Raw genomic sequence first — 55247 nt, 5'->3', positions numbered from 1 at the left:
GTACCACCCCGGTCAGGGGCAGGGTGTCATTGAAGGCCTTGGCGGTGTTGACCGCATCCTGACCCAGCATGGCGTCGACCACGAACAGCGTTTCAGCCGGCTTCAGTTCGGCGTGCAGCGCGGCGATTTCCTGCATCATCGCCTCGTCAATACCGAGGCGGCCGGCGGTGTCGACGATCAGCACGTCGTGGTAGTGCTTGCGCGCCCAGTCCACCGCCGCGCGGGCGATGTCCACCGGCTTCTGGTCCGGCTGCGACGGGAAGAACTCGGCGCCGACCTGCTCCGATACCGTCTTGAGCTGGGCGATGGCGGCGGGGCGGTAGACGTCGCACGAGACCGTCAGCACCTTCTTCTTTTTGTTTTCCTTGAGCCACTTGGCCAGCTTGCCCACGGTTGTGGTCTTGCCGGCGCCCTGCAGGCCGGCCATCAGGATGATGGCGGGCGGCTGCACCGCCAGGTTCAGCTCGGCTTCCTTGTTGTTGCCGCCGGCGGCCTCGGCGCCGCCGATCACCGCGGTCAGCTCGCGCTGCACCACGCCGACCAGGGCCTGGCCGGGGGTCAGGCTGCTGACCACCTCTTCGCCCATGGCCTTTTCCTTCACGCGGGCCACGAATTCGCGCACGACCGGCAGCGCCACGTCGGCTTCGAGCATGGCAAGGCGCACTTCGCGCAGCATCTCGGCGGTGTTGGCCTCGGTCAGGCGCGCCTCGCCGCGCATGGTCTTGACCACACGCGCCAGGCGTTGAGTGAGATTGTCCAGCATGGCAGGAATCGGGGGAGAAGTCGGAGCAGGGCTCGGGGCTGAAAACGGGAGGCAGTCCGGCACACGGGGCAGATCTGGAACACCGGCTACACCGGTTCAAGCGGGTCGCCACCGTCCGTGGGCACTAAGGTAAACTGCGTAAATGGTCATTGTACTGTATGCCCTGACGGCACTTCTCTATTGCGGCCTGGCCTGGCACGGCTGGGCCACGCGCCATCCGCGCGTGGCGGCCACCACCGGCCAGTCTGGCGGCTCGGCCGCGGCCGTGCTGGTGGCGAGCGGCGGCGGCATCCCCCCGGCGGGCGGCGCGCACGGCGAGGGGCGCCCGGCCTGGTGGCACTTGCTGATGCTGGCCGCGCTGGCCAGCCACGGCATGCTGCTGCATGAAACCATCTTCCCGGCCGAACGCATGATGTTCGGCTTTGCCTTTGCGCTGTCGGCCATGCTGTGGCTGGGCGTGGGCATCTACTGGATCGAGAGCTTTTTCTTCTCGCTGGCGGGGCTGGGCCTGATCGTGGTTCCGGTGGCGCTGGTGGCCAGCCTGATGCCGCTGGCGTTTCCCGGCTCGCAGATCCTGGGCTACGCCGCGCGGCCGTTGTTCAAGCTGCATTTCATCATCGCCAACGTGGCCTACGGACTGTTCACGCTGGCGGCGTTCCACGCCTTTTTGATGCTGCTGGCCGAACGGCGCCTGCACGGCTTCCGGCACGCGCCGGCGCGGCCGTCGGCGCCGCAGCCAGGCCAGTGGCTGGGGCGCTGGCTGGACCTGCTGCCGCCGCTGCTGACGCTCGAGAAGCTGCTGTTCCGGCTGATCGGCGCCGGCTTCGTGCTGCTGACGTTGACCATCGGCTCGGGCCTGCTGTTCTCCGAAGAGCTGTTCGGGCGCGCCTTCCGGCTGGACCACAAGACCGTGTTCGCGCTGATCTCGTGGGCCATGTTCGGCGGCATCCTGGCCGGGCGCATCTTCCGCGGCTGGCGCGGCAAGGTGGCGCTGCGCTGGGTCATTGCCTCGTTCGGCATCCTGTTGCTGGCCTATGTCGGCAGCCGTTTCGTGATTGAAGTCGTCCTGCACCGGCTCTGATTTCCCCATGGCACGTATCCTGATCCTGCTGGCCGTGGTGCTGGGTGTCTTCTGGTGGCTGCGCGCCCGCGCCGAGGCCCGCCTGGCCGAGCATCGCGCACGCCAGGCCCGTGAGGCCAGCGAACACGCGGCCGCCGGCACGCCCGACGCCACCGCCGAGCGCATGGTCCAGTGCGCCCAGTGCGGCGTGCACCTGCCGCAGGGTGACGCCATCGCCTGGCGCGGCCTGCACTACTGCCGGCGCAGCCACCTGCCCGATGAAAGCCGCACTGAAGGCGGCGACGGCAGCAGCGGCCCGCGCCCATGACCCAGCCGGCGCCGTCGGCCTGGCAGCGGCTGAACGCCTGGCGCGGCCTGGCGCAGCTGTGGCGCCAGCCCGAGCCGCCTGACTTCCACTGGCGCCTGCTGCGCTATTTCTGCTGGACCCGCGTCGCCGTGGGCCTGCTGCTGGTCGGCTTTGCGCTGATGCGGCGCGGCGAGCCGGCCACCGGCGCCGCCAGCGCCGCCACTTCCACCATCGCTGCCGCGATCCCCGCCTTGCCGTTCGGCCTCGAGGCCATGGGCGGCATCGAGCATGCGGCGGCCATGGCCGTCGCCGTCCCTTACCTTGGTATTGCCCTGGCGATGCTGGCCGGCACGCTGTGGCGCCGGCATTTCCATCTGCGCGTGCGGGTGCAGGTGCTGGCCGACCTGGCGCTGCTGGCGCTGGTCTTCAGCGTGCTGGGCCGCGGCGGGCATGCCGAGGGCCTGGCCATGATCTTCCTGCTGCCGGCGCTGGAAGCCGGCGCGCTGACCAGCCTGCTGTTCGCGCTGTTTGCCGCGGCGATCTCGGCGCTGGTGGTGATGAGCGGGCCGTTCATGCACACTATCCTGCTGCGCCAGGCCGATGCCGGGCTGCTGGGCTCGGGCCTGTTCGGCCTGGTGTTCATGATCGCCGCGCTGCTGATGTATATGCTGGCCAACCGCCAGATCGCGCAGGAGCGCCTGGCGCTGGCGCGCGAGCAGGAGCTGCGCCTGCAGCAGCTGGTCAACCGGCTGATGGTCAACGACATGCAGGACGGCGTGATGCTGGTGCGCGCCAACGGCGCGGTGGTGGCCGCCAATCCGGCCGCGGTGGTGCTGCTGGGAGTGCAGCCGCATGAGCGCATCTACTCGCGCAAGCTGGGCGGCGCGCCGGGTGGTGAAGCCGGGCCGGGCGGCGGCGATACCGTGCTGTTCGACCTGCGCCGCATCCCGCGCCTGCAGCCGCTGATGGAAATGCTGCGCGACTGGCTGCGCAGCAAGGACGACGTGCCGCGCATCCTGCAACTGCTGCCGATGGCCTCCGGCGCCGCGCTGACCGACGGCACCATGCAGCATACCCGGCTGCGGCTGCGCTTCGTGCTGCCGGGCCTGGCCGGGCTGCGCTCGACCATGGCGCACGGCCGCACCGTGCCGGCCGCGCTCGACACCGCCGCGTGGAACGAGCTGTCGCCCGAGGCCGCCGCCCGCCTGCGCCTGGCCATCGCCCAGAACGAGGCCATGGCGTGGTCGCAGCAGGATGAGGCGCTGCTGCGCAGCGAGATGCGCGACACGGTGCTGGTCCATATCGAAAGCTGGGAGCGCATCGCCGAGCAGGTGCAGCAGGAAAAGCTGGCCGCCATGGGCCGGCTGGTGGCCAGCATCGCGCACCAGATCCGCAACCCGCTGGCGGCGATCAGCCAGGCCAGCGAGCTGCTGGGCGATTCCGGCCGACACCATCCGGCCGCGCACGACTCGGCCGCGCACGACTCGTCCGGTGGCGATGTCGATATCGACGCCCGCCTGCTGCGCATCATCCACGACAACGTGCGCCGGCTGGACCAGGTGGTGTCGGACGTGCTGCAGATGTCGCGCCGCCCGCGCACCGGCCGCAGCACCGTGCACCTGGCGCAGGCGCTGCCCGAGATCGTCGAGCGTTGGCGCGCCGAAATGCGCCAGCGCCGCCCGCGCGCCGGCGACACCCGCCCGGCAGGCCGCGCCGACATCAACGCCAATGCCATCCGCCTGACCGTCGACGTGGCCCAGCCGGTGGTGTTCGACGCCTCGCAGCTGCAGCAGGTGCTGGGCAACCTGCTCGACAACGCCTGGCGCTACTGCAGCCGGCTGCCCGGCTCGATCCGGCTGCTGGCGCACGCGCTGGACCAGCATCATGCCGAACTGATCGTCTGGAACGACGGCGCCGAGGTGACGCGCGAACACCAGCGCAGCCTGTTCGAGCCGTTCTTCACCAGCAACGCCCAGGGCACGGGGCTGGGCCTGTTCATGGCGCGCGAGCTGTGCGGCGCCAATGACGCGCAGGTGCGCTACGGCGCCATCTCGCTGCCGGCGCTGATCGAGCGCACCGGCATGCTGGCCCCGGCCGCGCGCGATACACTGCCGGCCAAGGCCTTCGTGCTGACGCTGCGCATCGAGAGCGCAGAGGCTGCCGCGGCGGCCGCCGTCTGACCTGTCTTCCATCCAGCCACCATTCCATGCCACCCCGAATGTCCCGCGCGCCCGATCCCATCCTGGTCATCGACGACGAGGCCGACCTGCGCGAGCTGCTGGATATCTCCATCCGCCGCATGGGCCATGACGTGGTGCTGGCCGGCTCGCTGGCCGAGGCGCGCGACAAGCTGGCGCAGGGCCGCTACAGCCTGGTGCTGACCGACATGCGCCTGGGCGACGGGCTGGGCATCGAGATCGTGCGCCAGCTGTCGGCCGCGCCGGAGCGCATCCCGGTGGCCGTGATCACCGCCTACGGCAGCGCCGACAACGCCGTCGAAGCGCTCAAGGCCGGCGCCTTCGACTACATCGCCAAGCCGGTGTCGCTGGAGCAGCTGCGCAGCCTGGTGCTGAACGCGCTGGGGCGCCAGCCGCGCAATAACGCCGACGTCGACGCCGATGCCGACGCCGCCACGGCGGCCGAGCAGGCCGCAGACCGCGCCGCGGCGCTGCTGCCCGGCCATTCTGCGGCGATGCAGGAGGTGCGCCGCTCGCTGTCGCGGCTGGCGCGCAGCATGGCGCCGGTGGTGATCAGCGGTGAATCGGGCAGCGGCAAGGAACGCGCCGCGCGAGCCATCCACGCCACCAGCGCGCGCGCCGCGCATCCGTTCGTCGCCGTCAACTGCGGCGCCATCCCCGAAAACCTGATGGAGTCCGAGTTCTTCGGCTACGTCAAAGGCGCCTTCACCGGCGCCGACGCCGAGCGCGGCGGCTTCTTCCAGGCCGCCAACGGCGGCACGCTGCTGCTCGACGAGGTGGCCGACCTGCCGCTGCCGATGCAGGTCAAGCTGCTGCGCGCGCTGCAGGAGCGCCGCGTGCGCAAGATCGGCGCCAGTCGCGAAGACGCCGTCGACGTGCGCGTGATGTGCGCCAGCCACAAGGACCTGGCAGCGATGGTGGCGGCGGGGCAGTTCCGGCAAGACCTGTATTACCGCCTGAACGTGCTGGCGCTGCGCATGCCCACGCTGCGCGAGCGCGGCGAAGACATCCCGGTGCTGGCGCGCGCCATCCTGGACCACCTGGCGGTGCGCTACGGCGATGCGCATCCCAAGCGGCTGTCGCCGGCGGCGCTGCAGCGGCTGGTGGCCTATCCGTTCCCGGGCAATGTGCGCGAGCTGGAAAACCTGCTCGAGCGAGCCTACGCGTTTGCCGAGAGCGAGGACATCGAGCTGGCCGACCTGGGCCCGCTGGACGCAGGCGCTGGGCGCGCCGGCCTGATGCCGGCCCCGGCGCCGGCGATGGTGCCGCAGCCGAGGACGCCATACCCCTACGCGCCCTGGGGCAGGGCCGGGGTTGCGGCCGTGCCGGGCGCGGCCACGCCTGCGCCGGTTCCGACCGAGCCGCCGCGGGCCCCCGCTGTCGCCGCGTCCGAATCCGAGCCCGCCAGCGACCCCGCCGAGCGCGCCTGCCGCGGCATCGTCTTCCCGATCGACCTGCCCGCCAGGCTGGAGGCCGTCGAGCGCGAGCTGATCCTGCAGGCGCTGGCGCAGACGAACTTCAACCGCACCGCGGCCGCGCCGCTGCTGGGCCTGAACCTGCGCCAGCTGCGCTACCGCATCCAGCAGCTGGGCATCCGCGAAGCCATGGACGCCGCCGACCGTGGCGCCGTGGAAGGCGAGGGCACGCCATGACCGCGCCCGCGTCGTCGTCCTATCTGCCAGGTGCCGACGGCTGGGTACCGGCCGCGCGCCGCGTTCCGTCGCCGAATTTCGACGCGCGCCCGGACGGCATGCCGGTGGACCTGGTGGTGCTGCACAACATCAGCCTGCCGCCCGGCCAGTTCGGCAGCGGCGACATCGAGGCGTTCTTCCAGAACCGGCTCGATCCCGGCAAGCACCCGTTCTTTGCCACCATCCACCAGGTCCAGGTGTCGGCGCACTTCCTGGTGACGCGCACGGGCGAGCTGGTGCAGTTCGTGCCGTGCACGCAGCGGGCCTGGCATGCCGGGCAGTCAGACTTCTTCGGCCGCGCGCGCTGCAACGATTTTTCGATCGGCATCGAGATCGAGGGTTGCGACGACCTGCCGTTCACCGTGGCCCAGTACGACACCGTCGCCGCGCTGGTGCCCGCGCTGATGGCCACCTACCCGGTCCGTGCGATTGCCGGCCACAGCGACATCGCGCCGGGCCGCAAGACCGATCCCGGCCCGCATTTCGATTGGGCGCGGTTTGCCAGGCAGGCGGGCATCGGCCCCCAGATGTTGCCCTACCAGTGTCCTGGCGCCGCGGGACGGGTGACGGATTCTTAACGTCATTTGCTGCCCCATGCTCGCCATTTGGGCAGCGATGCCCCACGTCGGTGTGGGGCTATCGCAACCTCGCAACAATCAAAAAAATTTTTGTGAAATGTGCAGTTGCGAACGGTCTGGCCGAAACCCTTGCGAGTACTAGGCTTGCGGGCATGTGGCGCTGCCGCACAGCCGCCGGCGTGCCCCAAATAGCGGTTGTCAAGACTGGTCATTCGGATTCGTTTCACTATACTTAGCCCAGTTTTCCGCGTCACACACTATATCTAGTAGTCAAACCGGGGAGCCGGCCCCAGGAGTGAGGCAGCAGCCGCGAAGTTCGCGCATCGACTGCAAACCTTCCCGCAAGGTCGGCATCACAAGAGTCCCTGGCGAAATGTTCACGTAAAGGCAGTCTGTCGCACCCGCTATGCAGCCGGGAGGGACGTTCTTTTTCGCCGCATTTCGCCAGGGACTCTTTTGTCTCTAAATAGCCAGGGTAAAAACAGGAGTTCTCATGCAAACGGCCCAGAACGAAATCACCACGGGTGGCGCCGCCGCCGGCGTTGCCAGCCAGGCTTCGACCACGCAGCAGACCCCCAGCGCCGCGACCACGAACTACCCGGATCACAAGATCATTCGTCGCAACGGTGCCGTGGTGGCGTTCGAGCCGTCCAAGATCGCCGTTGCCATGACCAAGGCCTTCCTCGCCGTCAACGGCGGGCAGGGCGCCGCATCCGCGCGCGTGCGCGAGATCGTCGAGCAGCTGACCGACAACGTGGTGCGCGCGCTGGTGCGCAGCCGCCCGAGCGGTGGCGCCATCCATATCGAAGACGTGCAGGACCAGGTCGAGCTGTCGCTGATGCGCTCGGGCGAGCATGAAGTCGCGCGCGCCTACGTGCTGTACCGCGAGAAGCGCAAGGCCGAACGCGCCAGCGCGAGCGCGCAGGCCGTGGCCCGCGTGCAGGAATCCGGCATCAGCATCAACGTGACCGACGCCGGCGTGACCAAGCCGCTCGACATCGTCGCGCTGCACGCCCTGATCGACAACGCCTGCTCCGGCCTGGGCGATGCCGTCAGCGCCGAGCCGATCCTGAAGGAAACGCTGAAGAACCTGTACGAAGGCGTGCCGATGACGCAGGTGTACGACTCCGCCATCCTGGCCGCGCGTACCCTGATCGAGAAGGACCCGGACTACAGCCAGGTCACCGCCCGCATCCTGCTGCACACCATCCGCAAGGAAATCCTGGGCACCGAAGTGACCCAGGCCGAGATGGCCACCCGCTACGCCGAGTACTTCCCGAAGTTCATCGCGCGCGGCATCGAAGCCGAGCTGCTTGACGAAAAGCTGGCCACCTTCGATCTGGCCCGCCTGGGCGCCGCGCTGGACGCCGGCCGCGACTTCCAGTTCAACTACCTGGGCCTGCAGACCCTGTACGACCGCTACTTCCTGCATATCGATGAAACCCGCATCGAAATGCCGCAGGCCTTCTTCATGCGCGTGGCCATGGGCCTGGCGCTGAACGAGAAGGACCGCGAAGCGCGCGCCATCGAGTTCTACCAGCTGCTGTCGTCGTTCGACTTCATGTCGTCCACGCCGACCCTGTTCAACTCCGGCACCCGCCGCTCGCAGCTGTCGTCGTGCTACCTGACCACGGTCTCGGACGACCTGGAAGGCATCTATGAAGCGCTGAAGGAAAACGCGCTGCTGTCCAAGTTCGCCGGCGGCCTGGGCAATGACTGGACCAACGTGCGCGCGCTCGGCTCGCACATCAAGGGCACCAACGGCAAGTCGCAAGGCGTGGTCCCGTTCCTGAAGGTGGTGAACGACACCGCCGTCGCCGTGAACCAGGGCGGCAAGCGCAAGGGCGCCGTCTGCGCCTACCTGGAAACGTGGCACCTGGACATCGAAGAATTCCTCGAGCTGCGCAAGAACACCGGCGACGACCGCCGCCGCACCCACGACATGAACACGGCCAACTGGATCCCGGACCTGTTCATGAAGCGCGTGATGGAAGGCGGCGAGTGGACCCTGTTCTCGCCCGCCACCTGCCCGGACCTGCACGACAAGGTCGGCAAGGAATTCGAGAAGGCCTACCTGGGCTATGAAGCCAAGGCCGCCAGCGGCGAGCTGAAGCTGTTCAAGAAGCTGCCCGCGCTGCAACTGTGGCGCAAGATGCTGGGCATGCTGTTCGAGACCGGCCACCCGTGGATCACCTTCAAGGATCCGTGCAACATCCGCAGCCCGCAGCAGCACGTCGGCGTCGTCCACAGCTCCAACCTGTGCACGGAAATCACGCTGAACACCAACGATAGCGAAATCGCCGTCTGCAACCTGGGTTCGGTCAACCTGGTCGCGCACCTGGCCAAGCAGGCCGACGGCTCCTACGCGCTCGACCACGCCAAGCTGCAGAAGACCATCCGCACCGCCATGCGGATGCTGGATAACGTCATCGACATCAACTACTACGCTGTCGACAAGGCCCGCAATTCCAACCTGCGCCACCGTCCGGTCGGCATGGGCATCATGGGCTTCCAGGACTGCCTGCACGTGCTGCGCACCCCGTACGCCAGCGACGCCGCGGTCAAGTTCGCCGATACCTCGATGGAAGCCGTGTGCTACTACGCCTACCAGGCGTCGACCGAGCTGGCCGAAGAGCGCGGCCGCTACAGCACTTACGAAGGCTCGCTGTGGGACCGTGGCATCCTGCCGCAAGACTCGCTCAAGCTGCTGGCCGAAGAGCGCGGCGGCTACCTGGAAGTGGACCTGTCCAGCACCATGGACTGGGACAGCCTGCGCGCCCGCATCAAGCAGCACGGCATGCGCAACTCGAACTGCATCGCGATCGCCCCGACCGCGACCATTTCGAACATCATCGGCGTGTCCGCCTGCATCGAGCCGACCTTCCAGAACCTGTACGTCAAGTCCAACCTGTCGGGCGAGTTCACCGTGGTCAACGACTACCTGGTGCGCGACCTGAAGGAGCGCGGCCTGTGGGACGAAGTGATGGTTGCCGACCTGAAGTACTTCGACGGCTCGCTGGCCCGCATCGACCGCATCCCGCAAGACCTGCGCGACATCTACGCCACCGCGTTCGAAGTCGAGCCGACCTGGCTGGTCGAAGCCGCCAGCCGCCGCCAGAAGTGGATCGACCAGGCCCAGTCCCTGAACATCTACATGGCCGGCGCCTCGGGCAAGAAGCTGGACGACACCTACAAGCTGGCTTGGCTGCGCGGCCTGAAGACCACGTACTACCTGCGCACCATGGCCGCCACCCACGTGGAGAAGTCCACCGTGTCGCGCGGCTCGCTGAACGCGGTGTCGTCGGGCAGCGACAGCGGCTCGGCACTGGACGCCGCCGCCGCATCGGCCCCGGCCATGCCGGAAGCCGAAGGCGCGGTCTGCACGATGCGCCCGGGCGACCCCGGCTTCGAAGAGTGCGAAGCCTGCCAATAAGGCAAAAAGCCTAGAGAGTAAAAACCACCCCCTGTTTGCTCCTCTCTCCCGCTCGCGGGAGAGGGGCGGGGGAGAGGGCCGGCGCCCCAACGAAGTGAAGCGTCAAACCTGACGAAACCACACGCGCCCCCCAACCGAATCACGGAGAACCACACCATGCTGAGCTGGGACGACGACGTTCAAGCCACCCCGCAGGCCGCACCGCAGCCTGCCCTGCAACCCGCTGCATCGGCCGCTACGGCTGATCAGCAAGGCGTACTGCCGCCGAGCGCCACGCAAGCCGGCATCCTGGGCAACAACCCCAACGCCGCTGCCGCGCAAAGCAACCGCCGCGTCAACGCCGCCGACAAGCGCGTCATCAACGGCTCGACCGACGTCAACCAGCTGGTCCCGTTCAAGTACAAGTGGGCGTGGGAAAAGTACCTGGCCGGCTGCGCCAACCACTGGATGCCGCAGGAAATCAACATGTCCCGCGACATCGCCCTGTGGAAAGACCCCAACGGCCTGACCGAGGACGAGCGCCGCATCATCAAGCGCAACCTGGGCTTCTTCGTCACCGCCGACTCGCTGGCCGCCAACAACATCGTGCTGGGCACCTACCGCCAGATCACCGCGCCGGAATGCCGCCAGTACCTGCTGCGCCAGGCCTTTGAAGAGGCCATCCACACGCACGCCTACCAGTACATCGTTGAATCGCTGGGCCTGAACGAAGCCGAGATCTTCAACGCGTACCACGAAGTGCAGTCGATCCGCGACAAGGACGAGTTCCTGATCCCGTTCATCGACACGCTGACCGACCCGTCGTTCAAGACCGGCACGCCGGAAAACGACCAGAAGCTGCTGAAGTCGCTGATCGTGTTTGCTTGCATCATGGAAGGGTTGTTCTTCTATGTGGGCTTCACGCAGATCCTGGCGATGGGGCGGCAGAACAAGATGACTGGGGCTGCGGAGCAGTATCAGTACATCCTGCGGGATGAGTCGCTGCACTGCAATTTTGGGATTGACCTGATCAACCAGATCAAGCTGGAGAATCCGCATCTGTGGACGGCGGAGTTTAAGGCTGAGATTACTGAGTTGTTCAAGAAGGCTGTTGACCTGGAATATCGCTACGCTGAGGACACGATGCCGCGTGGGGTGTTGGGGCTGAATGCGCCTATGTTCAAGTCGTATCTGCGGTTTATCTGCAATCGGCGGTGCCAGCAGATTGGGCTGGATCAGCTGTTCCCGAATGAGGAGAATCCGTTCCCGTGGATGTCTGAGATGATTGATCTGAAGAAGGAGAGGAATTTCTTTGAGACTCGAGTTATTGAGTATCAGACGGGTGGGGCGTTGAGCTGGGATTGAGTGGCGTTGTTAGTTAACGATGAAAAAAATGGGAGCTGAAGGCTCCCATTTTTTTCTGGTTAAAGTGGCTGCTTTCGGCCCAAAAGCGGACTTACGATACGGCGTGATGGTTGACCAGTTTTTGACTGGTATCGGACGTTCAGCGGCCAGCACCGTCAGTCGGCTTCCGGAACTGTCCATGTATGCTGCTCGGCTTCGCGGAGCCCTGGTCCGCCACTTCTCCGCCACGTTCTCTCCCTCGCCGAGCAAACACCGGGTCACCGCAACATCCAACACCATGTTCTACGCACACATCGAGACAAGCACGGCAGCGCAGAAGACCATGGAATCATGAACACGCGATAACTTATTCCTTGCTCCTCTGAGAGCTCTTGATAATATTAGCCCACCACAAAACGAGAAGCGAGACGATGGCAATTGCGACTAAGAAAGCGCCAGCAAAGAAGGCAGCGGCAAAGAAATCGGCCCCTAAAGCCGCAAAGACTGCTGAAAAAACGCGCTCATACATGTCGCAGGAAGACATTCCCGCGTTCAGTATTGATGAGGCGCTTGTCGTTGCCCAGGTCATCTTTGCCGAATACGGCGGTGGCCCCTCCACTCCCCTTGACGTTGCTGCCGGTCTGGAAATGCAGACCACGAACACCAAGTTCCGCATGCTTTGCGGTGCCTCAATCGCTTATGGCCTAACAACAGGTGGCTACAATGCCGCCTCTGTGTCCGTCACAGATCTTGCACGCCGCATCTGTAAACCCATGGAAGAGGGAGACGACCTAGTTGCCAAGCGCGAAGCTGTTTTGAAGCCACGAATCATTCGCGAGTTCCTATCAAAGTATTCCGGCTCACAGTTGCCGCGCGACAAGATCGCCGAGCATGTTCTTGAACAGATGAAAGTGCCTGAAGATCGCACCAAGCAAGTCTTCGACATGATCATGACGACCGCTGACAGTGTGGGATTTATCCGCACAATCAAGGACAAGAAGTACGCGGACCTAGTGGGCACTCGTCCCCCTGGCTCAGACGAAGCACTCGCAGCAGATGAAGGAACTCCTGCTACCACGATTGCCGCTCGCGCTGCAACTATCCCAGAACCAATTCATGGTGAAGCAGCCATCGTTATTCCCGTCACGCAGGCAGCTTCGGCCGCAACAGACGGTCGGATGCGTAAGGTGTTCATCACGCACGGTAAGAACACCACCTTCATTGACCCGATCAAAGAGCTTCTGGCGTTTGGCGAACTGATTCCTGTTGTGTCTGTCGAAAAACAGTCCGTTGCTCAACCCGTTCCAGACAAGGTGATGAACGACATGCGCGGCTGTGCTGCTGCAATCATTCATGTAGATGGTGAACAGAAGCTCATGGACCCAGCCGGTGGCGAAGTCACGACAGTCAACTCAAATGTGCTGATCGAGATCGGCGCTGCGATGGCACTGTATGGCCGTCGCTTCATCTTGCTTGTTAAGGACGGCGTCAAACTGCCGAGCAACCTTCAGGGCCTGTATGAAGTGCGTTACCAAGGCGATGCGCTTGATGGCGGGACTACCATCAAGCTCATGAAGGCGATCAACGAGATGAAGAACACGCCGATGCCTACGGCGGAGTAGCTAGGGCCGCAGGTATAGGGTACAGGCAAGACTGCTTACGCTGCGAAGCGGACGTTGGCCGCTGCAGCCCGAGTGACAACAACTGATTGCGGACGGCCGTTTGCTCGCTCAAGTCAGCGAGGCATCGCTGCTACGCCACGCAGATCACAATGCGTTTCCGTAGCACTTTTACCTTCAGCGATTGCCCGACATTGAACCCCGCCTTTTCAAGCCAGACACCACGCAGTCGAATTGACGGAATTGCTCGCAGGCCGGTAAAGCCATTGCTGCTGGCTGGAACGACGGGGAAGTACGTACGGCTAATCTTGACAGTGCGAATGGGCGCTGGGGAATTTCGTTTCGTCGACAATCCTTGCGAAGATTGTTAAATTCGCTCCTGTTCAGGGGGCGCCCAGGTACGTGAACACCGCTCGCAAACGGCCCGCATGTTTTCCCTTTCGGGTCTTGTATCGATGCACGCTACCCGGCCTTAGGAAGGCTACGGAGGATGAAGCTAACCGCAAGCTGACGGGTGGCGGTGAGGCCGTTGCGAGGCGGTGTGTTCAGCACCATGAGCGAGACTACGTCGGCACCCGGTCGGGGAATGAGACGAGTCTAAATTCCTGGACATCGAGGAGTTAAGACTAGGTACTTTCTGACCGCCATTCCGTAGGCGAAGATCCAGGCCCTATACGAATCCAACAGAAACCTCATCACGCTTCACTTTCAGAGATCGAAGTCATGCGGGGTCTCTGGACCAGATTTGGTCGTTTCACACTGATCGAGACCATCTGCTCGGAGATTAAGGCGTGTTGCCAGACACTGGTCGCCAGATTATTCGGAGCATTGCAGAAGAAAGTTCTGTCGATTCGCGATATGCGGGGGAGGCTGGCCGCGACGCAGCGAAAAATCCGCGCAGACGCCTCGCAAGATCAACGCCCTAATCGAGTAAAACCATGATTTTTGCCGTTCGCTTCCACGAAAAGCCCGACCAACTGGCTCTCCGCAACACCTTCTTGCAAGCCCACCTCGATTGGCTAGCCCTGCATCGCGACATGATCCCTATCGCCGGCTCTTTGCGCGAAGCTCCAAATGAAGGCGCGGTTGGCGGGCTCTGGATTGTCCGGGCTGCGGATCGAGCCGAGGTTGAGGCCCTCATTCAAACTGATCCGTTCTGGACGCAAGGCCTACGCGAGCGGGTGGAGATCCATAGCTGGCACCGCGCTTTCGATGAACCGGTAACCCTTTGAGTCTTGGCTTCCGCACTGAAGCCAAGAAAACTCGCTACTACTGTCACACGCCCACCGGTCGACTCGGGCTTCTAGACGCGCGACCGCCTCCGCTGACCGGCTGCAGCCGTTTCCGTCGCCTTTGCAGAAACGGACGCATATCTCTGCGGATTTCCTCCGTTGCCACGACCCCATCGCGCCAACTACCTTGGGCAAGCATGCACCGGGTATGCCAGACAGCTCTTTCGAGCACAACGAAGGTGGAGGGGTAAGGTGATCTCCGGACTCATTTGCGTGGGCGACCGGACTACGCACGGAGGGACAGTCATTACCGGCGATGCCACCAGCATCATCGGTAATCGCGCCATGGCGCGTGCAGGGGACATGACCATCTGTCCCAAGTGCAAGGGCACTTTTCCGATCCTCGCGGGCAACGGAATTATCACTGCGCCCAATGGCGTTCCTTACGTCAGGCATATGGACCGCACCGCCTGCGGTGCCAGGTTGCTAGCCAGCCAGGACAGCACGTTGGCAAGCGACATGGAAACGCCGGCGGTCGCCGACTTTGAACCAGCAGGAATCGCGGCTGTAACGCGTTCTGGCCTCTGCCTGGATTGCTTGATGAAGGCAGCTGCGACAGGATCGGCGACTGTCGTCCGAGGATAGCCGGCTAATGGATGTCCTCGATCGATACAACCAACTGCGTGCACGCTTGCAGGCGCTCAACCTGTATGCGCTGGTGGATGGCGCGCTGTATCAGCAGCATCGGGAGCGACAGCTTGAACACGTGCCCGGCGTGGTGGTTGCCTTGTTCTCCGGTACAGCGGATGACCCGCTGGCACCCGCCGGCCCTTGGCTGGTTGATGCGACGCAGGTAACCGATGCAGTCCTGCGTGACTTGACCTCACTGGAGACGACGGCACCGGCCGTCACCTGGCTCATCGCTGAAGCCTGTCTCACGGGGCTTTCACAACTATTGCAGTTGCGACTCGACGTCAAGCTGCCCGATGGACGAACCGCACTCTTGCGGTTTTGGGATCCACGTGTCCTGGCTGCTCTCTTTCAGCTCATGGCAGGTGACCAACGAACGGAATTCTTCGGTCATATCCACGAATGGCATTTCCTGGACAAGGGCATCAGAGTCTGGATAGGGAGACAGCATGCTGACGCTCAGTGAAGCGCAGTGGCAAGCGCTGCGGCACGTAGAAACCCAGAACTTCGTCGGCGCGGTATGCGAACAGTTTCTGGCCCATCGTCCGGAGTTGTTGCAGAGCCCGGGTAGAGAGGAGATCTTTAGCCGAATGCAAGCGGGTTATAGCTTGGCGGCAGAGTCAGGGCTTCTGTCGACGCAACACATCGTGAAGTTGCTCTATCTCTGCGCCGATGCGCCGCAGATGGCAACGGATCGCCAGGTCCGCGCATATCTCTCAAAGCCTGGCGCAACGCCGGAACAACGATTGGATGACCTGTCAGCGGTGATGAAGCTCGTCCTCAAGGAGAACGGCTGATGGCGACGCTTGCAGTCCCAGCTATTCGGTTGATCGCTTCAAGAGTGCTTCAGTGGCTCGGGGCCGCGGCGGCGGTCGGTGCGGCGACGGAGGCGGCGCGTCAACGGACGGAGGAAGCTGAGAACTCCAAAACCACTCCGATTTCGCGTGCTGAATCGCCAGCGAAGGAAAAGGATAGATGCGAAGAATGTCCGCCTGACCATGGTGTGATTGTGCTTCAGCCGACGGCAGGGTGGAGCGCTGAAGCTATTTCGTATCAGCGCCGTGTCTCTCGTATGCCGGAGGCGGCTGCAGGATTTCTGTGCGAGTGGAGCTTCAACGGCGTCAAATTCGATGGCTTTGCATCTGGGCAGTGTCTGTTGAAAGAGGCGAAATCTACCTATGACCAGTTCTTTGATGCGGATGGGGAATTTCGTTATCCATTTCAAAAACAGATCTTCGCAGCAATGACTGTCAGTGCTGTACGGCAGGAAAAAGCAGCGCAGCCGATGCCACCCACTCGATTGCGGTGGCATTTCATGGAGCCTAGATCGTTCGCGTACATGCGAGAGGCGATCGGGGAAGCGGCGCCGCGAATTGAGGTCGTTTACTTTCCCTGATACTGGCTATGTCACATGAACTAAAGCTGCGGTTTAGGCTCTCATCCGATCCGCGGCTCACTTTGAGAGATCACCTTTTCCTCGTCCAGAAGCTAACGCGATTTCTAGGAACACAGGACGCGCTGCTCGATGAATCCGCGTGGCTGTTGGCAGCTGACACGAAAGAGGATTCTTACCGGTACTTGGTCTTCGATAGACAAGGCCCCACCACGGCTGCACTTTCGGTCTTGGGCCAAGAGCTGGAAGGAGAGGATGTCATAAAGTCGTTCGTTATATGGAATGGGCAACTCGCAAAGTCGCAAGGTGCGTCAATTTCCTATTATTTCGATCGCGCTGACGGTGCAGCGTCAGCGTTGAGTCTTACTTTAGGGTCTAAGCCTCCAGCGAGTCGATTGGGCCCTTGGTCTGCGGTTGCCAGCGTCTTGAGCGAGGCGGTAAAGATCTGGCGCCCCTTAGTCGCCACTGTCGATACACAGAAGTATGTTCGGGTCTTTCCAGATCGTCCTGCTGTAGGCTGGATGATCTATCTGCCGACCATCCTTACAGAGCTCCACGTCCCGGAGGCGCAAGCGCTCATCGGCGTAGCGGATGAAGGCGACCAACAGATGGGAACGATTGTTGTAAGCGTTGTTGACGGACCATTCTCTGGAACCGATCCCGAACATGTGAGGTCGGCCAATGCCATCGAGGTCCGGCTTGTCGATCAGGATTTGCTACCGAGATACATCGATCTATAGAGGATGGGCGTCGGCCTCTGCCATGGCAGTTCTACCGGTCTTGCAGAATGAAACCTATACCCGCGCTCGAGCTTTCGTTTCGCCGAAATGGCAGTCTACTTATCGATGTCCGGAAACAGCTTGCCGAGCTTCATGAGTTCGCTCGAGTCATTGGAAGGCATTCCCCGCTTCTCCGGCATTGGTATCTGTCGTCCAGCAAGAGCAAAGAAGACGCGCTCCTGTATCTGGCGTTCGAAGAAGATGGGCCAACCACTGCGGCGCTGGCGGTCCTTGAGGAGCGCAATAGAGGTGTCACCGATATCCGTTCGATTGCTCTTTGGAATGGCGCGGAGAAGTCCGCTCAGCAGGCTTCGCTCATGTCGCTCGTCAATGTGCTTGGCCCACCGGACAGGGTTGCGCTATCACTTCGCATTGAGCCTTCCTTCGCTGACTGGAAAGTGCCGCTACTCTGGTTGGAAGCTGCGGTTGCAATCTGGAGGCCGCTTGTCGCGAGCTTTGGCCCATTCTGGTACAGCGAACACAAGGTATTTCGGGATCGTCCAGGCGTGAGTTGGCTGTTCTACCTGCCACGCATTCTTTCGGAGCAGCAGGTGCCAGAAGCAGGACTGCTGCATCCGGTACTGAACAAGGAACGGAAGCAGATTGGCACGGTAGTCGTCAGCATCATCGACGAGCCCTTCTCTGAGCACAATCCTGAGCATGTTCGTGTGGCAAACGCAATCGAGATCCGGCTAGCTGATCAGGATTTGCTGCCTCGGTATGCGGAGCTGTGACCCAGGCGCTTGCTCTCCCGTCTTGCTGCTTGCCGCGAACGGCGGGCTGGATACAAATACGTGAAGGCCGCTGAATTCCTCAGTGGTCTTCCGGGTAACGCCGTTGGGAGAATCCTGAAAGCAGGAACTGCGGGCAGTGCCGTGATTATCGCTGGGCGAACGCCGCGAAGGTACGTCGTAGGCGTTGCCCGGGACACGGGAAACCCGCAATTGCCGTGGCCCGACGTTGAGCTGAGAATAGGCAATCCCGCGCAGCATCCCTGTATTGCCGCGGTGTTTTCTCGAATTTCCCTCCGTAGCTCGCACCAACCACGCCCCACCACCGCGCAGACCATCGTGACGTCCCCCGCCCACTCACGCAATTCAAGGCTGCATTTCGACCTCACCACCATCCAGCTCTTCATCGCGGTCGCTGACCAGGGCAGCATCACCCGCGGCGCCGAGCGCCTGCACCTGGCCCCGGCCGCCGCCTCGCGCCGCATCCTCGAACTGGAATCCCAGCTCGGCGTCTCGCTGTTCGAGCGCCTCCCTCACGGCATGGCCTGCACGGAAGCCGGCCGCGCGCTGCTGGCGCACGCCCGCGGCATCACCCATACGGTGCAGCGCATGCAGGACGACGCCGCATCCTTCGTCGGCGGCGACCTTGGCGTGGTGCGGGTGGCTGCCCCCAAGTCCGCCGTCATCCAGTTCCTCCCGTTCGACATCCAGCGCTGCGCCACGGAATGCCCCGGAGTCCGGATCGACCTGCAGGAAATGAACAGCCAGGAAGTCCAGCAGTCGCTGCGCCGTGGCACCGTCGATATCGGTATCTATGAAGGCAGCCTCGGCGTGGTCGACCTGCCGACGGCGCCGTACCGGAGCGACCGGCTGGTGCTGGTGGTGGCGCGCGGCCATGCGCTGGCGAAGCGCAAGAAGGTGACCACGGAAGAAGTGCTGGACTGCGACCTGATCGTGCTGGGCGAGAGTTCGGCAATCTCGATCGGGCTGGAGCGGCTGGCGGAGGATGCGGGGCGGGTGTTGCGGATGCGCATGCGGGTGAGCGGGTTCGACAGCGTCGCGGCGCTGGTGGCGCAGAACCTGGGTGGCGGGGTGATGCCGGAGGCGATTGCGCGCGAGGTGGCGGGCGGCAGCCGTTTCGTGCGGTTGCCGATCACGGGGGAGTGGGCGGCGCGACATTTTGTGCTGTGCCATCGGCCCCATGGAGTGCTGTCGTCGGCGGCGCTGGGCGTGCTGCAGGTGCTTGCGCAAAACGCGAAACCTGAATCCCGAAAATAGCGATAGCGCTTGGCCGGTGCATTGCGGATGATGGACTCCATAACGATAGAGGAGACACGCAATGCAGCGCAGGCAATTTCTTATGGCGGCCGCGGCCGGGCTGGCGGTGCCCGGCCTGGTGCGCGCGGCCAATGTGGCGGGGCCGGTTCGCATCGTGGTGGGCTTTGCGCCCGGCGGTGGCACGGATGTGCTGGCGCGCGTGATCGGACAGAAGCTGGGCGTGATGTGGAACACCAGCGTGCTGGTGGAGAACAAGCCCGGCGCCACCGGCGCCATCGCCGCGGCCTATGTGGCCAAGCAGCCGCCGGACGGCACCACGCTGCTGATGGCGCATGTCAACAGCCATGCGATCGCGCCCGCGCTGCTGGACGTCAAGTACGACCCGCGCGCGGACTTTACGCCGATCTCGATGGTAGGGGTCACGCCTAATATGCTGACCTGCCGTCCGGAACAGAAGGTGCGGACGGTTGCGGATATCGTCGCGCTGTGCCGCAAGAACCCGGGCAAGATCTCGTTCGGCTCGTCGGGCATCGGCTCGGCGCAGCACCTGGCGCTGGAACTGTTCCGGATGCAGGCGAAGATCGACGTGGTGCACGTGCCGTACAAGGGCTCGGGCCCGCTGGTGGCGGACCTGATGGGCGGGCAGATCGACTATGCGTTCGACACCATGACCGCGGCCACGCCGTTCGTGCAGCAGGGCAAGGTGATCGCAATCGCGCAGACGCGCCTGAAGCGCGCCGCCAGCCATCCGAGCGTGCCGACGCTGGCGGAGTCGGGCTTTCCCGGCCTGGACGCAGCTTCGTGGTACGGCCTGGTGGGCCCGAAGGGGATGCCGCCGGCGCTGGCGCAGCGCATGAACGAAGACGTCAACCGCGTGCTGGCCATGCCGGACGTGGCCGAGCGGCTGAAGAGCTTCGGCGCCGAAGACTCGGGCGGAACGAACCAGCAATTCGCCGCCTACATCACCGCGGAATCGACCAAATGGGCCAAGGTGATCAAGGACGCCGGCGTGAAGGCGGAGAGCTGATGGGCGATCGCCGACGCACCGATGCACGCAGCCCGAACCATTCTCCCAGGACGCAACCGATGATGGATACCCGCGACTCCGGCGCCACCGCCGCCCAGGCCAACGCTACGCCCCTGCCGCTTGCCGGCGTGCGCGTGCTCGACGTCAGCCAGGTCATGGCCGGCCCTTACGCCTGCATGCTGCTGGCCGACCTCGGCGCCGACGTGATCAAGATCGAGCCGCCCGAGGGCGGCGACCAGACCCGCGGCTCGATGGGGTTCAAGATGAAGGGCCCGGACAGCATGGGCTTCCTCAACATGAACCGCAACAAGCGCAGCGTCACGCTGGACCTGAAGACCGAATCCGGCCGCGCTGTGCTGTACCGGCTGGCGGAAACCGCCGATATCCTGGTCGAGAACTACCGCCCCGGCGTGATGAAGCGGCTGGGCATCGATTACGAGACGCTCAGCCATATCAATCCGAAGCTGGTCTACTGCAGCATCTCCGGCTTCGGCCAGAGCGGGCCGTGGGCGACGCGGCCGGGTTTCGACCTGATGGCGCAGGCGATGTCGGGCGTAATGAGCGTGACCGGCTATCCGGGCGGCGCGCCGGTCAAGGCGGGCGTGCCGGTGGCCGATATCGGCTGCGCGCTGTTCGCGACCTACGGCATGCTGTCCGCCTATATCGGCGCAAAGCAGACGGGCAGGGGGCAGTATGTCGATGCGTCGCTGTTCGATTCCGCGCTGGCGTTCTCGGTGTGGGACACCTGCGAATACTGGGGCACCGGGCGCGAGCCCGAGCCGCTCGGCACGGCCAACCGCATGAGCGCGCCGTACCAGGCGATGAAGGCGGCGGATGGCTATTTCGTGATGGGCGCGACCAACCAGAAGCTGTGGCAGCTGCTGTGCAAGACGCTGGACCGGCCCGACCTGCTGGCGGACGAACGCTTTGCCACCGTCGCGCTGCGCCTGGCCAACCGGCAGGCATTGATCGGCGCGCTGGAAGAGAGCTTCGGCAAGCACAGTGCCGACTACTGGATCGAGCAGCTGCTTGAGGTCGGCATCCCCGCCGGACCGATCCTGACCTACCCGCAAGCGTTCGACAGCGAGCACGGCAAGCACCGCCAGATGCGCATCGAGATCGATCATCCGATCGAAGGCAAGGTGCCCAATATCGGCTTCGCGGTGAAGATGGGCGGCACGCCGCAGCAGGTGCGGCGCCCGCCGCCGCTGCTGGGCCAGCACACCGCCGAGATCCTCGCCGAGCTGGGCATGTCGCAGGACGAACAGCAGTCGCTGGCGGCGGCCGGCGCATTCGGCGCATGAGCGCCCCGCAGCAGGCGCCCGTCGAAGGGCAGGTCACGCTGACGCGACAAGGCCAGATCGCGACGCTGACCTTCGACCGCCCGGCGGCGCGCAACGCGATGACGTGGGCGATGTACGAGCAGTTCGCCGGGCACTGCCGCACGCTTGCCACGGAAGGCACTGCCGGCGCGCGCGTGGTGGTGTTGCGCGGCGCGGGCGGCGAGGCCTTTGTCGCGGGGACCGACATCGCGCAATTCCAGCAGTTCTCGGGCGGCGATGACGGGGTTGCCTACGAAGCGCGCATCGATGAAGGCATCGCGCTGGTCGAGCAACTACCGATGCCTACCGTGGCGGTGATCGAAGGCTGGGCGGTGGGCGGCGGGCTGGCCATCGCCACTGCGTGCGACTTCCGGGTGGCGACGCCCAAAGCCCGCTTCGGCGTGCCGATCGCGAAGACGCTGGGCAATACGCTTTCCGCGCACAACCTGGCCAAGCTGCGCGCGGCATGGGGGCTGCAGCCGGTGCGACGCATGCTGTTGCTGGCGCAGATTCTTGACGCCGATGCAGCGCTGGCCTGCGGCTTTCTCGAGGGCGTGCATGCGCCCGAGGCGCTGGACGCTGAAGTCGCCGCGTTGTGCGAGCGGCTCGGCGCGCTGGCGCCGGTGACGCAGGCGGTCATCAAGGAGTCGTTGCGCCGCCAGACCGTGGCGGCGGTGGCCGATACCGACGATCTGGTGCGGCAGTGCTATGGCAGCGACGATTTCCGGGAAGGGGTGGAAGCGTTCGTTGGCAAGCGTCCGCCGGTGTGGAAAGGGCGTTGATTCTTCGGATCGCCCGACGCTATAGATAAAGGGCGTCGGGCCGATTCACTGGTCGGCGGGCATCGGTCGCTGATGCCGTTCGGCCGTCCAGCTACTTCACCGGCACCTCATAGACCACCCGCACAAACTTCCGTGCCGGCTGCCGGTCCACCACTACGCCGCCCATCGCTTCCGCAATCCGGCGGCTCTTCCAGTTCTGCTCCGCGGCAGGATACACAAAGCGCGCCGGCCGCAAGGCGGCCGTCGCCCACGCCGCCACGGCCAGCACCGCTTCCTTGCCATAGCCGTGCCCATGGGCGTCTTCGCGGATCCAGATGCCGAACTCCGGCGCCGGCGTGTCGGCATGATGCAGCCCGGCCAGGCCGAGGAAACAACCGTCGCTGGTCCGCCGGACCGTGAAGATGAATTCCGTTCCGTCTTCCATGGCTGGCAGCCATGCCTGCCATACTTCGCGAAACGCCTCGGGTGACGGGGCGGGATCCCATTCCATGTAGCGGGCGAGCGTGGGGGTAATGCAGGGCCACGCCTCGGCTGCGTCGTGCCCGCGGAAGGGGGACAGCGTCAGGCGGTCGGAGTGGGTCAGCGGGGCGGACATAGGCACGGGGGAAGGTTGGGTCGGTACGTTGTGACCCTGTTATCCCGCAGTGTACGCCTCCCAGTCCTCCCACTTGCGGTACCGGATGGGAGGGCACGAGCCCGTACTTCGGCTCCCCGAACTCAACTTACGGATCTCCCTGCCGATAAGAGCCATGCCATACCAGCCCCTGCGCTGGGGTACCCCCATGCCCATCGGAAATCCGTAATGAAGATCGCAGTCAAACTCCCGCTCGCCTTCGCGGCGGCGCTAATCGTCATGTTCGCCGGCGCGCTGTACGGCCTGAGCACCCTGAACCGCTCGCTCGACGACTACAACCACGTCGTGCTGGAACGTGTCGAGGAAGAGCGGCTGGTCACGGCGATGCTGGTCGATTTCAAGGAGCAGATCCAGGAGTGGAAGAACACGATCCTGCGCGGCAGCGACGCAGCGCGGCTGGACAAGCACTGGGCCGCCTTCGGCGCGCGCGAGGCCTCCATCCGCGAGCGTGGCGCGGTGCTGGCCAGGCGGCTGCCCGATGGCAAATCGAAGGAGCTGGCGTCACAGTTCGCCAGCGCGCACGCCGCGATGGGCGAGGGCTACCGGCGCGGCTTCGAGGCCTTCAAGGCGGCGGAGTTCGATCCGGGCGCAGGTGATCGCGTCGTGGCCGGCGTCGACCGCGAGCCGGCGCGGTTGCTGCAGGAAGCCGCACGGCTGATCGCGGCGGACGCCGCGGCCGTGTCCGCACAGACCGCAGCCACGGCGAGCCGTGCCGCCACGCTGAGCTATGCGTTGATGTTCGCCGCGTTCGTCTGCGGGCTGGCCGGCGCAATGCTGTTCAGCCGCGCGCTGACGCGCCCGCTGTCCCGTGCGCTGAACGTGGCCCAGACCGTTGCCAGGGGCGACCTGTCGACGCAGATCGATACGCGCGGCAAGGACGAGATCGCCGCGCTGATGCAGGCGCTGCACGACATGCAGCACAGCCTGTCCGATGTCGTCGGCCTGGTGCGCCGCAATGCCGAAGGCGTGGCGGCGGCCAGCGCGCAGATCGCCAACGGCAATTTCGACCTGTCGGCGCGCACCGAACAGCAGGCGGCTTCGCTGGAGGAAACCGCCGCGAGCATGGATGAACTGACCCTGACCGTGCGCGCCAACGCCGAGAACATCGAACAGGTGTCCCGGCACACGGCGCTGGCTCGCGATATCGCGGGGCGTAGCGCGGATGTGATGGGCGATGTCGTCACCACGATGCAGGAGATCGCCGAGCGCTCGGCCAAGGTGGGCGATATCGTCGGTGTGATCGAAGGCATCGCCGTCCAGACCAACCTGCTGGCACTGAACGCAGCCGTCGAAGCGGCACGTGCCGGCGAGCAGGGGCGCGGCTTTGCCGTGGTCGCCAACGAGGTGCGAACGCTCGCGCAGCGCAGCGCGGTGGCGTCGCGCGAGATCAAGGCACTGATCGATGTGGCGGTCGACCGCGTCGCGGCCGGCCACGCGCTGGTCGGCAACGCCGGCGGCACGATCGAAGAGATGACGGCGGCCATGGCGCAGGTCTCGCGCATCGTCACCGAGATCGCCGCGGCGTCCGGCGAGCAGCGCCACGGCATCGAGCAGGTCAACGTGGCAGTCGGCCAGCTCGACGAGGTCACGCAGCAGAACGCCGCGCTGGTCGAGCAGGCTTCGGCGGCGACGCAATCGATGGCGGAGCAGGCGCGCGCGCTGCGCGAGGCGGTGGCGGTTTTCAGGCTAGGTGGGACGGCGGTAGCGATGGCATAAAGCAGGTCGACGGCAGCGGCTGTGCCGCTCCTGGTTGACGATTCCGTATCTGGCATGAGACGGTGCTTACAGAGTCGTCTTACTGCCATGAACGACGCATCCCCGGACAATTCTCCAATTGCATAGCAGATAGCCTGCGGCCTACGGTTGTCACTTGACAACCGTAGGCCCAGCATCTAGCCTTGGAGAAATCGATGGCCCGTGCCCAACACCCCAAGAAGGACATTGAAGTTGCGTTAAGACATGCCGAGTCTCGCGGCTGGCGTGTCGAGGCGGCGAAAGGCAGGGGCCATGCCTGGGGACGGATCTACTGTTCGCACCATGACAACGCATGCCGTGCTGGGGAATTCTGTGTCATCAGCATCTATTGCACACCCAGGAGCCCATTCAACCACGCCACCCGAATCCGTCGGATCGTGGACCACGGCTTGCATCGGTACGAAGTCGTGATGTCGATCGAGCCGAAGGAGAAGCCACCGCCATGGAATACGCGTTCACCTTGAGATACCAGTTGTCGCCGGATGACAGCGATCCCGACACGCTGGTCGAACGACTCTACGAAGCCGGATGCGACGATGCAACCGTGGGCACCGGCGTGGCGGGCCGGATTGCGCTGGCGTTCGACCGGGAAGCGGAATCAGCGGCCGACGCCATCGTCAGCGCGCTCACCGATGCCAGGCGTGCCATGCCGACCGCCACGCTGATCGAAGCGGCACCGGACCTGGTTGGCCTGACGGACATTGCCGACACCCTCGGCATGTCGCGCCAGAACATGCGCAAGCTGATGCTCGGCCATCCGGCTACCTTTCCCCCGCCGGTGCACGAAGGCGCAAGTTCCCTCTGGCATCTGTGGGAAGTGCTCTTGTGGATGAGCGGCAAGGGTTACGAGATCGAGCCCTCACTCAGGGACGTCGCTGCGGCTGCGATGCAGGTCAATCTCGCCAAGAGCGCCGGAAACATCGTTCCGGCGATGGAGCGACGGCTCCGCAAGCTGGTGGCCTGAGGCAGCGCGGCACAGATTCCGCGCCATGCCCTCGAGTTGTCAGGCGTCCGGCAGTTCAAGCAGCAGCGGCTGCTCCAGCCAGCGCTCTTCACAGTTGTTGCCCGCGCCGCCGCGGTCCACCACCGCAAAGCATGAGGGTGCGTCCAGCGCCAGCAGCATGTGATGCCAGACACCGGCGCGGTAATTGACGCCTTGCCTGCCGTTGGTGATGAACGCCCGCACTGACCCGGCTTCCAGTGTGTCGCCGGGCGGCGCAACCACGACCAGGAAAGGGCGCTCGGAAAGCGGGATGAACGCCTGGCTGCCGAGCGGATGGCGCTCTAGCATGGCGATTTCCATTGGCAAGGCGTAGGGCTTGGCCTCGAACAGGTTGATCAGCGCACGGCCGCCGCCGAGTTCGACCGCGGCCAGGTCATGGTGGCGCGTGACCATGCCGCCGTTGATCGGAAAGGCACCGGGATCGCCTGCGGGGCGGGTCTCGATGACATCGCCGAAGGGCGCAAAGGCGGCTGCGTTCAGCGGCTGCGGATGCAGGCGCATGCGAGCGCCTGCCATGCGCGCAAGCGTGGTTTCCATCAATAGGTCTCCGGATCTGGGAACCGCGGCAAGCGGCTGGCCGCTGCATTAGCGATTCCGTGAATGGCTTTACTGGTCAGACCAGTTGAACCGGATTCTGCAGCAACTCACGGCGGAGCACAAGCGCCCCAGCAGCCGTGGCGTCGCCGGGTTCGGCGCGTATTCGGGCTTTCCCCCACATGACATCGCCTTGACACCGACAAGGTGCCTCCCTACCATTCGGCATCTACTGGTCAGACCGGTATGACGACGGCCCGGCTGAGACCGGAGGGCGTCGATGACTCGAACAACCAAGGAGACTTCCATGATTCCCACTGAAACCGCGCATGCCGGGCCGGATGGCATAGCCCTGCCGCAAGCGCACGCCCAGGCCAGGGAGGACGCGGTGTACCGCAAGGTGGCCTGGCGGCTGCTGCCGTTCCTGATGCTGTGCTATGTGGTGGCCTACCTGGACCGGGTCAACGTGGGCTTTGCCAAGCTGAACATGCTGGCCGACCTGCAGTTCAGCGAGGCGGTGTACGGCCTGGGCGCGGGTTTGTTCTTTATCGGCTATTTCTTCTTCGAGGTGCCCAGCAACCTGCTGATGCACCGCATCGGCGCCAAGGCGACGATCTCGCGCATCATGATCCTGTGGAGCCTGATCTCCGCGGCGATGATGTTCGTGCAGACCAGCACGCAGTTCTACGTGCTGCGCTTCCTGCTGGGCGCGGCCGAGGCCGGCTTCTATCCCGGCATGATCCTGTACCTGACCTACTGGTTCCCGTCGCACCGACGCGCGCGCATGGTGGCGCTGTTCATGGCCGCGATCCCGATCTCGGGCATCTTCGGCGGCCCGCTGTCGGGTTGGGTCATGGAAGCCATGCATGGCGTCAACGGCCTGCGCGGCTGGCAATGGATGTTCGTGATCGAGGCGGTGCCGTCGCTGCTGGTGGGCGTGGCCGTGCTCTGGTACCTGGACAACAACATCCAGTCCGCGCGCTGGCTGACGGCGGACGAAAAGGCGCTGCTGGAGCGCAATATCGCCGCGGAGAACGCGCACAAGAGCGCGCACATGTCGCTGCGCAACGTGGTGACGGACCCGCGCGTGCTGAAAATGACGATGATCTGCTTCTGCACGGTGATGGGCCAGTACGGGCTGACCTTTTGGCTGCCCACGCTGATCAAGCAGACCGGCGTGAAAAGCGTGCTGGACGTGGGCTTGCTGACCGCGATCCCGTTCGGCGTGGCGGTGTGTTCGATGATCCTGGTCAGCCGCAGTTCGGACCGCATGCGCGAACGCCGCTGGCACCTGATCGTGCCGTTCTGCTGCGCGGCGACGGGCCTGGTGCTGAGCGCCGTGTTCAGCCACAACACCGCGCTGTCGCTGGCCGCGCTGGCGCTGGCAGCCGGCGGCAGCCTGGCCACGTCGCCGCTGTTCTGGAGCCTGCCCACCTCGATCCTGTCGGGGGTGGGTGCCGCGGCGGGGATTGCGCTGATCAACTCGTTCGCCAACCTGGCCGGCTTTATCAGCCCGTACATGATCGGGCTGATCAAGGATGCCACCCAGAGCACCGATGCCGCGATGTTCGTGCTGGCGGCGGTGCTGCTGTGCGGCGCGCTGCTGACTTACTCGGTGCCGGCCAAACTGGTCAACAAGTAAGGGCCGGGGCGGACGGGTTTGTCGGCTAGAATTTCCGGCAACCGGCCCTGCGCACCTTTGCCGTTCCTTACGCGTCACCCTTACTGGTCAACCCCGCACGTATGACAGGATCTTCCGCCTCCGTCGCCAACCAGGCCGTCAGCCTTATCCAGCAATGGGTGCGCGACGGCACGTTCCCCGCGGGCACGCTGCTGCCGGCACAGCGGGAACTGGCGGCGAAGGTCGGCATCAGCCGCGCGTCATTGCGCGAGGCGATCTCCACCCTGCAGGGCATGGGCGTGGTGGTGTCGCGCCCGGGCAAGGGCGTCTATGTGACCGCCGCCGGCGACAGCGCCGCGGCCACGCCGCCGTGGCGATTTGCCGCCACGCATTCGCTGATCGATATCTACCAGCTGCGCTTTGCGCTGGAAGGGCTGACCGCGCGGCTGGCCGCGCTGGCCATCTCCGCCGGCGAGATCGAGCAGCTGCGCCAGAACGCGGCCACCATGCAGCGGGCGATCGAGGCCGATGCCTACGACGAGGCCTCGCAGCTGGACTATGAATTCCACACGCTGATTGTCACGGTGTCCGGCAACCAGGTCATCCGCGAGATCCTGCGCGAAAGCGCCGAGGTGATGCGCGAGAGCCAGCGCCTGCCGTACTACCGGCGCGGCGCGCGCAACGCCACCTTCCTCGAGCACAGCGCCATCATCGAGGCGCTGGCCGCGCGCCAGCCGGAACAGGCGCAGCGCGCCATGGAGCGCCACATCATGCTGGCGGCACGCCGGGCCGGCGTGCATTTCCCCACCGGCGACGAAAAAGACGAGTAAGCGTCGGGCCTGACATCAGTCCAGCCTGAACACCCCCACCGCCCGGTTCAACCCCTCGGTCTGCGCCCGCTGTGCCCGGGCCGCCTCTGCTGCGCCGGCCACCAGTTCGGCGTTCTCCTCGAATGCCGCCTGGATCTCGGCCACGCGTTGCGCCATGCCATCGATGCCGTTGCGCTGGTGGTCGCCCAGCGTCGCCAGTTCCTGCACCAGCGCGGCGAGCTTGCCGATGCTCGTCACCACCTCGTTCATGGTCTCGCCGGTATGGCCCACCAGCTCGGTGCCGGCGTGGGCGCGCTCGACCGAGGTGTTGATCAGGCCGCGGATTTCGCGTGCGGCGGCGCCGCAGCGGTGCGCCAGCTGCCGCACCTCGCCGGCCACGACGGCGAAGCCCTTGCCGTGCTCGCCGGCGCGCGCGGCTTCGACCGCGGCGTTCAGCGCGAGGATGTTGGTCTGGAAGGCAATGCTGTCGATCACGCCGATGATCTCGGTAATGCGTCCACACGCCTCGTCGATCTCGCCCATGGTCTGGATCACCGACAGGATCTCGCCGCTGCCGCGCGCCACCACGGCGCTGGAGGCGCCGGCCAGCTCGCAGGCACCGCGGGCCTGGTCCGCGCTGGTGCGCGCGGACTGGGTCAGTGCCTGCATATCGTGCATGGTCCGGGCCACGATGCGGGCCTGTTCATCGGTGCGACGCGCGACGCCGGCGCTGGTGTCGAGGATCTCGCCGGCGGCGCTGGCGACGGTGCCGGCGGTGTCCCGTACCTGCAGCAGGGTCTGGCGCACGGTGTCCAGGGTCTTGCGGAAGGCGCGGGCGAAATCGCTGTCGGGCTCGATGCCGTCGGTGGCCAGCGTCAGGTAGCCGGGCTCGCGTCCGATGCCGGCGGCCAGCGCGCTCAGTTCATCGGCGGAATGGGCGTCGCGCTCCAGCCGCCAGGCGATCACGCCCAGCACGGCGGTCTGGGCGATGACAAAGGCCGCATGGAACAGCACCATGTTGAAGCTGGGATCGGTGAAGCAGATGGTGTTCCAGCCCCACTGCTGGAAAAAGTTGAAGCTCAGGTGATGCAGCGCGATCACCAGCGCCGCCAGCAGGATCACGCGGAAGTCGCGATAGGCCAGCAGCATCGACAGCGACACGAACACCAGGAAATGGAATTCCACCTGCCCGTGCGCCTGGTGGATCAGCAGCGCCACAAAGACCATCATCAGCACCGCCATCGCCAGCCGCGTCGCCAGGCGTGCCGGCAGGGCGATCGCCATCAGCGTGCCGAGCAATGCGATCGGCAGGCCAAGCGTCAGCGTCAGGCCGGTGGATCCATAGTGATTGCCGACCACCAGCGACAACAGGCAGAGCAGCCACAGCAGCGCCGTCATCAAGCGGTCGGCGCGGCGGTGCACGCCTTGCAGCAACGGCATGTGCGGCGCGGCCGGCGCGGCAACGGAAGGGCCCGCGGCACGGCGGGCAGGGATGGTGGCGGACAGGCGTTCGGACAGGGCGTGGTCAGCGCTGGTCATGTTTACCCCGCAGCGTGGTTCGAGAAGACGCTGCACCCCGTCCGCATGAGATCTATTGTTTTTATGTTCTTGTTTTCGGTATTGCGCGGCCGATTATATCGACGCTCATGGCGCGCGGCGCGGCATGCCGCCGCCGCGCAACACCGGGCAGCAAATTGCTGCAATTGAGTGATGTTCGAGGGCGCAGCAAGCGGCTACGATGTTCCGCCCGCGCCGCTACGCCGGCATCTGAACCGATGCCGGCGCTGCCCCGCCTCAGTCCAGCCGAATATTGTTTTCCTTGATCACATTGCCCCAGTACACCTGGTCGGCACGCGTCGTCGCCGCGAACGCCGCCGGCTGCGTGGTCTTGACGATCAGTCCCAGGTCCCCCAGCCGCTGACGGATGTCGGGCGCGGCCATTACCGTTTCCACGTCGGCCGCGATCTTGTCGACGATGGCCTGCGGCGTACCGGCCGTGGTGAACAGGCCCAGCCACGCCGGGCCGTCCAGGCCCTTGAAGCCGAGTTCCTGGAAGGTGGGCACATCGGGCAGCATCGGCGCGCGGGTGTTGCCGGTCACTGCCAGAGGCTGCAGCTTGCCGGTGCGCGCATGCTGGCGCACCGTCATCGGCGACAGCGTTCCCAGCGAGATCTGGCCGCCGATCAGGTCGGTGGCGATGGGCGCTTCGCCCTTGTACGGCACGTGGACCAGCTGGGCGCCGGCGCCCTTGAGGAAGACCTGCATATAGAGATGGGCGCCGGTGCCGATGCCATAGGTGCCATAAGAGAACTTGTCCGGCTGGGACTTGGCCAGGGCCACCATTTGCGGCAGCGTGCGCGGCATGGCGCTGCTGGCGGTCAGCACCAGGCTGGAGGTGCAGAGCTGCCCAATCGCGGTCAGGTCGCGCAGCGGGTCGAACGGCGGCTTGGCCACCATATAGGGCGTCTGCACCAGGCTGGGCAGGCCGAGCAGCAGCGTGTAGCCGTCCGGCTGCGCCTTGGCGACCACGTCGGCGCCGATCATGCCGCCCACGCCGGGACGGTTCTCGACGATCACCGGGCGCTGCCACAGCTTGCCCAGCGGGTCGCCCAGCGCGCGCGCCAGCACGTCGGTGGCGCCGCCGGGCGGGTAGGGCACGACCAGCCGCACCGGGCGCGCCGGCCAGGACTGCTGGGCCCGGGCCGGGCCGATTCCCAGGGTTGAAGCGGCGGCGGCCAGGGATCCGGCTCCCAGCCAGTGCAGGGCCTTGCGGCGGTCGGCTTGCATGGTGTTTCCTCCAGTAGTTGACGTCGTGTCGGCAGGCGGCCCGGGCGTGTGTGAATCAGTGCGCCGGTGGCCACGGCAAGGCGCAGCGTACGAGGCCGCGATGCGTCGCGGCATCGGCGGGATGGACGAAAACGGTGGGGAGTAGTTACCCGGATCGGGTTTGCGCAGGGGCATGCGACCGCGCCGCAATCCGAACCGCGGCATCGCTTATGATGGCGCCGCCGCTGCGGCGCGTTCAGTCAGTCCGGTCCGTGCGGCGCTTGATCCATTTCCTGCTTGAACCCTCATGGCCCGCCTGAAACTCGACCTGCCCGCCGACCAGCTTTGCTACGCCACGCACCTCACTGTGCGCGTGACGGACATCAATTCGGCCAACCACCTTGCCAATGATTCGATGATCTCAATGATTTCGGAGGCGCGGGCGCGGTTCCTGTTCGAATTCGGCAGCGAGGATGTGCGCGAGGAAGGCGTCGGCATCATTGTCACCGACCTGGCGACGATGTACCGCAACGAGGCCCATGCGCGCGACCAGCTGCTGTTCGAGGTGGGGGTGATGGACTTCAACAAGTACGGCGGCGACATCATCTTCCGCATTACGCGGCCGGCCGATGGCGCGCTGATCGCGATGGCCAAGTCGGGCTTCGTTTTCTTCGACTACGTGGCCAAGCGGGTGGTGACGATGCCGGCGGGGTTCGCCGGGCGCTTCCCGAAGGTGAACTGGGTGGAATAGCCGCAGGCGCGGCGCGGTCCGGTGACAGCGCCACGCGTTTGCCAAAAGCGGGCTCAGGCCTTGCGCTCGCCGCCCAGCGCCTCGGTCAGGTCGACCAGCATGCCGGACAGCTCGCCGGCCATCATGGTGAAGTCCGCGTCGAAGCGCTCGTCTTCATCGTGCGCGGTGCCGTCGGCCTGTTCCTTGATCACGTCGAGCGGCGCCACTTTCTTGACCACCAGCCCGTCGGTCAGCACGAACGAGACGCGGTCATTCCAGGTCATCGCCAGGCGCGTGCAGCGCTTGCCGGCGGCGATATGGCGGCGCAGGTCTTCGGGGTCGAGCGGGTGGCGCACGTAGCGGACCGTGGCCTTGCTTTCGGCGCCGGACTGCAGCTCGATTTCCTGGTCGACGGTAAAGCCGGCGGGGGCCGCATCGCCGGCCAGCCATTCGGTCATGGCCGCCACTGGCGACTGGTTGACGTGCAGGTTGGTCAGCGGCAGCGGGTCCAGCGCCTTGAACAGCATGCCGCGTACTTCATCGGCCTTGGCCGCGGCGGCGGCGTCGATGGCGAGCCAGCCGTTGTCAGGATCGATCCATACGCGCGTGTCGCGGCGGATGCTGAAGGCGCGCGGCAGCAGCTCTTCGATGACCTGCTCCTTCAGTTCCTTCATTTGCTTGCGGCCCGGCTTGTAGCCTTGCTGCTCTTCGATCTCGGCGGCGCGGGCGCGCGTGACCTGGTTGACCACGGTGGTGGGCAGCAGCTTCTTTTCGGTGCGCAGCGTCAGCAGCATCTGGCGGCCGACGGTGTGGACCAACTGGCCGTTGTCACGCGGCGAGGCCCAGCCCTGCGTCTGCATCTCGAGGCTGGTGCCGGGAAAGAAGGCGTGCTTCGCCAGGCTGGCTTCGACCTCGTCGGCGCTGGGCGACCACGGGGCGGAGAAACGATGGACCTGCAGATTCTTGAACCACATGGGGAATTCGGCCAAAGGGACGAATTCTAACGCCCGCGGCGCGCGGTCGAGAAAAAACTCCGCCGCCGCGCGACCCGCCGGCCGCGCGGCGGCACCCGCAAGCGGCTGCTACAGGTCGAGCCTGGTAATCTTGCTGCCCTCGAAGCTCAGGCCCGCCATCAGGCCCGCATTGGTCAGCACGAAGCCGACGATGGGCTGCTGCGCGGTGTTGGTGTCGAGCACGCCGTTTGCGCCAACGGTGGCCAGCGCCACGGTGGCATCCACCCCTGCGGTCCAGCCGCTGCTGCGCACGAACTTGTCGTAGGCGTCCTGCGTCATGAACATCAGGATCACGGCCTTGGACTGCGCACCGATCTGCCAGCCGACCGAACCCGAGATCAGCCGGTAATAGCCTCGTGTGCCGCCACCCGAGCGCAGCGCGCCGTCGCCATACTCGCCGCCGACGATAAAGCCCGCCGACAGGGTCTTCGGGAACACCAGGATGCCGCGCGCGCGGTTGCCCAGTTCGCGCGAGCCGTTGACCGAGCTGTACAGGCGCGACAGCGTGGCGTCCGCGCCGGAATCCAGTTCGCGCCGGCGCGCGGCCTTGTCGCCGGGGGCGTCGGGCTTGGTGGTGGTGCACGCGCCGGTGGCCAGCGTGCCGAGGGCCAGACCCGCGCTGGCCGTCAGGAAGGTTCGACGTTTCATCTCGTCTCCTTGGTGTTGTTGTCGCCTTTGAAGCATAGGCGCCGAAATCACCCGGGCAAATGATTCAGGGCAACTAGTCGTTTCCATTTGTGACGAAGGTGGTGCAAGACGGCCGTTCGCGGCAAGAATAATGGGCCTTGCGCCCGGTACGTCCCATGGTTGGCTTATTGGCTGCCATGTGACCGCCGCTGCGCCGTCACCGCATCTTGATGAGTCATGAAGAAACTTCTCACCGCCTTGCCGCTGCTTCTGCTGGCCGCCTGCGCCTCCCAGCCTCCGGGGACTTCCACCGACGCCGCGGCATCGGCCCCGGCGGTCGACACCGGCAGCGAATGGCAGGCGCTGCGCGCCAAATACATGGAGTGCACGCAGAAGAAGGCCAACGACAACCTGTCGGCCAAGGGCCAGTCCAAAGACGTGGCCGACCTGGCGTTGTCCGCATGCCAGCCGGAGCTGGACGCGATGCACCAGTCGTTCCGCAGTTATCTCGATGGGCAGATGTCGTCGTCGCACGGCAAGAGCAGCGCGCGCCAGGCGGCGGCGCGCGTCACCAGCGACACCCGCGACAAGGCGCGCAATTACCTGGTGCGCTACGTCGAGCGCGAGCGCTACCTGGCTCGCCAGAACTGACGGCGGGGCCGTCGCCGGCTCAGAGCATTTCCAGCGGCGCCGGGCCGTCGGGCGGCGGGAAGATGCGGTCGATCTCCGCCAGCTGCGCCGGTGACAGCGTCTTCGACATCGCCTCCAGGTTTTCCTGCAGCCGCTCGCGCCGGCTGGTCTTGGGGATGGCGATGACGCCGTCCTGCGCCAGCAGCCAGGCCAGCGCCGCCTGTGCAGCGCTCATGCCGTGGTCGCGCGCGAAGCGCTTCAGCCCGGGATGGCCCAGCAGGCGCGACTGCTCGATCGGCGAATAGGCCATCACCGGCACGCCGCGCTGGCGCAGCCACGGCAACAGGTCCCACTCGATGCCGCGCCGCCCCAGGTTGTACAGCAGCTGGTTGGTGGCCACGCGGCTGCCGCCCGGCGCGTCCCACAATTCCTGCATATCGGACAGGTCCAGGTTGCTGACGCCCCAGTGGCGGATCTTGCCGTCGCGCTGCAGCGCCTCCATGGCCTGCACGGTCTCTTCCAGCGGCACGCCGCCGCGCCAGTGCAGCAGGTACAGGTCGATGCGGTCGGTGCGCAGCCGCTGCAGGCTGCGCTCGCACGCCTGCACGGTGCCGCGCCGGCTGGCGTTGAACGGGTAGACCTTGCTGACCAGGAAGGCCTGCTCGCGCCGGCCGGCGATGGCCTCGGCGATCATGGTCTCGGACTGGCCCTCGCCGTACATCTCGGCGGTGTCGATCAGGCGCAGGCCCAGGTCCAGGCCCAAGCGCAGCGTGGCAATCTCTTCGGCGCGCGCGGCGGGCGATTCGCCCATATTCCATGTGCCCATGCCGAGCGCCGGGATGCGCTCGCCGTCGGGCAGGGTAACTTGCTTCATCGCTTGGCTTCCAGGTTGGCCGGGATCGGGCACCCGGCGGTACCCAACCACACTAGTTAACAACACCGGCAATGTACAACCCGCGCGCGCCGGGAATGCTTCACACCAGTCCGGTCAGAAAATACAGCGCGATGACGAAGAACACCGCGCCGGTCTTGATCAGCGTGACCGCGAAGATATCGCGGTAGGACTCGCGATGGGTCAGGCCGGTCACCGCCAGCAGCGTGATCACGGCGCCGTTGTGCGGCAGGGTGTCCATGCCGCCGCTGGCCATCGACACCACGCGGTGCAACACCTCCAGCGGGATCTGCATCGCCTGCGCGCCCGCGATAAAGGTTTCCGACATCGCCGCCAGCGCAATGCTCATGCCGCCCGAGGCCGAGCCGGTGATGCCGGCCAGCGTGCTGACCGAGACCGCGGCATTGACCAGCGGGTTGGGGATGGCGCGCAGCGCATCGCTGACCACCAGGAAACCGGGCAGCGCCGCGATGACACCGCCGAAGCCGTATTCCGACGCGGTGTTCATCGACGCCAGCAGCGCGCCGCCGACCGCGCCCTTGGTGCCCTCGGCAAAGCGCTCGCGCAGGGCGCCGAAGGCGGTCACCAGCACCACGGCGATGCCCAGCAGCAGCGCGCCTTCCACCGCCCAGATCGCGGTGACGCTGGCGATCTTGGTCTCGACCGGCCTGGCCAGGCCGGGCAGCGCCACGCTGTTGGATTCGCCGTACCACAGCGGAATCATCCGCGTCAGCCAGAAGTTGGCCACGCCCACCACCACCAGCGGCAGCAGCGCCAGCAACGGGTGCGGCAGCTTGCCGGCCTGGCTGCGCTCGGGCTCGTTGCGCAGGTTGGTGCCGTAGCCCTCGCCGCGCGCGGCGGCGGCGCGGCGGCGCCATTCCAGGTAGCTCAGGCCCACCACCAGGATAAACACCGAACCGGCGACGCCCAGCGCCGGCGCGGCCCACGAGGTGGTGTTGAAGAAGTTGGTGGGGATGATGTTCTGGATCTGCGGGGTGCCCGGCAGCGAATCCATGGTGAACGAGAACGCTCCCAGCGCGATCGCGCCCGGCATCAGCCGCTTGGGGATGTTGCTCTGGCGATACAGCTCGGCGGCAAACGGGTAGACCGCGAACACCACCACGAACAGCGACACGCCGCCATAGGTCAGCAGCGCGCATACCGTGACGATTACCGCGTTGGCGCGCGAACGCCCGATATAGCGGATCGCCGCCGCGACGATGGACTCGGAAAAGCCCGATAGCTCGACCACCTTGCCGAACACCGCGCCTAATAAGAAGACAGGGAAATACAGCTTCACGAAGCCGACCATCTTCTCCATGAAGATGCCGGTGAACACCGGCGCCACCGCCGACGGGTCAGTCAGCAGCACCGCCGCGAGCGCGGCGATCGGCGCAAACAGGATCACGCTGTAGCCGCGGTAAGCGGCGAACATCAGAAAGGCAAGGGCTGCCAGTACGATCAGGAACGACATCGGATCTCCTTCAGGGTTGCCTTCTCCTGAGGTGCGGTCCGTTGCCGCGCGGGGGCCTGCGCTTGTGGCGCGTTGTCTCTTTCTGTGCGTCAGGAAAAGGGATCAGCCGGCGACTGTGCCACAGCTTGGCCGGCGGCGAAACCTCGCGGCGCGCCGCCGGCCGCGACGGTGGCGGCGGCCGGCATGAAGGAGCAGGGCAGGTTCACCGGTGCTGGTGGCGATACTCCTGGGTGCGGCCGCCGTAGCCGTACGCCGCGGCGCGCGCGTCGATCACGTGGACGTAAGAGACCGGATGCAGGTTGCCGAGCAGGCCGGACATGGTCTCGAACACGGCCGCGATGAACTGGGATTTTTCCGCCTTGGTGTTGGTTTCATCGGTCACGCTGATATCCAGATGGAAGGCATTGCGGCCCTGCTCGGACAGCGGCGTGTCGGCGATGATCCAGCTGTCGTGCGGGATGTACTGGACCGTCACGGCGATGACGTCGCGCTGCTTGCCGAGCACGCGCTCGGTCAGGTCGGCGATGGCCCTGGCGCTACGGCGGGTGAGGTCGGCATCGGGTTGGCCGGACAGGTGCAGGACGATGTGGGGCATGGCGGGCTCCTTGGGTTTGACCGGGATTGGTGAAGCCATGGTAGAGTGTGGTGTAGTATCGGAAAAGCGGGAATAACCGATGCCTTCCATCGGCTATGCCGAAATACTCCATTCCTGCCCGGAGCCTTGCCATGCGTGGATTCGACACTGACCAGTTGCGCACCTTCGTGACGGTTGCCGACAGCGGCAGCCTGTCGGCCGCGGCGCCCCGGCTGTTCCTGTCGCAGTCGTCGGTCAGCGAGCAACTGCGCAAACTTGAGGAACGTGCCGGCGTGCCGCTGCTGACGCGCGGCCGCCACGGGGCGCAGCCGACGCCCGCCGGGCAGAGGCTGCTGGCGCACGCGCGGCGCATCCTGGACCTCAACGAACTTGCCTTGCAGGAGCTGCGCGGCCACGCGCTGGAAGGCGAGTTGCGCCTGGCGGTGACGGACTATTTCCGCCCCGGCGAGATCGCCGGCATGCTGCGGCGCCTGCGCGAGCGCTATCCGTACCTGCGCCTGCACGTGACGGTGATGAAGAGCGCGGCCATCGATGCCGCGGCCGAGCGCGACACCTTCGACATTGGCCTCAGCATGCGGCTGCCGGGCGCGCGCGCGACGGCCGCGCGCGGCACCGTGCTGCGGCGCGAGCCGCTCGCCTGGGTGGCCGCGCCGGCCGAGGCCGACAAGCTGCCCGCGACCCTGCCACTGGTGCTGCTGCCCGATACCTGCTCGCTGCACCAGTACGTGGTGCAGCGGCTGCTGCGCAAGCGGGTGCCATTCGGGATTGCGCACTCCGCGTCCGGCGTGGCGGGGCTGCACCTGGCGCTGGCGGCGGGGCTGGGCCTGTCGTGCCTCAACGCCTCGGCAATCGGGCCCGGCGTGGCGCCGCTGGATGCCGCCACCGTCGCGCGGCTTGGGTTGCCGCGGCTGCCGGAGGCGGAGTTCTTCCTGCTGCCCGCGCGCCGCGGCGAGTCTGCCTTCATTGCGGAAGCGCGCGATGCGCTGGCGGCACAACTGGCCTAGCGAGGCCGCTCCAAGTCAGAAAAGAATCACAAATCGGCCGACGCCAGTGGGTGGGGTTGTGTTGAAAGCAACATATCCGGATTGGGAATAGGAATAATTCGCAATCTCGTTGACCATGACAATCCCGTAATCGATAATTCGCCCGCTTTTCCAAATTATTACAGTCGATTACAGGCCAATGAGAATAAAACTTCACCCGATTTGTGCCGCGGTGGCGGGGAGCTTCGTATTTCAACCGATGCTGGTGTGGGCACAGTCCGCACCGGCGGCGACTCCGGCGCAGTTGCCGGAAGTCACCGTCAAGGCAGACGTCAGCCGTGAGCTGGGCGCGGGCTACAACCCGCCCAATGCGGTCAGCGCGACCAAGACCGAAGCGCCGCTGCGCGACGTGCCGCAAACCGTCAACGTGGTCACCGCCGAGGTCATGCGCGACCAGCACGCCACCTCGATGCAGGACGCGCTGAAGAACGTGCCTGGCGTGTCGTTCTCGCACGGCGACGGCCAGCGCGACCAGGTTTCGATTCGCGGTTTCACCGCCATCGCCGACCAGTTCGTCGACGGCATTCGCGACGATGCGCTGTACTTCCGCGACATGTCCAACGTCGACCGCGTCGAAGTCATCAAGGGACCGGCCGCGGTGCTGTACGGGCGCGGCTCGTCGGGTGGCCTGATCAACCGCGTGACCAAGAAGCCGGGCATCGACGTCACCGACTTCGCGCTCAGCTACGGCATGTGGGCCGACCGCCGCGCCGAAGCCGACGTGGGCCGCGTCTTCGCCGACGGCGCCGCGGCGTTCCGTATCACGGGCGCGGTGGAGAAGGCCAACAGCTACCGCTCGCAGCAGTTCCTGGACCGCGCGGCGATCGCGCCGTCGCTGGAACTGCGCGTCGCGCCCGAGACCACCGTGCTGTTCCAGGCCGACTACCTGGAAGACCGCCGCGTCACCGACTTCGGCATCCCGGCTTACCGCGGGCGGCCGGTGGACGTGCCCGCGTCGCGCTACTACGGCGCGGCCAACGCGCGCGACGCCGACTACTCGCAGTCGCGTGTGTTTTCCGGCACCGCCACGATCAACCATCGCTTCAATGAGAACTGGTCGATCCGCAACGCCACGCGCTACTACCACTACTCGCTCGACCGCAACAACACGCTGACCGCCGCGGTCAACGAAGCGACGCAACGGCTGACCATGAACCACGGCAATGTCCGCCGCGAGGAACATGGCTGGTTCAACCAGACCGACCTGATCCAGAAGGCGACGATCTTCGGCACCAAGCACGAGATCCTGTACGGCATGGAGATCGGCCAGCAGAACAAGGACCAGATCAACAACACCAAGCCGGTGCCGGGCACCTTCGACCTGTTCAACCCGGTGCTGCCGGTGCTGCCGCGCCTGGCGCCGGGCAACCCGACCACCTCGAACCTGGGCATCTTCGATACGCTGGCGTTCTACACCCAGGACATGATCACCTTCAGCGAGCAGTGGAAGGCGCTGGTCGGGGTGCGCTACGACAACTTCCAGCAGGAGACCCGCAACCGCATCGCCGGCCAGCGCGACCTGTCGCGCAGCGACTCCGCCTGGAGCCCGCGTGCCGGCCTGGTGTGGCAGCCGAGCAAGACCCAGTCGTACTACGTGTCGTGGAGCAAGTCGTTCCAGCCCTCGGGCGAGGCCTTTGCCCTGGCGGCCAACAATGCCGATCTCGGCCCGGAGAGCACTCGGAATACGGAAGTGGGCGCCAAGTACGACTGGCTGAACGGCAAGGCCAGCACCACGATCTCGCTGTTCCGCCTGGAGCGCAGCAATATGAAGGTGCAGAACGCTGCCGGGACTGCAATCCTTCCGATCGGCACGCAGCGAACCGATGGCGTGGAACTGTCCGGCGCAGCAGAGTTGCCGCAAGGCTGGCGTGTCCTAGCCGGCTATGCCTACCTTGACGCCCGAGTCATTAACTCCACCCAGATCGATGCCGGGCAGCCGGTTCAGGGCAAGCGCGCGACGATTACGCCGATGCACAGCGGCAACGTCTGGCTGACCAAGGATCTGGGCCACGGCTTCGGCGTGGGTGCCGGCCTGAACCTGGTCGGCAAGCGCTTCGCGAATCCGGGCAACACCGTGACACTCCCCGGCTATGTCACCGCCGACGCGATGGCCTGGTACCGCCGCGGTGCCTTCGAGGCGCAGCTGAACGTGTACAACCTGTTCGACAAGGGCTACATCGTCTCGGCGCACGGCACCAACGCCAACCTGAACATGCCGGGCGCTCCGCGCAGCGTCATGGCTACCCTGCGCTACCGCATGTAAAGCGCAGCATCGGGGACAAAAAAACCGGGCGGTTCATCACCGCCCGGTTTTTTTTCGCCTGCTGTTTCTTCTTCGGCCGGTCACGCAACCGCATGCCCCGGAGAAACCCTGAGTGCCGGCTGCGCTCAGTGCTCGCGCTCCCAGGTCTGGGTGCGTCCAATCAGGCTGATGCCGATGAAGCCGCGCACGTTGAGCTTGTTGCCATCCTCGGTGAGCGACATCTTGCTCTTGTAGACCTTGCCGTTCTCCGGATCGAGGATCTCGCCGCCGCTCCACTCATTGTCGCCGGTCTTGCGCAGGCCGGACAGGATGGTCATGCCGATCAGCGGCTGGTCCTTGCGTGCGTCGGTGCACTTGTCGCAGACGCGCGGCTTGCCATCGCCGTCGACGAAGCTCTTGAGCAGGCGTCCGCTGTAGACGCCGTTCTTCTCGGTGATCTCCACCAGCCCGCGCGGCTTGCCGGTGTTGTCGTCGATGGTCTTCCACGTGCCGGTGGGCGTGGCCTGCGCCAGCGCCGCGGCGCTGCCGAGCAGGGTGGCGGCAAGCACCGCGGCGCGCACGGTGCAGGCGATGAGGGAAGGGCTGCGCATGATGTCTCCTTTGAGGTCCGTAGCCACGCCAATCTACTGGCGCAGCCGCCGCGCCGCAATCCGGCGCGGACCCGCGCGCGTCGATCCGCAGCGCTTGCCCGCCTCCCTCCAGGCCGCATGCAGCGGGCGTTTGCGGGTTATTGTGGCGCAGCAAAACGCGCCTGCGCACGGCCTCTGAAGCAATCCTCTAAGCGGACGTACGACCCACCGTGCACCACCGTGCCGCGCCGCTTGCGAGAGTGCGAACGCATCCGCAAAGCACGGGGCGCGCGCTCCGGATCGCGCAGCACGACGCGACCTCACCGCAGCGACTGCCGGAGTGTTGCCGCGACGCTTCGCTGTCGTCGCGGCTTGGCTCGATCGCAACGCTTCGATGCCTTCGCGATGTCCTTTCGATGTTGCGTCGATGCAAACCGTTGCGTGCACGCATCACTCTCGCGCGCGCTCGGCGATGGTGTCGCGCAGTGACCGACGCCGGTGCCGTCGAGCATCGAGCTCGGCGTCGCGCGTGCGTGCCGGCCTGAGTGTGTAAAGCATGCAGGGCGCGCGCCGGTGATCGCGTCGCGCGCGTGTCGAAGCGTACCGCCGCACAGCTCGAAGCGCGCCGCTCGCGCATTGGTGCATCGCCCGCAAAGCCTTTGTCCATGCGGCTTTTCGGAAAGTGCGAGGACACTCGGTAGCGCTGTTCGCAGTCGTCGCACGCACGCTGCGCAGCTTGTCATCGCTACGCGCGACGGTGTGTAAAAGCTGCGGCGCGCGCGGTCGGTGAAGGGGCATCGCGCAGCGTGCGCGAGCGCGCATGGTGGGTCTCGACACGGGCATGCGCGCGACGCGTTTCGATGTCGTCGGCAACGTCTTCGTGACGACGCGCGTGAGAACTAGTTGGAGCGATGCATGCAGGCAAGTTTTTTTGCACTTTTTTCTTAACATCATCGTGCAAACGAATTATGATTCGCCTTGACAAGAGTCTCACTTCATTGCAGCGAAGCAGGAAGCAAGATGGAACCGAAAAGCGCGATGCGCGCTTCGATGCAATGACGAAGGTAGTAGCTGAGGAGCACGAGAACTTTGACGCAGACCAGGCCCGACCGGCTTCTTAAAACGCGTGCAGTCTCCCTTGGTCCATTGACGGGTTGGACCCGCTACCACCGAATGAATGCCGCCTGCCGTGCGCGAGGCCAAGCCCGCACCGCAGGCCTGCTGTCCGATATCTCCTCATTTCTGGCCGCGCGCCGGCTCAACGGGCGGTGCGGGCTGATCGAATATTCCAGGGCGCGGCATGTGCCCGAGACCCGCTTGCGGGCTCGCGCCGGCCGCCAAGTCACCGCCATGCGCGGTGCCCCTGCAACCGAATTCATTAGCGTGCAGCAGTGGTCGGGCCGCACGCCGATGAATCGCTCGCTCGACTGGGGCCGCGCTGCTGTGGCGCGCCTCGGGTCGGTCGGGTCGCCAACTTAGGTCATTCGATATTCACTCTCTAGTGAAGGAGTTATCCATGGCAACTGCTGCAAAGAAAAAGCCGGCGGCTAAGAAGGCCGCCAAGCCGGCCGCCAAGAAGGCTGCTGTGAAGAAGGTCGCCGCCAAGAAGGCTGCACCGGCCGCCAAGAAGGCAGCCGCCAAGAAGGCCCCGGCCAAGAAGGCCGCGGTGAAGAAGGTCGCCGTCAAGAAGGCCGCACCGGCCAAGAAGGCAGCCGCCAAGAAGGCAGCACCGGCCAAGAAGGCCGCAGTGAAGAAGGTCGCCGCCAAGAAGGCCGCACCGGCCAAGAAGGCCGCAGTGAAGAAGGTCGCCGCCAAGAAGGCCGCACCGGCCAAGAAGGCACCGGCCAAGAAGGCCGCAGTGAAGAAGGTCGCCGCCAAGAAGGCAGCACCGGCCAAGAAGGCTGCTGCCAAGAAGGCGCCCGCCAAGAAGGCCGCTGCCAAGAAGGCTGCACCGGCCAAGAAGGCTGCTGCGAAGAAGCCGGCCGCCAAGAAGGCTGCTGCCAAGAAGCCGGCTGCCAAGAAGGCTGCCGCCAAGCCTGCCGCGGCCCCTGCCGTTGCTCCCGCTTCGGCTGCCAAGACCGCGCTGAACCCGGCTGCTGCCTGGCCGTTCCCGACGGGCAACCGTCCGTAAGCTGCGCCGCCAAGGCGTGGATCCTACCCGTTCCGCAAGGAACCACAACGGCACGCACGTCGTGCCTGCATGACCGGATACTGCGTATCCGGTCCGCAAGACACCTGGTCTTGCCGACCCGCCGATGGCAACCGCCCGGCGGGTTTTTTCATGGGCGCGCGCAGGCCGCGCCAGGGCCTGGCAAGGCCGCCGGAGCGGCCAAAGAAAAAGCGCCGCACCCTTGCGGGTACGGCGCCCGGGGTGCGCCTTTGGTAAGGGGCCTGCGTGGCCGTCAGTGCGTGACGCGGGTCACGCCGCCCGAGGACAGCAGCCGCACCCGTTCGCCGGGGCGGAAGGCTTCGTCGGCCTCCTGCGTGATCGCGCGCATCTCGCCGTTGTCCAGGCGCACGGTGATCTCGAGCGCGCGGCGCTGGTTGATCTTGTTCTCGGCCGCGCTGCCGGCGATGCCGCCCAGCACCGCGCCGAGAATGCCGGCCGCCACCGCGCCATTGCCGCCGCCGATGGTGCTGCCGGCCGCGATGCCGCCGATGGCGCCGCCGGCCAGCGTGCCGGCGCCGCTCTGGGTGCCCTGGATGGTGACCTCGCGGATGCCCTCGACTACGCCGTAGCGCACGGTCTGCTCGCGCTGCGCCTGGCCGGTGCTGTAGACGCTGTTGGAATTGGATTGCGTGGCGCAGCCGGCCGCCAGCGTGGCAACCAGGGTGGCCGCAAGGACGGCAAGCGCGCCGCCGCGTAGCTTGTTGTTCATGTCAGTTCCCGTAAAGTTCGCCACGCGCCGGCCGCAGCTCAGGCGTAGCGGTACCCGAATGCAGACTGGAACCGGTTGCCGATTTCCTCGCGCGACAACCAGTGGTTCTGCGGACCCTGCTGCGCGATCTTGACCGACCCCATCAGCGATGCGAGGCGGCCAGTCGTTTCCCAGTCTAATCCGTTTTCGATGCCGAAGAGCAGGCCGCCGCGGAAGGCGTCGCCACAGCCGGTCGGGTCGACAATGCGCTCGGCCGCAACGGCCGGGATCGCGTACTGGCGGCCATCGGCATAGATGCTGGCGCCGCGCTCGCCATGCGTGACGATGAAGGCACGAACCTTGGCGGCGACCTCGGCGCTGGTCCACGCGGTGCGCGACAGCAGGACCTGCGCCTCGTAGTCATTGACTGTCACGTAACTGGCGAGTTCAACGAACTCCCGCAGGTCGTCGCCGTTGAACAGCGGCATGGCCTGGCCCAGGTCGAAGATGAACGGCACGCCGGCCTCGGCGAACTGGCGCGCGTGGTGCAGCATCCCTTCGCGGCTGTCGGGCGCGACGATGCCCAGGCTCGGCGCCTTGTCGCCGCCCAGCGCGTCCTTGACGTGGTTCAGCTGCGACTGGCTCATTGCGCCAGGGTGGAAGGCGGTGATCTGGTTGTTGTCCAGGTCGGTGGTGATCATGGCCTGCGCGGTGAAGGTCTCCGGCAGCACGCGGATGTGGCCGGTGGGGATCTCCAGCTTGCGCAGGTATTCCAGGTAGGGTTCGGCGTCGATGCCGACGGTGGCCATCACCACCGGATCGCCGCCCAGCATCTTCAGCGTGTAGGCGATGTTGCCGGCGCAGCCGCCGAACTCGCGGCGCATGCCGGGCACCAGGAACGAGACGTTCAGCATGTGGATCTGGTCCGGCAGGATGTGTTCGCGGAAGCGTCCGTCGAACGTCATGATGGTGTCGTAGGCGACGGAGCCGCAGATCAGGCTGGCCATGCTCTCTCCAGGTGTCGGGTTGGGTTTCGGTGGATCGGCGCCCTTGCGGGCAGAAGCAGTAACGCAGAAAACAGAAGCGGCCGCCCCGTGGTCGCGGGCGGCCGCTGACATCGCAGGCGCGCCGCCTGTTACTTCAGCGCGGCCAGGGCGGCGTCGTAGTCGGGCTCGGACTTGATCTCGGGCACCAGCTGGCTGTACTTGACGGTGTCGTTCTCGTCGAGCACCACCACGGCACGGGCGGTCACGCCGGCGAGCGGGCCGGTCTTGATGTCGACGCCGTAGTTGGCCTTGAACTCGGCGCCGCGCATGGTCGACAGCGGCACCACGTTGGCCAGGCCTTCGGCGCTGCAGAAGCGGCCCATGGCGAACGGCAGGTCGGCGGAGATGGTCAGCACCACGGTGTTGGCCAGGCCGCTGGCGGCTTCGTTGAACTTGCGCGCGGACGCCTGGCACACCGGCGTATCCAGGCTCGGGACAATGTTCAGCACCTTGCGCTTGCCGGCGAAGTCGGCCAGCGTGACGTCCTTCAGGTCCTTGCCGACCAGCGAGAAGGCGGGCGCCTTGTCGCCGGCTTGCGGGAACTTGCCTGCGACTTCGATGGCGTTGCCGCCGAGGGTGACGTTGCTCATGTCTACTCCTTGATATCTGATGGATTTCCGGTTGTGGTCCGGAGAGGGGGCAAGGCTCGCCGCCAGACTCGGATTCGGTCAGGCGGCGGGCCAGGAATTCAGGGGTAAAAAATCAGCACGCGATAGTTGGCTGGCGCCTGCTGCGTCCGGAATCGTACCCGAACCGGCAGCTCCATGCCCGCGCGCAGCCCTTGCGCGGCAAAGGCCTGTTGCGACGGCTCCAGGTATTCGGCAGGTTGCAGCACCCGGCGCAGCAGCAGCTGGTCCTGCAGGTCGGTCATCACCAGCTCGATCGCCGGCAGCGCGGTGCTGGCGCGGCCCAGGTTGCGCAGCGTGACGGCCAGCAGGTAGGTGTCGCCGCCTTCATCCTGGCGCTGCAGCTGCGAGGTCTCGATGCGCAGCGCATCGATGTCGCGCCACGGCGGCACGGTGCAGCCCAGCGGCGCGCATGCCGCCTCGAGTGCCGGGCGCAGCATCGGAAAGTGCCCGGCGAGCTGGCTGCGTCCCAGGTACGCGAGCTGCAACAGCGCGGCGATGGCGAGCACCACGGCTGCCGCGCGCCACGCAGCGCGGGGCACCGCAATGGGCCGGCGCGGCTGGCGTTCACGTTCGCGGTCGCGCGCGTGGCGCAGGAAGTCGGGAGCGAACACCGGGCCGGCCGGTGCTTCGGCGCGGACCCAGCGGCGCGTCGCCTGCTCGCGCGCGACCGCGCCGCCGGTGACGCTGGCAAGGGTGTCAGGGCCAGCGGAGCGGGCTTCATCCTGCTCGCCGGCAGCGGCCATTGCGCTGGGCGGCGTGGCGGCCGGAGCCTGCCCAGCCGGGTGCGCCGCGTGATCCGGCCAGGGCGCGGCATCGGATGCGTCGTCGGCCGATGCCGCGCGCAGGAATTCGCTCGCGCTGGGAATGGCGCCGGGGGCCGGCGCCGCGGGTTTTTCGGCCGGGCTGTCGAGCGCGCCATGATCGAGCGTCGGCCACGCGGCTGCCGGCGCGGGCGGCTGTGCCGCCGGTGCTGGTGCCGGGGCCGGGGCCGCCTCGGCGATCGGGCCTGGCGCCTGGCGCTGCGCGTCGCGCGCATCGCGGTCGGCGACGGCCGCATTGGCTTCGCGCAGCGCACGTTCGATCTCGGCATCGTCCATGCCGGCCTGCGGCGGCACGGCCATGTCCTCGGGCGACGACATCAGCATGGTCGGCGCATCCAGCGCCGGCACGTCGTAGCCGGGGTCGATGGTCGGGGTGAAAGCGGGAGTCGGGGTCGGCGCGGGTGCCGCGGGTGATGAGGCGGGCGGCGCGGTGGTTTCAGCTGCAGCGGGGGCAGCTGCGGCCGACGCTGCCGGCTTCTGTGCCGGGGCCCGGGCGCTGCCCGCCGGCAGGGGAATCTCGATCAGGTGCTCGCGCGCGTCGAACACCGTTTCGCACTGGCCGCAGCGCACCAGCCCCTGGCGCAGCCGCAGCTGGTCGGCGACCAGCCGGAAGGCGGTGCGGCAGGCCGGGCAGCGCGTGACTAGCTTGACGGCGGCCATCGGGCGAAATCAGGGGCGGGTGCCGTGCAGGCAGACCCAGCCTTCCTCGCTGCGCCACACCGTCAGCGGCAGCCAGGGCGCGTAGGCCGCGGCGACTTCGTCGGCCTGGCGCTCGAGCACGCCGGACAGCACCAGCCGCCCGCCGGCGCGCACGCGCGCGCTCAGCATCGCCGCCATCAGCTTGAGCGGGTTGGACAGGATATTGGCGACCACCAGGTCGTAGCTGGCTTCGGACACCGATTCCGGCAGCGCGAACGACGCCTCGACGCGGTTGCGCTCGGCGTTGTAGCGCGACGCCTCCACCGCGTTGGGGTCGATGTCGATGCCGACCGTGTCGCCCGCGCCCAGCTTGCGCGCCACGATCGCGAGGATGCCGGAGCCGCAGCCGTAGTCGAGCACGGTTTCGCCCGGCGTCAGGTTCTGCTCCAGCCACTGCATGCACAGCCGCGTGGTGGGGTGGCTGCCGGTGCCGAAGGCCAGGCCCGGGTCGAGCTCCAGCACCACGGCGTCGGGCTCGGGCGCGTCGTGCCACGACGGCACTACCCAGATGCGCTCGCCCACGCGGATCGGCTCGAACTGCGATTGCGTCAGCCGCACCCAGTCCTGGTCCTCGACCGCGCGCAGCTGGTACGCGGGCACCGGGTCGATGCCGAGCTGGTTGGCGGCGGCCGCCACCACCACCGCGGGGTCGGCGTCGTCGCCGAACAGCGCGACCACGCGCGAGCGGTTCCACGCGAGTTGCTTCGGTTCCAGCCCGGGCTCGCCAAAGAGCGGCTGCTCGTCGGGCGTATCGGCGTCGGCGTCTTCCACCGAGACCGACAGCGCGCCGAGGTCGAACAGGGCGTCAGACCAGGCCTCGGCCTGGTCCTGCGCCACTTCGATCACACATTCCTGAAATGCCACGGGCTTCCTTCTGTTGCTGCTTGTTGCTCAGACCGATGCTCAGGCCTTCGCGCGCTCTGCCAGGCGATGTTCGAGATAATGGATGCTGGTGCCGCCTTCGACGAAGTTGGCGTCCATCATCAGCTCGCGGTGCAGCGGCACGTTGGTCTGGATGCCGTCCACCACCATTTCCGACAGCGCGATGCGCATGCGGGCGATGGCCTGCTCGCGCGTGGCGCCGTAGGTGATGATCTTGCCGATCATCGAATCGTAGTTGGGCGGGACGAAGTAACCATCATACGCGTGCGAGTCGACCCGCACACCCGGACCGCCGGGCATGTGCCAGGCGGTGATGCGGCCCGGCGACGGCGTGAACTTGAACGGATCTTCGGCGTTCACGCGGCATTCGATCGCGTGGCCGCGGAACTGCACGTCCTTCTGGCGGAAGCGCAGCTTTTCGCCGAAGGCGATGCGGATCTGCTCCTGCACGATGTCGATGCCGGTGATCATCTCGGTAACCGGGTGCTCGACCTGCACGCGCGTGTTCATCTCGATGAAGTAGAACTCGTTGTTCTCGTACAGGAACTCGAAGGTGCCGGCGCCGCGGTAGCCCATCTTCTTGCAGGCCTCGGCGCAACGGTCGCCGATGCGCTCGATCAGGCGGCGCGGGATATGCGGCGCGGGGGCTTCCTCGATCACCTTCTGGTGGCGGCGCTGCATCGAGCAGTCGCGCTCGCCCAGCCAGATGGCTTGCTTGTGCTGGTCGGCCAGGATCTGGATTTCCACATGGCGCGGGTTCTCGAGGAACTTCTCCATGTAGACCTCGGGATTGCCGAAGGCACGACCGGCTTCTTCGCGCGTCATGTTGACGGCGTTGATCAGCGCGGCTTCGGTATGCACCACGCGCATGCCGCGACCACCGCCGCCGCCGGCGGCCTTGATGATCACGGGGTAGCCGACGCGGCGCGCGGTCGCCAGGATTTCCTTGGGATCGTCGGGCAGGGCGCCGTCAGAGCCGGGCACGCACGGCACGCCGGCCTTGATCATGGCCTGCTTGGCCGAGACCTTGTCGCCCATCAGGCGGATGCTGTCTGCCGTCGGGCCGATGAAGACGAAGCCGGACTTTTCCACGCGCTCGGCAAAGTCCGAATTCTCGGACAGGAAGCCGTAGCCAGGGTGGATGGCCTGCGCGTCGGTCACTTCTGCGGCCGAGATGATGGCCGGCATGTTCAGGTAGGACAGCGGCGACGGGGCCGGGCCGATGCAGACGGCTTCGTCTGCCAGGCGCACGTACTTGGCCTCCTTGTCGGCCTCGGAGTACACCACGACCGTCTTGATGCCCAGTTCGCGGCAGGCGCGCTGGATGCGAAGAGCGATTTCGCCGCGGTTCGCGATCAGAATTTTTTCAAACATGGTCTCTCTCTGCGAGAACAGTAGCGGTCCCGCTGCGTGGCGCAATGGCACGCCGGGCGCGCTCCGTGATGGCTTGTGGGCCACCCGGGCCGCAATACTGCGGGAACTGCATGGAACTGCACGGAACGGGACGCGAAGCGTTCAACGTCCCCGGCGCCGGGGGCGCCAGGGCATGCCGCGCGGGAAGGGCTGCGGTGGACCGCTTGCGCGGCCGGCGGCAGCATCGGGCCCGGCATGCCCGTCAGGATCAGCCGATGACGAACAGCGGTTGGCCGTATTCCACGGCCTGGCCGTTCTCGACCAGGATTTCCTTGATAACGCCGGCCTTGTCGCACTCGATTTCGTTGAGCAGCTTCATGGCTTCGATGATGCAGACGGTCTGGCCTTCCTTGACCGTATCGCCGACGTTGACGAACGGCGCGGCGCCCGGCGACGGGGCGCGATAGAAGGTGCCCACCATCGGCGAGGTCACCACATGGCCGGCGGGCAGCTGTGCAACCGGCTCGGCGGCCGGGGCGGCGGCACCGGCCGGTGCCGCCGCAGCCGGCGCGGCGGCGGGCAGGGCCTGCATTTGCGGCATGGCCATCGGCGCGGCAACGACTTGCGGCGGTTGCTTGACGATGCGTACCTTGCCGTCGCCTTCGGTGACTTCCAGCTCGGAGATGCCGGATTCGGCCACCAGGTCGATAAGCGTCTTCAGCTTGCGCAGGTCCATCTTTTTATCCTCCTGAATCGGGTTTTCCGCCGCTGCCCGGGACGGGCCGTGGCGGAACAATCGTTTGTGCCGGCCACCGGAAATCCGCGCCCGCCGTGCCGAGGCACGCCAACGGGCGCAGGCCGCCGGGCGGCGCGCGCAGGTTGTCGAAAAAATCCTTGTGGGGGTTCAGCTCCCCGAACCCTCGGGCGGGGGCTGCTCCTGGCCCAGTACATAGTCCAGCGCCAGCAGGTAACCCTGCCAGCCAAGCCCGCAGATCACCCCGACCGCCACGTCCGAGAAGTACGAGTGGTGCCGGAAGCTTTCCCGCCGGTGCACGTTCGACAGGTGCACCTCGACGAACGGGATCGCCACGCCGGCCAGCGCGTCGCGCAGCGCCACGCTGGTATGCGTATAGGCAGCCGGGTTGATGATGATGAACTCCACCCCTTCCGCGCGGGCGGCGTGGATGCGGTCAACCAGCGCTCCCTCGTGGTTGGACTGGAACGTCTCCAGCGACGCGCCGGCTTTCGCCGCGCGTTCCGCCAGAGCCGCGTCGATATCGGCTAGCGTGGTGTGCCCGTAGGTCTCCGGCTCGCGCGTCCCCAGCAGGTTAAGGTTGGGCCCGTGCAGGACCAGCACCTTGCGGTAGCGGGGTGAGCGACGGATAGAGCGGGATGCAGTCACGGCGGCTCGACCAGATCAACGAAATTGCGCGGAGATTACCGTAGCTTAGAGGGATTTGTCTAGCACGCGATACAGGCTTCGACGGCGTTCGGCGTGCGGTTGGTGGTCTTTTGGGCACTTTCGCACCAAAGCGGCCCGCAGAGGGGGCAAATCCATTGAGAAAGCCGAAATTCAGCGATGTTGGCGCAAGAAGTGACTCAAGTGCGCGGCAGCACGGCACGCAGTTCGTCCGCGGTGACCCGGCCCATCTTGCGATACTTCACCGACCCATCCGGATTGATGACCACCGTATATGGCAGGCCGCCGGCGCTGTTGCCGAAGTTGCGGGATAGCTCGGTGCCGGCGAAGCCAGCCACGGCCAACGGATACGCAACCGGCACCTTCTGAGTGAACTGCTGTATGTTAGCCGCTGAATCGATACCGATGCCGACGAACTCCACCTGACGATGCTTGAACTCTTCATGCAGGGCGGACAGTTCCGGCATTTCCTCGACGCACGGGCCGCACCACGGCGCCCAGAAGTTGACCACCACGGTCTTGCCCCGCAACTTGCCGAGGTCCAGTTCTGTCCCGGCGGGATCCGGCAGGCGGGACTGGAACAGGGTTTCGACGGCCTGATCGTTGGCGGGCTTTGGCGAGAACACGAAATGCCCGGCTAGCGCCCCCGCGGCACAGGCGACCACGGCGGCAGCGATCCACAGCCAGAGACGCGAGCGGCGGGCGGGTGGGACGACGGTTTCAGTCATGAGGGGCTGGACCAGTAGAAGGTAAAGACGGAGCTTCAGCCGTTGCCGGCGGCGTCGGCGGCATCCACCAGGGCCTGCACGGCCTGCGCATCGGCGCGTACCGCGCGCCCGGAGGCGTCTGCCCGCATGGCGCCGCGTTCATCGACGGCATCATACAGTGCTATATGGATGCCGACTGGCGCACCCAGTTCCGCGCGAACCTCGCCAGCCAGCAAGCGCGCCTCGCGGCGGTCGGGCCACTGGCCTTTCCAAAGGAAGCTGAGGGTTTCGACCTCGCCGCGGCCGCCGAAGTGGCGGCTTTCGCTGGTTTCGAAGTCGACCCCGGCATTGATCAGGTGCAGCGCGGCGTCCTTGGCGCTGTCGCAGAAGCACTGCAGATAGATATCAGAGTGTTCCGTGGCGGTGCCATTGAGCACCGCGCCGACCAGATAGGGCCGGAACGGCGCGAGGTCTTGCATCGCCAGCACCGCCAGCCGGCGCAGCAGCGCCAGTACGCGCGGCTGGCTGTCGGCGTGGAACAGCGCCTGGTAGGCGCGCACTTCGGCCTCGACCTGCTCGTTGTCGGGCAGCCACTCGCCCGGCACGCGTTGTTCGCCCAGCACCTGGCGCGCGGCCTTGCGCTTGGCGGTGGCGTAGTCGGCACCGTCCTCGGCAATCATGCGGGCGGCAACCTGGGCGATTTCCTCGCGCAGGCGGGTGGGGTCTGGGGCGGTACGTCGGTTCATGCCCCATGATACCGGAGGCGTCCGCCACCGCGGCGCGCGCGCTGCCGCAGTGCAGCGAAGGGCGCTGGCGCTCGGGTACAATCGGAGGCTTCCTGCCCGGCCGCCGCCGCACCAAAGGCTCCTACCAGCCGCCGCGCCGCCGGGCCCGAATCCCCACGCCTGCGGGCTTCAAGTCTTTCCGGGAACCCATGCATATTCATATCCTTGGCATCTGCGGCACCTTCATGGGCGGCCTGGCGGTGCTGGCCAAGCAGGCCGGCCACCGCGTCACCGGCTGCGATGCCAACGTCTACCCGCCGATGAGCACCCAGCTCGAAGCCCAGGGAATCGAACTGATCGAGGGCTTCGACCCCGCCCAGCTGTCGCTAGAGCCGGACCTGTTCGTAATCGGCAATGTGGTCTCGCGCGGCAATCCGCTGATGGAGGCCATCCTCGACCGCAACCTGCCTTATGTGTCGGGTCCGCAATGGCTGGGCGAGCACGTGCTCGCGCGCAAGTGGGTGCTGGCGGTGGCCGGCACGCACGGCAAGACCACCACTACCTCGATGCTGGCCTGGATCCTGGAAGACGCCGGCTACAACCCGGGCTTCCTGGTGGGCGGGGTGCCGCAGAACTTCGGCATCTCGGCGCGGGTGACCGAGTCGGACTTCTTCGTGATCGAGGCCGACGAGTACGACACGGCGTTTTTCGACAAGCGCAGCAAGTTCGTCCACTATCGCCCGCGCACCGCCATCCTGAACAACCTGGAATACGATCACGCCGACATCTTCCCGGATCTGGCCGCGATCGAGACCCAGTTCCATCACCTGGTGCGCACTGTGCCGGGCCAGGGCCGGATCGTCGTCAATGGCGTGGAAGAGAGCCTGGCGCGGGTGCTGGAGCGCGGCTGCTGGAGTGAAGTGGAGCAGTTCGGCGTCGGCGACTGGCGCGAGAGCGACGCCGCCGGCAGCGAGGCGGCGCCGGGCAAGGACGCGTTCGATGTGTGGTTCGGCGATGCTGTCGAGGGCACGGTGGTGTGGGACCTGCAGGGCACTCACAACCGCATGAACGCGCTGGCCGCGATTGCCGCCGCGCGCCATGTCGGGGTGCCGGCCAAGCAGGCGATCGCATCGCTGTCGCGCTTCGCCAACGTCAAGCGCCGCATGGAAGTGCGCGGCGTGGCCGGCGGCATCACGGTCTACGACGATTTCGCACACCATCCCACCGCCATCCAGACCACGCTCGACGGGCTGCGCCGCCGCGTCGGCAATGCCCGCATCCTGGCGGTGCTGGAGCCGCGTTCCAACACCATGAAGCTGGGCGTGATGAAGGCGCAGCTGCCGGCCAGCCTGGAGCAGGCCGATCTCGTGTTCGGCTACGGAGCTCCGGCCGGCAAGGACGCGCTGGGCTGGGACCTGGCCGAAGCGCTGGCGCCGCTGGGCGCTACCGCCACCGCGTTCCAGGACCTGGGCACGCTGGTGCAGGCGGTGCGCGCCGCGGCGCGGCCGGGCGACCATGTGCTGGTGATGAGCAACGGCGGGTTCGGCGGCGTGCACCAGAAGCTGCTGGACGCGCTGGCCCAGCGCACGGCCGGCTGACCGGACTCGCCATGCTGCTGTATCTGCACGGATTCCGCTCCTCGCCCCAGTCGTTCAAGGCCCAGCTGGTGCAGGCGCGCATGCGCGAGTGGAGCGTTGGGCGCTACTACGCCTGCCCCACGCTCAATGTCTCGCCGGCACTCGCCGTGGCCCAGGCCGAGGCGGCGATCCGCGCCGCGCAGGCGGGCGGCGACCAGGAAATCGCCATCGTCGGCTCGTCGCTGGGCGGCTTCTATGCGCGCTGGCTGGGCGAGCAGCATGGCTGCAAGACCGTATTGCTCAATCCCGCCATCCATCCTTGGACCGACCTCGAAAGCTACCTGGGTGAACAGCCGCTGTGGCACGGCGGCGGTTCGGTCACGGTCGAACGCCGCCACCTGCAGGAACTGCTGGACCTGCGCGTGGACACCATCACCCGGCCCGAGCGCTATTACCTGATCGCCGCCACCGGCGACGAGGTGCTCGATTACCGCGAAATGGTGCAGGCCTGCCCCGGCGCGAACATCCGCGTGATCGAAGGCAGCGACCACGGCATCAGTGAATTTGCCGACTACGTCGACGATGTGCTCGCCTTCTGCGGCTATGGCCCGGGCGGCAAGGTGCCCGCCGGCGCCGGCGCGGCATGAGCGTGCAGTCGGTACGCGCCTGCGGCTGGAGCCCGCACCTGGCCTTCGATGCGGCTATCACGCCCAACCTGCGGCGCTGGGTTACCGGCGATGACGGCTCGCTGACGGCGCGGCTGGTGGCCGCGTCCGCGCGCTTTCGCGTGGCGCGGCTGCTGCAGGCGCCGCAACGCCCGCTCGCCGACGAATGGCAGGCGCTGGGCCAGCCCGACCGCACTCCCGCGCTGACGCGCGAGGTGCTGCTGATCTGCGACGAGATCCCCGCCGTGTTCGCCCACACCGTGGTGCGGCTGCGCCATGCGCGCCGCGACTGGCCGTTCCTGCGCGGGCTGGGCGAACGCCCGCTGGGCGGGCGCCTGTTCGTCGATCCGGCGGTGCGGCGCGAGCCGTTCCAGTTTGCGCGGCTGCTGCCGCACCACCCGCTGCGCCAGGCCCTGCACCGCGTGCTGCCGGACATGGCGGCAGTGCCCATGCTGACCGCGCGGCGCTCGGTGTTCCGGCGCGGCGGCGGCGTCATGCTCGTGACAGAAGTGTTCCTGCCAGACCTGCTGTCGCGGCCATCCCCGGGGACCGAGGCGGTTCCGCATCCCAAATATATGCGGACGACAGACCGAAGCCCTGTTTCGACACACACTACCGAAACCAAGAAAGAGACCACGAGATGAAACTGCAGGGTCGGGTTGCCATCATCACCGGTGCCGCCGCCGGCATCGGCTTTGCCA

Annotated in this window: 54 protein-coding genes (2 of these 54 only partly in view); 32 read left to right on the top strand and 22 right to left on the bottom strand. The window is 66.2% G+C overall.

Annotation, left to right across the window (positions count from 1 at the left end; translation table 11 throughout):
- Window positions 1-763 carry the 5' portion of a signal recognition particle protein gene (gene ffh, locus ACEI37_RS24770; protein WP_018006266.1) on the bottom strand. The gene continues 632 nt to the left of window position 1, outside the view, so only the first 763 of its 1395 coding nucleotides appear in the window; the start codon lies at window positions 761-763; the stop codon falls past the left edge of the window.
- Between the two features lie 142 nt (window positions 764-905).
- Here ffh and ACEI37_RS24765 point away from each other — a divergent pair, with 142 nt between their 5' ends.
- The 8 genes from ACEI37_RS24765 to ACEI37_RS24730 all read left to right on the top strand — a co-directional run bounded on the left by ACEI37_RS24765 (window position 906) and on the right by ACEI37_RS24730 (window position 12975).
- The gene (locus tag ACEI37_RS24765; protein WP_373378563.1) at window positions 906-1844 is read left to right on the top strand and encodes an inner membrane protein YpjD; all 939 of its coding nucleotides are present in this window, start codon (window positions 906-908) and stop codon (window positions 1842-1844) included.
- Window positions 1845-1851: 7 nt separating this feature from the next.
- A complete protein-coding gene (locus ACEI37_RS24760) occupies window positions 1852-2151 on the top strand; it encodes a PP0621 family protein (protein ID WP_373378562.1) in 300 nt (99 codons plus the stop codon).
- Window positions 2148-4310, top strand: a complete 2163-nt coding sequence (locus tag ACEI37_RS24755) for a sensor histidine kinase (protein WP_373378561.1) — start codon at window positions 2148-2150, stop codon at window positions 4308-4310. Before ACEI37_RS24760 ends, ACEI37_RS24755 begins: the two co-directional genes overlap by 4 nt.
- A gap of 26 nt (window positions 4311-4336) precedes the next feature.
- A complete protein-coding gene (locus ACEI37_RS24750) occupies window positions 4337-5980 on the top strand; it encodes a sigma 54-interacting transcriptional regulator (protein WP_373378560.1) in 1644 nt (547 codons plus the stop codon).
- Window positions 5977-6597, top strand: a complete 621-nt coding sequence (gene ampD, locus ACEI37_RS24745; protein WP_373378559.1) for a 1,6-anhydro-N-acetylmuramyl-L-alanine amidase AmpD — start codon at window positions 5977-5979, stop codon at window positions 6595-6597. The genes ACEI37_RS24750 and ampD overlap by 4 nt, the downstream gene beginning before the upstream one ends.
- 493 nt (window positions 6598-7090) lie before the next feature.
- Window positions 7091-10030 (top strand): ribonucleoside-diphosphate reductase subunit alpha, encoded by a 2940-nt coding sequence (locus ACEI37_RS24740; RefSeq protein WP_373378558.1) that lies wholly within the window; start codon window positions 7091-7093, stop codon window positions 10028-10030.
- 156 nt (window positions 10031-10186) lie between these two features.
- Window positions 10187-11374: a ribonucleotide-diphosphate reductase subunit beta gene (locus ACEI37_RS24735; RefSeq protein WP_227313555.1), complete on the top strand. Its 1188-nt coding sequence runs from the start codon at window positions 10187-10189 to the stop codon at window positions 11372-11374.
- Window positions 11375-11784: 410 nt separating this feature from the next.
- A complete protein-coding gene (locus ACEI37_RS24730; RefSeq protein WP_373378557.1) occupies window positions 11785-12975 on the top strand; it encodes a TIR domain-containing protein in 1191 nt (396 codons plus the stop codon).
- A 130-nt stretch (window positions 12976-13105) separates the two neighbouring features.
- Here the strand turns inward: ACEI37_RS24730 and ACEI37_RS24725 are convergent, their stop codons facing one another.
- On the bottom strand, window positions 13106-13324 hold the full coding sequence (locus ACEI37_RS24725; RefSeq protein WP_373378556.1) for a SymE family type I addiction module toxin: 219 nt from the start codon (window positions 13322-13324) through the stop codon (window positions 13106-13108).
- A 586-nt stretch (window positions 13325-13910) separates the two neighbouring features.
- Between ACEI37_RS24725 and ACEI37_RS24720 the strand changes: the two genes are divergently transcribed.
- The 11 genes from ACEI37_RS24720 (at window position 13911) to ACEI37_RS24670 (ending at window position 22206) form a co-directional block, all read left to right on the top strand.
- Window positions 13911-14204, top strand: a complete 294-nt coding sequence (locus ACEI37_RS24720; RefSeq protein ID WP_373378555.1) for a YciI family protein — start codon at window positions 13911-13913, stop codon at window positions 14202-14204.
- Between the two features lie 252 nt (window positions 14205-14456).
- Window positions 14457-14849: a PAAR domain-containing protein gene (locus ACEI37_RS24715; protein WP_373378554.1), complete on the top strand. Its 393-nt coding sequence runs from the start codon at window positions 14457-14459 to the stop codon at window positions 14847-14849.
- Between the two features lie 7 nt (window positions 14850-14856).
- Window positions 14857-15360 carry a DUF4123 domain-containing protein gene (locus ACEI37_RS24710; protein WP_373378553.1) on the top strand — a complete coding sequence of 168 codons (504 nt, stop codon included), beginning with the start codon at window positions 14857-14859 and terminating at the stop codon, window positions 15358-15360.
- Window positions 15344-15691: a hypothetical protein gene (locus ACEI37_RS24705; RefSeq protein WP_373378552.1), complete on the top strand. Its 348-nt coding sequence runs from the start codon at window positions 15344-15346 to the stop codon at window positions 15689-15691. The genes ACEI37_RS24710 and ACEI37_RS24705 overlap by 17 nt, the downstream gene beginning before the upstream one ends.
- Window positions 15691-16290 (top strand): Tox-REase-5 domain-containing protein, encoded by a 600-nt coding sequence (locus ACEI37_RS24700; protein WP_373378551.1) that lies wholly within the window; start codon window positions 15691-15693, stop codon window positions 16288-16290. The genes ACEI37_RS24705 and ACEI37_RS24700 overlap by 1 nt, the downstream gene beginning before the upstream one ends.
- Window positions 16291-16298: 8 nt before the next feature.
- On the top strand, window positions 16299-17027 hold the full coding sequence (locus tag ACEI37_RS24695) for an Imm52 family immunity protein (RefSeq protein ID WP_373378550.1): 729 nt from the start codon (window positions 16299-16301) through the stop codon (window positions 17025-17027).
- Between the two features lie 47 nt (window positions 17028-17074).
- Window positions 17075-17800 (top strand): hypothetical protein, encoded by a 726-nt coding sequence (locus ACEI37_RS24690; protein WP_373378549.1) that lies wholly within the window; start codon window positions 17075-17077, stop codon window positions 17798-17800.
- Between the two features lie 210 nt (window positions 17801-18010).
- Window positions 18011-19075 carry a LysR family transcriptional regulator gene (locus tag ACEI37_RS24685; protein WP_373378548.1) on the top strand — a complete coding sequence of 355 codons (1065 nt, stop codon included), beginning with the start codon at window positions 18011-18013 and terminating at the stop codon, window positions 19073-19075.
- Window positions 19076-19136: 61 nt separating this feature from the next.
- Window positions 19137-20102, top strand: a complete 966-nt coding sequence (locus tag ACEI37_RS24680) for a Bug family tripartite tricarboxylate transporter substrate binding protein (protein ID WP_373378547.1) — start codon at window positions 19137-19139, stop codon at window positions 20100-20102.
- 59 nt (window positions 20103-20161) lie between these two features.
- Window positions 20162-21406 carry a CaiB/BaiF CoA transferase family protein gene (locus ACEI37_RS24675; RefSeq protein WP_373378546.1) on the top strand — a complete coding sequence of 415 codons (1245 nt, stop codon included), beginning with the start codon at window positions 20162-20164 and terminating at the stop codon, window positions 21404-21406.
- Complete coding sequence (locus ACEI37_RS24670) at window positions 21403-22206, top strand: enoyl-CoA hydratase/isomerase family protein (protein ID WP_373378545.1); 804 nt, start codon at window positions 21403-21405, stop codon at window positions 22204-22206. The genes ACEI37_RS24675 and ACEI37_RS24670 overlap by 4 nt, the downstream gene beginning before the upstream one ends.
- A 91-nt stretch (window positions 22207-22297) precedes the next feature.
- Here the strand turns inward: ACEI37_RS24670 and ACEI37_RS24665 are convergent, their stop codons facing one another.
- Complete coding sequence (locus tag ACEI37_RS24665) at window positions 22298-22801, bottom strand: GNAT family N-acetyltransferase (protein ID WP_373378544.1); 504 nt, start codon at window positions 22799-22801, stop codon at window positions 22298-22300.
- Between the two features lie 207 nt (window positions 22802-23008).
- On the opposite strand from ACEI37_RS24665, the gene ACEI37_RS24660 reads away from it, so the two are divergent.
- Window positions 23009-24556: a methyl-accepting chemotaxis protein gene (locus tag ACEI37_RS24660; RefSeq protein ID WP_373378543.1), complete on the top strand. Its 1548-nt coding sequence runs from the start codon at window positions 23009-23011 to the stop codon at window positions 24554-24556.
- A 481-nt stretch (window positions 24557-25037) separates the two neighbouring features.
- Window positions 25038-25559, top strand: coding sequence for a helix-turn-helix transcriptional regulator (locus ACEI37_RS24655; protein ID WP_373378542.1), 522 nt, complete (start codon window positions 25038-25040; stop codon window positions 25557-25559).
- A 39-nt stretch (window positions 25560-25598) separates the two neighbouring features.
- On the opposite strand, the gene ACEI37_RS24650 is transcribed toward ACEI37_RS24655, so the two are convergent.
- Window positions 25599-26135: an ureidoglycolate lyase gene (locus ACEI37_RS24650; protein WP_373378541.1), complete on the bottom strand. Its 537-nt coding sequence runs from the start codon at window positions 26133-26135 to the stop codon at window positions 25599-25601.
- 304 nt (window positions 26136-26439) lie between these two features.
- Between ACEI37_RS24650 and ACEI37_RS24645 the strand changes: the two genes are divergently transcribed.
- Window positions 26440-27774 (top strand): MFS transporter, encoded by a 1335-nt coding sequence (locus ACEI37_RS24645; protein ID WP_373378540.1) that lies wholly within the window; start codon window positions 26440-26442, stop codon window positions 27772-27774.
- A 101-nt stretch (window positions 27775-27875) separates the two neighbouring features.
- Window positions 27876-28583, top strand: coding sequence for a FadR/GntR family transcriptional regulator (locus ACEI37_RS24640; RefSeq protein WP_111519139.1), 708 nt, complete (start codon window positions 27876-27878; stop codon window positions 28581-28583).
- A gap of 15 nt (window positions 28584-28598) precedes the next feature.
- Here ACEI37_RS24640 and ACEI37_RS24635 read toward each other — a convergent pair whose 3' ends face one another.
- The gene (locus tag ACEI37_RS24635; protein ID WP_373378539.1) at window positions 28599-30101 is read right to left on the bottom strand and encodes a methyl-accepting chemotaxis protein; all 1503 of its coding nucleotides are present in this window, start codon (window positions 30099-30101) and stop codon (window positions 28599-28601) included.
- 255 nt (window positions 30102-30356) lie between these two features.
- Complete coding sequence (locus ACEI37_RS24630) at window positions 30357-31349, bottom strand: Bug family tripartite tricarboxylate transporter substrate binding protein (RefSeq protein ID WP_373378538.1); 993 nt, start codon at window positions 31347-31349, stop codon at window positions 30357-30359.
- A 286-nt stretch (window positions 31350-31635) separates the two neighbouring features.
- On the opposite strand from ACEI37_RS24630, the gene ACEI37_RS24625 reads away from it, so the two are divergent.
- On the top strand, window positions 31636-32079 hold the full coding sequence (locus tag ACEI37_RS24625; RefSeq protein ID WP_373378537.1) for a thioesterase family protein: 444 nt from the start codon (window positions 31636-31638) through the stop codon (window positions 32077-32079).
- A 53-nt stretch (window positions 32080-32132) separates the two neighbouring features.
- Here ACEI37_RS24625 and ACEI37_RS24620 read toward each other — a convergent pair whose 3' ends face one another.
- Window positions 32133-33032 carry a recombination-associated protein RdgC gene (locus tag ACEI37_RS24620; RefSeq protein WP_373378536.1) on the bottom strand — a complete coding sequence of 300 codons (900 nt, stop codon included), beginning with the start codon at window positions 33030-33032 and terminating at the stop codon, window positions 32133-32135.
- Window positions 33033-33140: 108 nt separating this feature from the next.
- Window positions 33141-33719, bottom strand: coding sequence for a YSC84-related protein (locus ACEI37_RS24615; RefSeq protein ID WP_373378535.1), 579 nt, complete (start codon window positions 33717-33719; stop codon window positions 33141-33143).
- A gap of 216 nt (window positions 33720-33935) precedes the next feature.
- Between ACEI37_RS24615 and ACEI37_RS24610 the strand changes: the two genes are divergently transcribed.
- Window positions 33936-34349: a hypothetical protein gene (locus ACEI37_RS24610; protein WP_373378534.1), complete on the top strand. Its 414-nt coding sequence runs from the start codon at window positions 33936-33938 to the stop codon at window positions 34347-34349.
- Window positions 34350-34368: 19 nt separating this feature from the next.
- Here the strand turns inward: ACEI37_RS24610 and ACEI37_RS24605 are convergent, their stop codons facing one another.
- The 3 genes from ACEI37_RS24605 to ACEI37_RS24595 form a co-directional block, all read right to left on the bottom strand.
- The gene (locus ACEI37_RS24605; protein WP_373378533.1) at window positions 34369-35202 is read right to left on the bottom strand and encodes an aldo/keto reductase; all 834 of its coding nucleotides are present in this window, start codon (window positions 35200-35202) and stop codon (window positions 34369-34371) included.
- 100 nt (window positions 35203-35302) lie between these two features.
- A complete protein-coding gene (locus ACEI37_RS24600; protein ID WP_373378532.1) occupies window positions 35303-36694 on the bottom strand; it encodes a GntP family permease in 1392 nt (463 codons plus the stop codon).
- Between the two features lie 202 nt (window positions 36695-36896).
- Window positions 36897-37289 (bottom strand): tautomerase family protein, encoded by a 393-nt coding sequence (locus tag ACEI37_RS24595; protein ID WP_115704787.1) that lies wholly within the window; start codon window positions 37287-37289, stop codon window positions 36897-36899.
- A gap of 131 nt (window positions 37290-37420) precedes the next feature.
- Here ACEI37_RS24595 and ACEI37_RS24590 point away from each other — a divergent pair, with 131 nt between their 5' ends.
- Together ACEI37_RS24590 and ACEI37_RS24585 are read left to right on the top strand one after the other, a co-directional pair.
- Window positions 37421-38293, top strand: coding sequence for a LysR family transcriptional regulator (locus tag ACEI37_RS24590; protein ID WP_373378531.1), 873 nt, complete (start codon window positions 37421-37423; stop codon window positions 38291-38293).
- A 178-nt stretch (window positions 38294-38471) separates the two neighbouring features.
- Window positions 38472-40595 carry a TonB-dependent receptor gene (locus ACEI37_RS24585; protein WP_373378530.1) on the top strand — a complete coding sequence of 708 codons (2124 nt, stop codon included), beginning with the start codon at window positions 38472-38474 and terminating at the stop codon, window positions 40593-40595.
- Window positions 40596-40720: 125 nt separating this feature from the next.
- Here ACEI37_RS24585 and ACEI37_RS24580 read toward each other — a convergent pair whose 3' ends face one another.
- The gene (locus ACEI37_RS24580; RefSeq protein ID WP_373378529.1) at window positions 40721-41185 is read right to left on the bottom strand and encodes a DUF2147 domain-containing protein; all 465 of its coding nucleotides are present in this window, start codon (window positions 41183-41185) and stop codon (window positions 40721-40723) included.
- 1495 nt (window positions 41186-42680) lie between these two features.
- Here ACEI37_RS24580 and ACEI37_RS24575 point away from each other — a divergent pair.
- The gene (locus ACEI37_RS24575) at window positions 42681-43295 is read left to right on the top strand and encodes a histone H1-like repetitive region-containing protein (protein WP_373378528.1); all 615 of its coding nucleotides are present in this window, start codon (window positions 42681-42683) and stop codon (window positions 43293-43295) included.
- A 271-nt stretch (window positions 43296-43566) separates the two neighbouring features.
- Here the strand turns inward: ACEI37_RS24575 and ACEI37_RS24570 are convergent, their stop codons facing one another.
- The 10 genes from ACEI37_RS24570 to ACEI37_RS24525 all read right to left on the bottom strand — a co-directional run bounded on the left by ACEI37_RS24570 (window position 43567) and on the right by ACEI37_RS24525 (window position 52325).
- On the bottom strand, window positions 43567-44043 hold the full coding sequence (locus tag ACEI37_RS24570; protein ID WP_373378527.1) for a hypothetical protein: 477 nt from the start codon (window positions 44041-44043) through the stop codon (window positions 43567-43569).
- A gap of 38 nt (window positions 44044-44081) precedes the next feature.
- Window positions 44082-45029 (bottom strand): carbohydrate kinase family protein, encoded by a 948-nt coding sequence (locus ACEI37_RS24565; protein ID WP_373378526.1) that lies wholly within the window; start codon window positions 45027-45029, stop codon window positions 44082-44084.
- 128 nt (window positions 45030-45157) lie between these two features.
- Entirely contained in the window at window positions 45158-45658 is a 501-nt protein-coding gene (gene tpx / locus ACEI37_RS24560) for a thiol peroxidase (RefSeq protein ID WP_373378525.1), read from the bottom strand.
- A gap of 98 nt (window positions 45659-45756) precedes the next feature.
- Entirely contained in the window at window positions 45757-47178 is a 1422-nt protein-coding gene (locus tag ACEI37_RS24555; protein ID WP_373378524.1) for a DUF3426 domain-containing protein, read from the bottom strand.
- Between the two features lie 9 nt (window positions 47179-47187).
- Window positions 47188-48081: a 50S ribosomal protein L11 methyltransferase gene (prmA, locus tag ACEI37_RS24550; protein ID WP_373378523.1), complete on the bottom strand. Its 894-nt coding sequence runs from the start codon at window positions 48079-48081 to the stop codon at window positions 47188-47190.
- A gap of 39 nt (window positions 48082-48120) precedes the next feature.
- Entirely contained in the window at window positions 48121-49473 is a 1353-nt protein-coding gene (gene accC, locus ACEI37_RS24545; protein WP_112776811.1) for an acetyl-CoA carboxylase biotin carboxylase subunit, read from the bottom strand.
- Between the two features lie 247 nt (window positions 49474-49720).
- Window positions 49721-50188 carry an acetyl-CoA carboxylase biotin carboxyl carrier protein gene (gene accB / locus ACEI37_RS24540; RefSeq protein ID WP_373378522.1) on the bottom strand — a complete coding sequence of 156 codons (468 nt, stop codon included), beginning with the start codon at window positions 50186-50188 and terminating at the stop codon, window positions 49721-49723.
- A gap of 168 nt (window positions 50189-50356) precedes the next feature.
- Window positions 50357-50854: a type II 3-dehydroquinate dehydratase gene (aroQ, locus tag ACEI37_RS24535; protein WP_373378521.1), complete on the bottom strand. Its 498-nt coding sequence runs from the start codon at window positions 50852-50854 to the stop codon at window positions 50357-50359.
- A gap of 197 nt (window positions 50855-51051) precedes the next feature.
- Window positions 51052-51600, bottom strand: coding sequence for a TlpA family protein disulfide reductase (locus ACEI37_RS24530; RefSeq protein ID WP_373378520.1), 549 nt, complete (start codon window positions 51598-51600; stop codon window positions 51052-51054).
- 35 nt (window positions 51601-51635) lie between these two features.
- Window positions 51636-52325 carry a UDP-N-acetylmuramate--alanine ligase gene (locus ACEI37_RS24525; protein ID WP_373378519.1) on the bottom strand — a complete coding sequence of 230 codons (690 nt, stop codon included), beginning with the start codon at window positions 52323-52325 and terminating at the stop codon, window positions 51636-51638.
- A 188-nt stretch (window positions 52326-52513) separates the two neighbouring features.
- Between ACEI37_RS24525 and mpl the strand changes: the two genes are divergently transcribed.
- The 4 genes in view from mpl to fabG are tightly spaced (at most 11 nt apart) and all read left to right on the top strand, a layout consistent with a single transcriptional unit that may run on beyond the window.
- A complete protein-coding gene (gene mpl, locus ACEI37_RS24520; RefSeq protein WP_373378518.1) occupies window positions 52514-53902 on the top strand; it encodes a UDP-N-acetylmuramate:L-alanyl-gamma-D-glutamyl-meso-diaminopimelate ligase in 1389 nt (462 codons plus the stop codon).
- Between the two features lie 11 nt (window positions 53903-53913).
- Window positions 53914-54528: a YqiA/YcfP family alpha/beta fold hydrolase gene (locus ACEI37_RS24515; protein WP_373378517.1), complete on the top strand. Its 615-nt coding sequence runs from the start codon at window positions 53914-53916 to the stop codon at window positions 54526-54528.
- Window positions 54525-55190 carry a chorismate lyase gene (locus tag ACEI37_RS24510; RefSeq protein ID WP_373378516.1) on the top strand — a complete coding sequence of 222 codons (666 nt, stop codon included), beginning with the start codon at window positions 54525-54527 and terminating at the stop codon, window positions 55188-55190. The genes ACEI37_RS24515 and ACEI37_RS24510 overlap by 4 nt, the downstream gene beginning before the upstream one ends.
- Window positions 55187-55247 carry the 5' end (the start) of a 3-oxoacyl-ACP reductase FabG gene (fabG, locus tag ACEI37_RS24505; protein ID WP_115688020.1) on the top strand. It continues 680 nt past the right edge of the window, so 61 of the gene's 741 nt are visible here — the first part of the coding sequence; the start codon lies at window positions 55187-55189; its stop codon lies off the right edge, out of view. The genes ACEI37_RS24510 and fabG overlap by 4 nt, the downstream gene beginning before the upstream one ends.

Source organism: Cupriavidus nantongensis (genome assembly GCF_041726985.1).
Lineage (GTDB): Bacteria > Pseudomonadota > Gammaproteobacteria > Burkholderiales > Burkholderiaceae > Cupriavidus > Cupriavidus nantongensis_A.
Note: the sequence above shows the minus strand (reverse complement) of the source record. Positions and strands in the feature narration are given on the sequence as shown.

What these genes read in the sequence shown, in the direction of transcription:
- ACEI37_RS24765 (WP_373378563.1), top strand. Translation starts at nt 906, where the DNA reads ATGGTCATTGTACTGTATGCCCTGACGGCACTTCTCTATTGCGGCCTG.
- ACEI37_RS24760 (WP_373378562.1), top strand. Translation starts at nt 1,852, where the DNA reads ATGGCACGTATCCTGATCCTGCTGGCCGTGGTGCTGGGTGTCTTCTGG.
- ACEI37_RS24755 (WP_373378561.1), top strand. Translation starts at nt 2,148, where the DNA reads ATGACCCAGCCGGCGCCGTCGGCCTGGCAGCGGCTGAACGCCTGGCGC.
- ACEI37_RS24750 (WP_373378560.1), top strand. Translation starts at nt 4,337, where the DNA reads ATGCCACCCCGAATGTCCCGCGCGCCCGATCCCATCCTGGTCATCGAC.
- ampD (WP_373378559.1), top strand. Translation starts at nt 5,977, where the DNA reads ATGACCGCGCCCGCGTCGTCGTCCTATCTGCCAGGTGCCGACGGCTGG.
- ACEI37_RS24740 (WP_373378558.1), top strand. Translation starts at nt 7,091, where the DNA reads ATGCAAACGGCCCAGAACGAAATCACCACGGGTGGCGCCGCCGCCGGC.
- ACEI37_RS24735 (WP_227313555.1), top strand. Translation starts at nt 10,187, where the DNA reads ATGCTGAGCTGGGACGACGACGTTCAAGCCACCCCGCAGGCCGCACCG.
- ACEI37_RS24730 (WP_373378557.1), top strand. Translation starts at nt 11,785, where the DNA reads ATGGCAATTGCGACTAAGAAAGCGCCAGCAAAGAAGGCAGCGGCAAAG.
- ACEI37_RS24720 (WP_373378555.1), top strand. Translation starts at nt 13,911, where the DNA reads ATGATTTTTGCCGTTCGCTTCCACGAAAAGCCCGACCAACTGGCTCTC.
- ACEI37_RS24710 (WP_373378553.1), top strand. Translation starts at nt 14,857, where the DNA reads ATGGATGTCCTCGATCGATACAACCAACTGCGTGCACGCTTGCAGGCG.
- ACEI37_RS24705 (WP_373378552.1), top strand. Translation starts at nt 15,344, where the DNA reads ATGCTGACGCTCAGTGAAGCGCAGTGGCAAGCGCTGCGGCACGTAGAA.
- ACEI37_RS24700 (WP_373378551.1), top strand. Translation starts at nt 15,691, where the DNA reads ATGGCGACGCTTGCAGTCCCAGCTATTCGGTTGATCGCTTCAAGAGTG.
- ACEI37_RS24695 (WP_373378550.1), top strand. Translation starts at nt 16,299, where the DNA reads ATGTCACATGAACTAAAGCTGCGGTTTAGGCTCTCATCCGATCCGCGG.
- ACEI37_RS24690 (WP_373378549.1), top strand. Translation starts at nt 17,075, where the DNA reads ATGAAACCTATACCCGCGCTCGAGCTTTCGTTTCGCCGAAATGGCAGT.
- ACEI37_RS24680 (WP_373378547.1), top strand. Translation starts at nt 19,137, where the DNA reads ATGCAGCGCAGGCAATTTCTTATGGCGGCCGCGGCCGGGCTGGCGGTG.
- ACEI37_RS24675 (WP_373378546.1), top strand. Translation starts at nt 20,162, where the DNA reads ATGATGGATACCCGCGACTCCGGCGCCACCGCCGCCCAGGCCAACGCT.
- ACEI37_RS24670 (WP_373378545.1), top strand. Translation starts at nt 21,403, where the DNA reads ATGAGCGCCCCGCAGCAGGCGCCCGTCGAAGGGCAGGTCACGCTGACG.
- ACEI37_RS24665 (WP_373378544.1), bottom strand. Translation starts at nt 22,801, where the DNA reads ATGTCCGCCCCGCTGACCCACTCCGACCGCCTGACGCTGTCCCCCTTC.
- ACEI37_RS24660 (WP_373378543.1), top strand. Translation starts at nt 23,009, where the DNA reads ATGAAGATCGCAGTCAAACTCCCGCTCGCCTTCGCGGCGGCGCTAATC.
- ACEI37_RS24655 (WP_373378542.1), top strand. Translation starts at nt 25,038, where the DNA reads ATGGAATACGCGTTCACCTTGAGATACCAGTTGTCGCCGGATGACAGC.
- ACEI37_RS24650 (WP_373378541.1), bottom strand. Translation starts at nt 26,135, where the DNA reads ATGGAAACCACGCTTGCGCGCATGGCAGGCGCTCGCATGCGCCTGCAT.
- ACEI37_RS24645 (WP_373378540.1), top strand. Translation starts at nt 26,440, where the DNA reads ATGATTCCCACTGAAACCGCGCATGCCGGGCCGGATGGCATAGCCCTG.
- ACEI37_RS24640 (WP_111519139.1), top strand. Translation starts at nt 27,876, where the DNA reads ATGACAGGATCTTCCGCCTCCGTCGCCAACCAGGCCGTCAGCCTTATC.
- ACEI37_RS24635 (WP_373378539.1), bottom strand. Translation starts at nt 30,101, where the DNA reads ATGACCAGCGCTGACCACGCCCTGTCCGAACGCCTGTCCGCCACCATC.
- ACEI37_RS24630 (WP_373378538.1), bottom strand. Translation starts at nt 31,349, where the DNA reads ATGCAAGCCGACCGCCGCAAGGCCCTGCACTGGCTGGGAGCCGGATCC.
- ACEI37_RS24625 (WP_373378537.1), top strand. Translation starts at nt 31,636, where the DNA reads ATGGCCCGCCTGAAACTCGACCTGCCCGCCGACCAGCTTTGCTACGCC.
- ACEI37_RS24620 (WP_373378536.1), bottom strand. Translation starts at nt 33,032, where the DNA reads ATGTGGTTCAAGAATCTGCAGGTCCATCGTTTCTCCGCCCCGTGGTCG.
- ACEI37_RS24615 (WP_373378535.1), bottom strand. Translation starts at nt 33,719, where the DNA reads ATGAAACGTCGAACCTTCCTGACGGCCAGCGCGGGTCTGGCCCTCGGC.
- ACEI37_RS24610 (WP_373378534.1), top strand. Translation starts at nt 33,936, where the DNA reads ATGAAGAAACTTCTCACCGCCTTGCCGCTGCTTCTGCTGGCCGCCTGC.
- ACEI37_RS24605 (WP_373378533.1), bottom strand. Translation starts at nt 35,202, where the DNA reads ATGAAGCAAGTTACCCTGCCCGACGGCGAGCGCATCCCGGCGCTCGGC.
- ACEI37_RS24600 (WP_373378532.1), bottom strand. Translation starts at nt 36,694, where the DNA reads ATGTCGTTCCTGATCGTACTGGCAGCCCTTGCCTTTCTGATGTTCGCC.
- ACEI37_RS24595 (WP_115704787.1), bottom strand. Translation starts at nt 37,289, where the DNA reads ATGCCCCACATCGTCCTGCACCTGTCCGGCCAACCCGATGCCGACCTC.
- ACEI37_RS24590 (WP_373378531.1), top strand. Translation starts at nt 37,421, where the DNA reads ATGCGTGGATTCGACACTGACCAGTTGCGCACCTTCGTGACGGTTGCC.
- ACEI37_RS24585 (WP_373378530.1), top strand. Translation starts at nt 38,472, where the DNA reads ATGAGAATAAAACTTCACCCGATTTGTGCCGCGGTGGCGGGGAGCTTC.
- ACEI37_RS24580 (WP_373378529.1), bottom strand. Translation starts at nt 41,185, where the DNA reads ATGCGCAGCCCTTCCCTCATCGCCTGCACCGTGCGCGCCGCGGTGCTT.
- ACEI37_RS24575 (WP_373378528.1), top strand. Translation starts at nt 42,681, where the DNA reads ATGGCAACTGCTGCAAAGAAAAAGCCGGCGGCTAAGAAGGCCGCCAAG.
- ACEI37_RS24570 (WP_373378527.1), bottom strand. Translation starts at nt 44,043, where the DNA reads ATGAACAACAAGCTACGCGGCGGCGCGCTTGCCGTCCTTGCGGCCACC.
- ACEI37_RS24565 (WP_373378526.1), bottom strand. Translation starts at nt 45,029, where the DNA reads ATGGCCAGCCTGATCTGCGGCTCCGTCGCCTACGACACCATCATGACG.
- tpx (WP_373378525.1), bottom strand. Translation starts at nt 45,658, where the DNA reads ATGAGCAACGTCACCCTCGGCGGCAACGCCATCGAAGTCGCAGGCAAG.
- ACEI37_RS24555 (WP_373378524.1), bottom strand. Translation starts at nt 47,178, where the DNA reads ATGGCCGCCGTCAAGCTAGTCACGCGCTGCCCGGCCTGCCGCACCGCC.
- accC (WP_112776811.1), bottom strand. Translation starts at nt 49,473, where the DNA reads ATGTTTGAAAAAATTCTGATCGCGAACCGCGGCGAAATCGCTCTTCGC.
- accB (WP_373378522.1), bottom strand. Translation starts at nt 50,188, where the DNA reads ATGGACCTGCGCAAGCTGAAGACGCTTATCGACCTGGTGGCCGAATCC.
- ACEI37_RS24530 (WP_373378520.1), bottom strand. Translation starts at nt 51,600, where the DNA reads ATGACTGAAACCGTCGTCCCACCCGCCCGCCGCTCGCGTCTCTGGCTG.
- ACEI37_RS24525 (WP_373378519.1), bottom strand. Translation starts at nt 52,325, where the DNA reads ATGAACCGACGTACCGCCCCAGACCCCACCCGCCTGCGCGAGGAAATC.
- mpl (WP_373378518.1), top strand. Translation starts at nt 52,514, where the DNA reads ATGCATATTCATATCCTTGGCATCTGCGGCACCTTCATGGGCGGCCTG.
- ACEI37_RS24515 (WP_373378517.1), top strand. Translation starts at nt 53,914, where the DNA reads ATGCTGCTGTATCTGCACGGATTCCGCTCCTCGCCCCAGTCGTTCAAG.
- ACEI37_RS24510 (WP_373378516.1), top strand. Translation starts at nt 54,525, where the DNA reads ATGAGCGTGCAGTCGGTACGCGCCTGCGGCTGGAGCCCGCACCTGGCC.